At 68.4% G+C, this 57,671-nt stretch carries 47 protein-coding genes, 1 pseudogene and 1 riboswitch (2 of these 49 only partly in view); of the genes and pseudogenes, 21 read left to right on the forward strand and 27 right to left on the reverse strand.

Annotated elements, in window-relative coordinates; all coding sequences use genetic code 11:
- On the forward strand, positions 1-143 hold the end of the coding sequence (locus tag ACWPN3_RS02995) for a monovalent cation:proton antiporter-2 (CPA2) family protein (protein WP_492242583.1). 1,555 nt of this gene lie to the left of the window's left edge; the window shows 143 of its 1,698 coding nt (coding positions 1,556-1,698); its start codon lies beyond the left edge, outside the window; its stop codon occupies positions 141-143.
- A gap of 6 nt (positions 144-149) precedes the next feature.
- Here ACWPN3_RS02995 and ACWPN3_RS03000 read toward each other — a convergent pair.
- The 4 genes and pseudogenes from ACWPN3_RS03000 to ACWPN3_RS03015 form a co-directional block, all read right to left on the reverse strand.
- Positions 150-1,186 (reverse strand): annotated as a pseudogene (locus tag ACWPN3_RS03000) (sulfate/molybdate ABC transporter ATP-binding protein).
- A gap of 31 nt (positions 1,187-1,217) precedes the next feature.
- Positions 1,218-2,105, reverse strand: a complete 888-nt coding sequence (gene cysW, locus ACWPN3_RS03005; RefSeq protein ID WP_492242582.1) for a sulfate ABC transporter permease subunit CysW — start codon at positions 2,103-2,105, stop codon at positions 1,218-1,220.
- A complete protein-coding gene (gene cysT / locus ACWPN3_RS03010) occupies positions 2,095-2,997 on the reverse strand; it encodes a sulfate ABC transporter permease subunit CysT (protein ID WP_109449110.1) in 903 nt (300 codons plus the stop codon). The genes cysW and cysT overlap by 11 nt, the downstream gene beginning before the upstream one ends.
- A 3-nt stretch (positions 2,998-3,000) precedes the next feature.
- Positions 3,001-4,008: a sulfate ABC transporter substrate-binding protein gene (locus ACWPN3_RS03015; RefSeq protein WP_109449108.1), complete on the reverse strand. Its 1,008-nt coding sequence runs from the start codon at positions 4,006-4,008 to the stop codon at positions 3,001-3,003.
- Between the two features lie 250 nt (positions 4,009-4,258).
- Between ACWPN3_RS03015 and ACWPN3_RS03020 the strand changes: the two genes are divergently transcribed.
- From ACWPN3_RS03020 to ACWPN3_RS03030, 3 genes are all read left to right on the forward strand, one after another.
- Positions 4,259-4,474 (forward strand): hypothetical protein, encoded by a 216-nt coding sequence (locus ACWPN3_RS03020; protein WP_146208065.1) that lies wholly within the window; start codon positions 4,259-4,261, stop codon positions 4,472-4,474.
- A 202-nt stretch (positions 4,475-4,676) separates the two neighbouring features.
- Positions 4,677-6,236, forward strand: a complete 1,560-nt coding sequence (locus tag ACWPN3_RS03025; protein WP_492242581.1) for a glycosyltransferase — start codon at positions 4,677-4,679, stop codon at positions 6,234-6,236.
- 4 nt (positions 6,237-6,240) lie between these two features.
- Positions 6,241-7,464: a glycosyltransferase family protein gene (locus ACWPN3_RS03030; protein WP_492242580.1), complete on the forward strand. Its 1,224-nt coding sequence runs from the start codon at positions 6,241-6,243 to the stop codon at positions 7,462-7,464.
- Positions 7,465-7,470: 6 nt separating this feature from the next.
- Here the strand turns inward: ACWPN3_RS03030 and ACWPN3_RS03035 are convergent, their stop codons facing one another.
- From ACWPN3_RS03035 to ACWPN3_RS03090, 12 genes are all read right to left on the reverse strand, one after another.
- Positions 7,471-9,381, reverse strand: coding sequence for a DEAD/DEAH box helicase (locus ACWPN3_RS03035; protein WP_492261073.1), 1,911 nt, complete (start codon positions 9,379-9,381; stop codon positions 7,471-7,473).
- Complete coding sequence (locus ACWPN3_RS03040) at positions 9,362-10,885, reverse strand: CarD family transcriptional regulator (RefSeq protein WP_492261074.1); 1,524 nt, start codon at positions 10,883-10,885, stop codon at positions 9,362-9,364. Before ACWPN3_RS03040 ends, ACWPN3_RS03035 begins: the two co-directional genes overlap by 20 nt.
- A 124-nt stretch (positions 10,886-11,009) precedes the next feature.
- Positions 11,010-11,759, reverse strand: a complete 750-nt coding sequence (locus ACWPN3_RS03045) for a hypothetical protein (RefSeq protein WP_492261075.1) — start codon at positions 11,757-11,759, stop codon at positions 11,010-11,012.
- A 103-nt stretch (positions 11,760-11,862) separates the two neighbouring features.
- Positions 11,863-13,050, reverse strand: a complete 1,188-nt coding sequence (locus tag ACWPN3_RS03050; protein ID WP_492242577.1) for a polysaccharide pyruvyl transferase family protein — start codon at positions 13,048-13,050, stop codon at positions 11,863-11,865.
- Between the two features lie 192 nt (positions 13,051-13,242).
- A complete protein-coding gene (locus ACWPN3_RS03055) occupies positions 13,243-14,556 on the reverse strand; it encodes a glycosyltransferase family 4 protein (RefSeq protein ID WP_109449099.1) in 1,314 nt (437 codons plus the stop codon).
- A 54-nt stretch (positions 14,557-14,610) separates the two neighbouring features.
- A complete protein-coding gene (locus ACWPN3_RS03060; RefSeq protein ID WP_492242576.1) occupies positions 14,611-16,818 on the reverse strand; it encodes a hypothetical protein in 2,208 nt (735 codons plus the stop codon).
- Positions 16,815-18,014, reverse strand: coding sequence for a glycosyltransferase family 4 protein (locus ACWPN3_RS03065; RefSeq protein ID WP_492261076.1), 1,200 nt, complete (start codon positions 18,012-18,014; stop codon positions 16,815-16,817). Before ACWPN3_RS03065 ends, ACWPN3_RS03060 begins: the two co-directional genes overlap by 4 nt.
- A 186-nt stretch (positions 18,015-18,200) precedes the next feature.
- Positions 18,201-19,028 carry a class I SAM-dependent methyltransferase gene (locus ACWPN3_RS03070; protein WP_492242574.1) on the reverse strand — a complete coding sequence of 276 codons (828 nt, stop codon included), beginning with the start codon at positions 19,026-19,028 and terminating at the stop codon, positions 18,201-18,203.
- The gene (locus ACWPN3_RS03075; protein WP_492242573.1) at positions 19,025-21,316 is read right to left on the reverse strand and encodes a glycosyltransferase; all 2,292 of its coding nucleotides are present in this window, start codon (positions 21,314-21,316) and stop codon (positions 19,025-19,027) included. The genes ACWPN3_RS03070 and ACWPN3_RS03075 overlap by 4 nt, the downstream gene beginning before the upstream one ends.
- A 153-nt stretch (positions 21,317-21,469) precedes the next feature.
- Positions 21,470-22,288 carry a calcium-binding protein gene (locus tag ACWPN3_RS03080; protein WP_109449095.1) on the reverse strand — a complete coding sequence of 273 codons (819 nt, stop codon included), beginning with the start codon at positions 22,286-22,288 and terminating at the stop codon, positions 21,470-21,472.
- A 665-nt stretch (positions 22,289-22,953) separates the two neighbouring features.
- Entirely contained in the window at positions 22,954-24,309 is a 1,356-nt protein-coding gene (locus ACWPN3_RS03085) for an HlyD family type I secretion periplasmic adaptor subunit (protein ID WP_492242572.1), read from the reverse strand.
- A complete protein-coding gene (locus ACWPN3_RS03090) occupies positions 24,306-26,042 on the reverse strand; it encodes a type I secretion system permease/ATPase (RefSeq protein WP_423320122.1) in 1,737 nt (578 codons plus the stop codon). Before ACWPN3_RS03090 ends, ACWPN3_RS03085 begins: the two co-directional genes overlap by 4 nt.
- A 548-nt stretch (positions 26,043-26,590) precedes the next feature.
- On the opposite strand from ACWPN3_RS03090, the gene galE reads away from it, so the two are divergent.
- Genes galE through ACWPN3_RS03105 form a run of 3 tightly spaced genes read left to right on the forward strand, consistent with a single transcriptional unit; the run spans position 26,591 to position 29,456 of the window.
- Positions 26,591-27,604 (forward strand): UDP-glucose 4-epimerase GalE, encoded by a 1,014-nt coding sequence (gene galE, locus ACWPN3_RS03095; protein ID WP_492242571.1) that lies wholly within the window; start codon positions 26,591-26,593, stop codon positions 27,602-27,604.
- A 51-nt stretch (positions 27,605-27,655) separates the two neighbouring features.
- Positions 27,656-28,216 (forward strand): MarR family transcriptional regulator, encoded by a 561-nt coding sequence (locus ACWPN3_RS03100; protein ID WP_247873131.1) that lies wholly within the window; start codon positions 27,656-27,658, stop codon positions 28,214-28,216.
- A gap of 31 nt (positions 28,217-28,247) precedes the next feature.
- Positions 28,248-29,456: a DUF2336 domain-containing protein gene (locus ACWPN3_RS03105; RefSeq protein WP_492242570.1), complete on the forward strand. Its 1,209-nt coding sequence runs from the start codon at positions 28,248-28,250 to the stop codon at positions 29,454-29,456.
- On the opposite strand, the gene ACWPN3_RS03110 is transcribed toward ACWPN3_RS03105, so the two are convergent.
- On the reverse strand, positions 29,457-30,809 hold the full coding sequence (locus ACWPN3_RS03110; protein ID WP_492261077.1) for a nitrate- and nitrite sensing domain-containing protein: 1,353 nt from the start codon (positions 30,807-30,809) through the stop codon (positions 29,457-29,459). It abuts the gene before it with no gap.
- 288 nt (positions 30,810-31,097) lie between these two features.
- On the opposite strand from ACWPN3_RS03110, the gene ACWPN3_RS03115 reads away from it, so the two are divergent.
- Positions 31,098-31,301 (forward strand): hypothetical protein, encoded by a 204-nt coding sequence (locus ACWPN3_RS03115; RefSeq protein ID WP_146208064.1) that lies wholly within the window; start codon positions 31,098-31,100, stop codon positions 31,299-31,301.
- Between the two features lie 118 nt (positions 31,302-31,419).
- Positions 31,420-32,634, forward strand: coding sequence for an alpha-hydroxy acid oxidase (locus ACWPN3_RS03120; protein ID WP_282188121.1), 1,215 nt, complete (start codon positions 31,420-31,422; stop codon positions 32,632-32,634).
- Between the two features lie 81 nt (positions 32,635-32,715).
- Here the strand turns inward: ACWPN3_RS03120 and ACWPN3_RS03125 are convergent, their stop codons facing one another.
- The 3 genes from ACWPN3_RS03125 to ACWPN3_RS03135 all read right to left on the reverse strand — a co-directional run bounded on the left by ACWPN3_RS03125 (position 32,716) and on the right by ACWPN3_RS03135 (position 36,134).
- The gene (locus ACWPN3_RS03125) at positions 32,716-33,483 is read right to left on the reverse strand and encodes a hypothetical protein (protein ID WP_492242569.1); all 768 of its coding nucleotides are present in this window, start codon (positions 33,481-33,483) and stop codon (positions 32,716-32,718) included.
- 115 nt (positions 33,484-33,598) lie between these two features.
- A complete protein-coding gene (locus ACWPN3_RS03130) occupies positions 33,599-34,168 on the reverse strand; it encodes a manganese efflux pump MntP (RefSeq protein WP_492242568.1) in 570 nt (189 codons plus the stop codon).
- Positions 34,169-34,170: 2 nt separating this feature from the next.
- Positions 34,171-34,357: riboswitch (yybP-ykoY riboswitch) on the reverse strand.
- A 166-nt stretch (positions 34,358-34,523) separates the two neighbouring features.
- Positions 34,524-36,134: a glycosyltransferase gene (locus tag ACWPN3_RS03135; RefSeq protein ID WP_492242567.1), complete on the reverse strand. Its 1,611-nt coding sequence runs from the start codon at positions 36,132-36,134 to the stop codon at positions 34,524-34,526.
- 180 nt (positions 36,135-36,314) lie between these two features.
- On the opposite strand from ACWPN3_RS03135, the gene ACWPN3_RS03140 reads away from it, so the two are divergent.
- Positions 36,315-37,100: a nucleotidyltransferase domain-containing protein gene (locus ACWPN3_RS03140; RefSeq protein WP_109449064.1), complete on the forward strand. Its 786-nt coding sequence runs from the start codon at positions 36,315-36,317 to the stop codon at positions 37,098-37,100.
- Positions 37,093-37,812, forward strand: a complete 720-nt coding sequence (locus ACWPN3_RS03145) for a metallophosphoesterase family protein (RefSeq protein WP_109449062.1) — start codon at positions 37,093-37,095, stop codon at positions 37,810-37,812. The genes ACWPN3_RS03140 and ACWPN3_RS03145 overlap by 8 nt, the downstream gene beginning before the upstream one ends.
- Before the next feature lie 55 nt (positions 37,813-37,867).
- Here the strand turns inward: ACWPN3_RS03145 and ACWPN3_RS03150 are convergent, their stop codons facing one another.
- From ACWPN3_RS03150 to ACWPN3_RS03160, 3 genes are all read right to left on the reverse strand, one after another.
- Complete coding sequence (locus ACWPN3_RS03150) at positions 37,868-38,932, reverse strand: ABC transporter ATP-binding protein (protein ID WP_109051464.1); 1,065 nt, start codon at positions 38,930-38,932, stop codon at positions 37,868-37,870.
- Positions 38,925-40,592: an ABC transporter permease gene (locus tag ACWPN3_RS03155; protein ID WP_492242566.1), complete on the reverse strand. Its 1,668-nt coding sequence runs from the start codon at positions 40,590-40,592 to the stop codon at positions 38,925-38,927. The genes ACWPN3_RS03150 and ACWPN3_RS03155 overlap by 8 nt, the downstream gene beginning before the upstream one ends.
- Positions 40,593-40,814: 222 nt before the next feature.
- A complete protein-coding gene (locus tag ACWPN3_RS03160) occupies positions 40,815-41,930 on the reverse strand; it encodes an ABC transporter substrate-binding protein (protein WP_492242565.1) in 1,116 nt (371 codons plus the stop codon).
- A gap of 182 nt (positions 41,931-42,112) precedes the next feature.
- Between ACWPN3_RS03160 and ACWPN3_RS03165 the strand changes: the two genes are divergently transcribed.
- From ACWPN3_RS03165 to ACWPN3_RS03175, 3 genes are all read left to right on the forward strand, one after another.
- Positions 42,113-42,778 carry a response regulator gene (locus ACWPN3_RS03165; protein WP_492242564.1) on the forward strand — a complete coding sequence of 222 codons (666 nt, stop codon included), beginning with the start codon at positions 42,113-42,115 and terminating at the stop codon, positions 42,776-42,778.
- On the forward strand, positions 42,778-44,349 hold the full coding sequence (locus tag ACWPN3_RS03170; protein ID WP_492242563.1) for a sensor histidine kinase: 1,572 nt from the start codon (positions 42,778-42,780) through the stop codon (positions 44,347-44,349). The genes ACWPN3_RS03165 and ACWPN3_RS03170 overlap by 1 nt, the downstream gene beginning before the upstream one ends.
- A 396-nt stretch (positions 44,350-44,745) precedes the next feature.
- Positions 44,746-44,892, forward strand: coding sequence for a hypothetical protein (locus ACWPN3_RS03175; protein WP_167421730.1), 147 nt, complete (start codon positions 44,746-44,748; stop codon positions 44,890-44,892).
- Between the two features lie 96 nt (positions 44,893-44,988).
- Here ACWPN3_RS03175 and ACWPN3_RS03180 read toward each other — a convergent pair whose 3' ends face one another.
- Genes ACWPN3_RS03180 through ACWPN3_RS03190 form a run of 3 tightly spaced genes read right to left on the reverse strand, consistent with a single transcriptional unit; the run spans position 44,989 to position 48,817 of the window.
- Positions 44,989-47,259 (reverse strand): xanthine dehydrogenase family protein molybdopterin-binding subunit, encoded by a 2,271-nt coding sequence (locus ACWPN3_RS03180; RefSeq protein WP_492261078.1) that lies wholly within the window; start codon positions 47,257-47,259, stop codon positions 44,989-44,991.
- Complete coding sequence (locus ACWPN3_RS03185) at positions 47,256-48,266, reverse strand: FAD binding domain-containing protein (protein WP_492242561.1); 1,011 nt, start codon at positions 48,264-48,266, stop codon at positions 47,256-47,258. Before ACWPN3_RS03185 ends, ACWPN3_RS03180 begins: the two co-directional genes overlap by 4 nt.
- Positions 48,263-48,817: a (2Fe-2S)-binding protein gene (locus ACWPN3_RS03190; RefSeq protein ID WP_492242560.1), complete on the reverse strand. Its 555-nt coding sequence runs from the start codon at positions 48,815-48,817 to the stop codon at positions 48,263-48,265. The genes ACWPN3_RS03185 and ACWPN3_RS03190 overlap by 4 nt, the downstream gene beginning before the upstream one ends.
- Positions 48,818-49,009: 192 nt before the next feature.
- On the opposite strand from ACWPN3_RS03190, the gene ACWPN3_RS03195 reads away from it, so the two are divergent.
- From ACWPN3_RS03195 to ACWPN3_RS03225, 7 genes are all read left to right on the forward strand, one after another.
- The gene (locus tag ACWPN3_RS03195; protein WP_492242559.1) at positions 49,010-49,504 is read left to right on the forward strand and encodes a GFA family protein; all 495 of its coding nucleotides are present in this window, start codon (positions 49,010-49,012) and stop codon (positions 49,502-49,504) included.
- Positions 49,505-49,514: 10 nt separating this feature from the next.
- A complete protein-coding gene (locus ACWPN3_RS03200) occupies positions 49,515-50,237 on the forward strand; it encodes an extensin-like domain-containing protein (RefSeq protein ID WP_492242558.1) in 723 nt (240 codons plus the stop codon).
- A 125-nt stretch (positions 50,238-50,362) separates the two neighbouring features.
- Positions 50,363-50,854 (forward strand): BLUF domain-containing protein, encoded by a 492-nt coding sequence (locus ACWPN3_RS03205; protein WP_109450828.1) that lies wholly within the window; start codon positions 50,363-50,365, stop codon positions 50,852-50,854.
- A 122-nt stretch (positions 50,855-50,976) separates the two neighbouring features.
- Complete coding sequence (locus tag ACWPN3_RS03210; protein WP_492242556.1) at positions 50,977-52,443, forward strand: mechanosensitive ion channel domain-containing protein; 1,467 nt, start codon at positions 50,977-50,979, stop codon at positions 52,441-52,443.
- Positions 52,444-52,571: 128 nt separating this feature from the next.
- Positions 52,572-54,347: an N-acetylglutaminylglutamine amidotransferase gene (locus tag ACWPN3_RS03215; RefSeq protein WP_492242555.1), complete on the forward strand. Its 1,776-nt coding sequence runs from the start codon at positions 52,572-52,574 to the stop codon at positions 54,345-54,347.
- Positions 54,348-54,703: 356 nt separating this feature from the next.
- Entirely contained in the window at positions 54,704-56,221 is a 1,518-nt protein-coding gene (gene ngg / locus ACWPN3_RS03220; protein ID WP_492261134.1) for an N-acetylglutaminylglutamine synthetase, read from the forward strand.
- A gap of 201 nt (positions 56,222-56,422) precedes the next feature.
- Entirely contained in the window at positions 56,423-57,481 is a 1,059-nt protein-coding gene (locus ACWPN3_RS03225; RefSeq protein ID WP_492242553.1) for an osmoprotectant NAGGN system M42 family peptidase, read from the forward strand.
- Between the two features lie 24 nt (positions 57,482-57,505).
- Here ACWPN3_RS03225 and ACWPN3_RS03230 read toward each other — a convergent pair whose 3' ends face one another.
- Positions 57,506-57,671, reverse strand: partial view of an ATP-binding response regulator gene (locus ACWPN3_RS03230; protein ID WP_109450820.1) — the end only. It continues 1,496 nt past the right edge of the window; 166 of the gene's 1,662 nt are visible here — the last part of the coding sequence; its start codon lies off the right edge, out of view; the stop codon is at positions 57,506-57,508.

Here is a 57,671-nt window from a genome sequence, read left to right on the forward strand (position 1 = left end):
CGGAAACCATGGAAGCCAGCCTGCAGTTGGCCGGCCTGGTGCTGCGGAGCGCCGGGGTCGAGTCCGCGGCGGTGGACCTCAGCCTGAAGGCCCACCGCGACGGCAATTACCGGACTCTCGCCGATCAGCAGTCGGCAAGCTGAGCAACGTTATCGGGCGAACACCCGCGCCCGGTCGATGTGGATCGCGCAGCGGTCGCCGGCGGCGATGCCGAGCGTGGCGAGGCGTTCGCGGTCCATCTCCGCCTCCAGCGACAGGCCGGCGAGGTCGATGTCGATCCGGGCATCCGGCCCGACGACATGGATGCCGGAAATGCGCGCCGGACCGGCCGAGGCCGGGGTGACCCCGAGATCGTGCGGGCGGACATAGGCGACCGCCGGCCCCTGCACGCCTCCCTGGGTCGGGATCGCCAGGGCGCCGTCGCCGACACGGGCGATGCCGCCCTCCACCGTGCAGTCGAACCGGTTCACCTGACCGAGAAACTCGTAGACGAAGGCGGAGGCCGGGTGGTCGTAGACCTCAGCCGGCGTGCCGATCTGCTCGATCCGGCCCTGGTTCATCACGACGACGCGGTCGGCCAGTTCCAGCGCCTCCTCCTGGTCGTGGGTGACGAAGACGGAGGTGATGTGGATGTCGTCATGCAGCTTGCGCAGCCAGCGCCGCAGCTCCTTGCGGACCTTGGCGTCGAGGGCGCCGAAGGGTTCGTCGAGCAGCAACACCTTCGGCTCGATGGCCAGGGCGCGGGCCAGCGCCACGCGCTGCCGCTGGCCACCTGACAGCTGCGCCGGATAACGCCCGGCGAAGGGCGACAGTTGCACCAGTTCCAGCAGCTCGGTCACCCGCCGCTTGATTTCGGCGGAGCCGGGGCGCTCGCCGCGCGGCCGCACCTTGAGGCCGAAGGCGACGTTGTCGAACACCGTCATGTGCCGGAACAGGGCGTAATGCTGGAAGACGAAGCCGACCTGCCGGTCGCGCGGCTTCAGCCCCAGCGCCTCCTCTCCGTTCAGCAGCAGGCCGCCACCGTCGGGGCTTTCCAGCCCGGCCATGATGCGCAGCAGCGTGGTCTTGCCCGAGCCGGAGGGGCCGAGCAGGGCCAGAAGTTCCCCGACTTCACCTCCAGATCGACGGAATCGAGGGCGGTGAAATCGTTGAAGCGCTTGGTGATGCCTGAAACCTGGATCGCCATTGGTCCCGTTTTCCTCTCCAGAGCCCGGCGATCAGTGCCGGGACGCCGCCAGCTCGTCCCCGAAGCGCCACTCCAGCGCGGTCTTCACGACCAGCGTGACCAGGGCCAGCATGGCCAGGAGCGAGGCGACCGCGAAGGCGGCGACGAAATTGTATTCGTTGTAGAGAATCTCGACATGCAGCGGCATCGTGTTGGTCTCGCCGCGGATATGGCCGGAGACGACCGACACGGCGCCGAACTCGCCCATCGCGCGGGCGTTGCACAGCAGCACGCCGTAGAGCAGGCCCCATTTGATGTTGGGGATCGTCACCCGCCAGAAGGTCTGCCAGCCGGACGCGCCCAACACCAGCGCCGCCTCCTCCTCGTCGGAGCCCTGTTCCTGCATCAGCGGGATCAGTTCGCGCGCCACGAAGGGGAAGGTGACGAAGATGGTGGCAAGCACCAGCCCAGGCACGGCGAAGATGATCTGAACGCCCATGTCGCGCAGGTAGGAGCCGAAAAACCCGTTCATGCCGAACAGCAGGACGTAGATCAGGCCGGAGATCACCGGCGACACCGAGAAAGGCAGATCGATCAGCGTGATCAGCAGATTCTTGCCGCGGAAGTCGAACTTGGCGACGCACCAGGAGGCGGCGACGCCGAACAGCAGGTTGGCCGGCACCGAAATGGCGGCGACGATCAGCGTCAGCTTGATCGCGGCGACCGCGTCCGGTTCGGTCAGTGCCAGCCAATAGGCGCCGAAACCGCGGCGCAGCGCCTCGGCGAACACCGCCACCAGGGGAAGCAGCAGGAACAGCGCCAGAAACAGCAGGGCTCCGCCGATCAGGAGCGCCCGGACCCAGCCGGGTTCGGTCAGCGCGGATCGCCCCGGCGGCACCGGGATGGAGGCCGGGGCGGCTATGCTGGTGTCAGCGGGCATGGCGCGACCTCATCCACTGCTGAAGGAGGTTGAGAATCAGGAGCATGACGAAGGATACCCCCAACATCGCCGTACCGACTGCGGCGGCACCGGCATAGTCGTACTGCTCCAGTTTGATGACGATCAGCAGCGGCAGGATCTCCGTCAGGCCCGGCATGTTGCCGGCGATGAAGATGACCGAGCCGTATTCACCGACCCCACGGGCGAAGGACAGGGCGAAGCCGGTGACCAGCGCCGGCAAGATGGCCGGCAGGATGACGCTGCGGAAGGTTTGGAATCGCGAGGCGCCCAGCGAGGCCGCGGCCTCCTCCTCCTCCGCCGGCAGATCCTGCAGTATCGGCTGCACCGTGCGGACGACGAAGGGAAGACCGATGAAGGTCAGCGCGATGGCGATGCCGAGCGGCGTGAAGGCGACCTTCATGCCGAACAGCTCGTTCAGCGGCTTCCCCAGCCAGCCGTTCGGGGCATAGAGCGCACTCAGCGCGATGCCGGCCACCGCCGTCGGCAGGGCGAAAGGCAGATCGACCAGCGCATCCACCAGCCGCTTGCCGGGGAAGTCGTAGCGGACCAGCACCCACGCGACGAGGAAGCCGAAGATCGCGTTGGTCAGCGCCGCGGCGAAGGACAGCCCGAAGCTGACCTCGAAGGCGGCGAGAACCCGGGGCGTCGTCACCGCCGACCAGAACCCGCTCCAGCCGAGCCCGCTGGACCTGAAGATCAGGGCGGCCAGCGGGACCAGCACGATGAAGCCGAGATAGCTGAGCGTGAAGCCCAGCGTCAGCCCGAAACCGGGGAGAACGCTGGGCTTCCGGAAGAGAGGAACGGGGGCGCGGACCGTCACCGCACCCCCCTTTCCTGCCAGAGCGCCGTCGCTGTCGGCAGCGGCGACCATAGGTCAACGCCCCTTCTGGAAGATCTGGTCGAAGACACCACCGTCCGAGAAATGCTTCTCCTGTGCGGCACGCCAGCCCCCGAATTGGTCGATGGTGACCAGCTTAACATCGGCGAAGCGTCCCGCATACTGGCTCGCCAGTTCCGGGAGACGGGGACGGTAGAAGTTCTTGGCGGCGATCTCCTGCCCTTCGCGGGTATAGAGGAACTGGAGATAAGCCTCCGCCACCTTGCGGGTTCCCTTGCGGTCGACGACCTTGTCGACGACGGCGACCGGCGGCTCGGCCAGGATCGACAGGCTGGGAACCACGATCTCGAACTTGTCGGCGCCGAATTCCTGCAGGGACAGGTAGGCCTCGTTCTCCCAGGCCAGCAACACGTCGCCGATCTCGCGCTGGGTGAAGGTCACGGTGGCGCCGCGGGCGCCGCTGTCCAGCACGGGAACGTTCTTCAGCAACTGCGCCACGAATTCCTTGGCCTTGCCCTCGTCACCGCCATTCGCCTGGAGGGCGTAGGCCCAGGCGGCCAGATAGTTCCAGCGCGCGCCGCCCGACGTCTTCGGGTTCGGGGTGATGACCTGGACGCCCGGCTTCACCAGATCGTTCCAGTCCTTGATCCCCTTCGGATTGCCCTTCTTCACCAGGAAGACGATGGTCGAGGTGTAGGGGGAGCTGTTGTTCGGCAGGCGGCTCTGCCAGTCCTTCGGCAGCAGCCCGGTATCGGCGATGGCGTCGATGTCGTAGCCCAGCGCCAGGGTCACGATGTCGGCATCCAGCCCGTCGATCACCGAGCGCGCCTGCTTGCCGGAGCCGCCGTGCGACTGGCGCACGGTCAGGGCACGGCCGGTTTCGGCTTCCCACTTCTTGGCAAACGCCTTGTTGAACTCAACATAGAATTCCCGGGTGGGATCGTAGGACACGTTCAGCAGCGTGTCCTTGGAATCGGCGGCGGCCACACCCAGCCAGGCCATGGTCAGACCGGCGGCGAGAAGAGTCAGGCGGCGAAGCGACATGACAGGGGGTCTCCTTCGGTGGCTCCTGAATTGCACGGGAATTTTTCGTGGTACCCGCGGCAACTTTTCTATTTCTTGTGTAGAGTTTGCCGATGGCTGACGCGCTTGGGAAGTGGTTTTTTCGCCAATTCCCGCGGGAAATCCGCGAGACGCAATCAACCCATTGGCGGTAAAGCAAAAAACGCTTTCGGAAAATCCGTACCGCCTCTTGGCGCCAAGCCCGCGCCGTATCGGGGCAGATGGGGGGGGCATGACCGGAAGCGGCAACTTTACCGGCCTTGCCTTGTTGATTACCGACAGATCGACACTGTCAGGAGCAAACGCAATGGCTGGCCCTTCCCGGAATGTGGGCACCGAACTCCCGAAGGCCGGCACCTCGCGGGGCATGGGACGCCCCGCCATGTGGACCATTCTTGGCATCCTCGCGGCTCTCTCCCTGCTGCTGCTGTTCTTCCCAACTTGGTAACGGCAGCCGGGTGCCACGTGCCGTTCCCGATCCGGGGCGGCATGTGGCGACCGGCCTGGCAACCGACATGGCGACCGTGCCGCGGAGCGAGTGCATTGACAGCTGTCGGCATCGCACCTATCGGTGGAAACGGATGCCGGCACAACCCCGCCCCGTCGAGGCGCCGCCGGTGGCCGCTGCGCCAGCCGGGACTTTTCCAACGATGCAAGCCTCCGATTTACATGGCACGGAACTGACCGACCTGATTGCCCGCCTGTGCGGTCCGGCCGGAACCGGCGAGGCGTTGAAGGCGATCTCCGACAGCTGCGAGTCCGCCAGGGCCGCAGGGTTGGGGCAGGATGCGACGGCAATGGAAAGGCTGGACAGTGCGACCGCCGGCCTGGATCCCATCCTGCGCGAATCGGCACTGGCCTCTGTCTCCGGCGATCTGCACCGTTACCTGCATATTCTACAGATGCTGGACACTGTGCTGGATCTGGCATCGCTGGACGGCATCAACCAGATCTTCTGGTCGATGCAGCGCCAGCTGTTCCTGATGCGGATGGATTTGGGCTCGGTGCCCGATTTCGTCGCCGGACACCTCTTTCCCTTCTACGAACGGCTCCTGCGGCAGGTTGCGGTGCGGCTGGAGCTGGTTCCGGTCGGACGGCCGGCGGGCATGCCCGATACCGGACGGGTGGTCATCGTGACCAGCCAGTTCCTGTCCGCCGAACACCAGCCATCGCGCGACCTGCTGCTGCTGGCGGTGCGGCTGCAACGTGACCTGGGCCGGACGGTGCTGGTGCTCAACACCAACATGATGCCGGACCGCTATTACAGTGCCTTCGTCCCGCCCTTCGCCGCAGCGGTCGAAGACAGGCTGTCGGGAGAGCAGACGATCCGCTGCGGCGGCGAGCGGATCCGCATGCTGTCTTCTACCGTTCCGGGCGTCACAGCCGACAAGCTGTCCGGCTTCCTGTCGGCGGTGGAAAGCTTCGACCCCGATCTGGTGATCGCCTTCGGCGGTTCGGTGATGGTCGCCGACCTGCTGGGAAGCGCGTATCCGGTCATGTGCGTCCCGACCACCAGCGGGCAGACCATGTCGCTCGCCGACATCGTGCTGGATTTCGGCGGCCATGCGCGACCGCCGGAAGGCGGAAGGCTGGCAAAATCCTGGCGCCCAGCCCGCTTCGGCCTGTCGCTGCGCCACACCGGGGAGACGGCGGCACGGGCGGAGTTCGCCTTGCAGGAGGGCGATTTCGTCTGCGTCGTCGTCGGCAACCGCCTGGATGCGGAGACGGACGGCGGGTTCCTCGATCTGCTGGGCCGGATCCTGGATGCGATCCCGCAAGCGCTGGTGCTGTTCGCCGGCGGGGTGGAAAGCCTGCCCGGACGGCTTGCAACCGACCGCCACGCCGGACGGCTGCGCAGCCTGGGCCATGTCGACCGCATGGAAGCGCTGATGTCGGTCTGCGACCTGTTCGTGAACCCGCGCCGTGCCGGTGGGGGGGCGGGAGCGGCCCAGGCGATGGCCGGCGGTGTGCCGGTGCTGTCCTTCGAGGTCGGTGACGTCGCCAGCGTGGCCGGACCGTCCTTCGTGGTCGCCGACGACAACGCTTTCGTCGCCCGCGCCGTCGCCCTGGCGGGCGATCCGGCGCTGCTGGCCGAGACGCGGCAGGAAGCCCGTACCCGCATTGAGGTGGTCGAGCGGGAGGGCGCCGACTTCGCGCAGCTTTCCGCCTATATGGCCGAGGCGGTCAGCCTGTTCGATAAGCGGAGATAGCGGCATGCGCTTCCTGCTGTGCGGACAGGGCACCTCGGAAATTCTGTGGTCGATCCAGGCGGCTCTGGTGGATCTGGGTCATGAGTCGGTGCTGGCGCTGCCCGACATCTCACAGGATGTGATCGACCGCCGCATCGATGCCCTGTTCGTGCTGAATTTGTTCGAGATCCCCAGGCCGACCGTGGAGATGCTGCGTGGCTACATCGCGCAGTTCGGCACTGCGCCGGCCATCGTGCATGTGTGCCTGAAACACCCGCTGGAGGAGATCGGCGCCGTCAATGCCGAACAGATCCGCGATACCGACCGTTGGATGGCCGAGAACGGCGTTTCCATGTGGTGCATGTGCCGGGGATCGGCCGAGCAGGCCGTCCGGCTTGGGCTGAGCCGGGTCTTCCATGAGCCCCTGGGCGTCCATCGCTGGATTTGCACCGCCCCGGCAGCGAACGGGTCGGTCGATCTGTACAAGCGTTGGATGGCGCCGGACACGCCTGGACTGCACCGTCACCCCTATGCGGCGATGAAGGGACAGTCCGATGCCGATGCGGAATCGTCGGTGCGGGACCGCGTCCTCTATCTGGGACAGGGCTGGCCGGAGCATCTGGAAGCCGGGCGTGAGCCAGTGGCAGCGTCGATCCAACGCGATGCGGAAGCGGTGGCGGCGGCGATGACGGAACAGCCGGCACTCCATCGGGTGCAGGCCATGGACGGTTGCGGGCTGGCCGACCGCTCGGCGGACCCGGCCTGGACACTGGACTTCAACCGCGCCTTCACCATCGCCTTTGCGGTGCAAAACCGCCGCCGCTTCGCCACCGCCCTGCGCCGCGGCCTGGGCGAGGGGTTCTCGCTGTGGGGCGATGGATGGGAGCGGTTCGGCCTCAAGGCAGGTCCAGTCTCGCCGGCACCGCGCAACGCCTACCCCGACGCGGCGGCCTGCCTGGATTTCGGCAGCCTCGCCTTCGACACGGCGATTTTTCCCAGAACGCTGGAGATCGTCAAACGCAACGGGCTGCTGGTCAGCTGGCGCCATGCCGACACAGACCGGCTTTTCGGGCCGAATGAGGACGGGTTGACCTTCGCGGGCGAGGACGACGCCGTCAGCCTTCTCTCGGCTCTGTCCGGGGACGCCGACCGCCGCGCAAGGTTGCGGTCGGCGCATCTGGAGCATTGCTTCGACGCCCTGGCGCTGACCGCCATCCTGCCGCGGGTCATCGGGCACGCCTGTCGCTGAAGGGGGTTATTCCCGCTTTCGCCGCTGTGCCTTGCGGACGATCGCCTCGATGCAGTCGAGCACGCGGGACGCGTTCGCCAGCCGGCTTTCGGCATCCGGCGCCTCCAGCGCTGCCGACAGGCGGTCGTCCTGCGCCCGCAGGACGCCCTTCGAGCGCTTCGCAAGCGTCGCCGCCCTGGCCGCGGCCCGCTCGCCCCGCAGGGTGACCGCCACGCCTGCCGGGCCGCAGCCGAGCGAGGCGATGCCCAGTGCCCGGCAGCGGCAGCGCAGCCCGGCGATGGCCAGCAGCCGCTCCACCGGGTCCGGCAGCGGGCCGAAGCGATCCTCCATCTCCTCGCGCAGGGCGTCCAGTTCGCCCGCCTCGCGGGTGCGGGCGATGCGGCGGTGCAGGCCGATGCGCAGCTCCTCCTCCGGGATGTAGGCCGACGGGATGCAGTGCGGCACAGCGACCGTCACCTCCGGATCCCAGCGCGCATCGGGCTGGCGGCGCAGTGCCCGCAGGGCGTCGGCCAGGATGCGCTGGTAGAGTTCGGTCCCCACCGCACGCAGATGGCCGCTCTGATCCTCGCCCAGCAGGTCACCGGCTCCGCGCTGGTCGAGGTCGAGCATGCTCAGCACGAAGCCGCCGCCCAGGCTTTCGATCACTTCCAACGAGCCGAGCCGGCGCGCCGCCCGCTCCTCCAGCGGGTGGTCGGGGTCGGTCAGCAGATAGGCATAGCCCTGCACCGCCCCGCGCCCGACCCGGCCGCGCAGCTGGTGCAATTGGCCCAGCCCGAACAGGTCGGGGCGGAACAGCAGCAGCGTGTTGGCACGCGGGATGTCGATGCCGGATTCGATGATCGGCGTTGCCAGCAGGATGTCGCTCTCGCCGTCGACGAAGCCCATCACCGTATCGTCCAGCGCCGCCGCCCCCAGCCGGCCATGCGCCACGGCGATGCGGGCCGATGGGACGAGCCCACGGATCCACTCCTCCAGATCGCCGAGGTCGGCGATGCGCGGGGTGACGCAGAAGACCTGTCCGCCGCGTCCCAGCTCACGCAGCAGGGCGGCACGGGCGGTGGCCGGGTCGCGGGGCGTAACGGCGGTGCGCACCGGCCGGCGGCGGGCCGGCGGTGTGTCGATGATGCTGAGGCCGCGCAGACCCGCCAGGGCACCCTGCAAGGTGCGCGGAATCGGTGTGGCGCTGAGCGCCAGACTGTGGACGCCCTTGATGCGCCGCTTCAACGCCTGCTTCTGAGCCGCGCCGAAGCGCTGCTCCTCATCCACCACCATCAGGCCGAGGCGCTGGAACCGGACTTCCTTGGACAAGAGGGCATGGGTGCCGATGACGATGTCGACCGACCCGTCGGCCAGCCCGGCGCGCACCCGGTCGCTGTCGGCCTTGGTCATGGCCCCGGTCAGCGGCTCCAGCCTTATGCCGAAGCCGGCGAAGCGGCGGCGGAACACCTCCAGATGCTGGCGGGCGAGGACGGAGGTCGGCGCCATCACCGCGACCTGATGGCCGGCGAAGGTCACCGCGGCGGCAGCGCGCAACGCCACTTCGGTCTTGCCATAGCCGACGTCGGCGCAGACCAGATGGTCCATCGGGTGACCCTGGCGCATGGCGTCGAGCACGGTCTGTATGGCGCGGCGCTGCCCCTCGGTCGGGTCGAAGCCGAACCGGGCGCCGAAGCGGCGCATGCGGTCGGCCGGCGGGTCGATGACCGGTGCCGTCTCCCGCGCGCGGCGACGGGCTTCGCGCAGGATGCCCTTGGCGGTCTCGCCGATCTCCGCCTCCAGCACGGCGCGCCGCTCCAGCCAATGGGCGTTCTTCAGGCTGTCGAGCTTCGCACCGGTGTCGGCCGAGCCGTGGCGCCACAGCCGGTCGAAATCGGCGGTCGGCACCAGCAGCCGGTCGTCATGGGCATAGTCCAGCACCAGGAAATCGGCGGTGGAACTCCTCGCCGTCGCCGGAAGCGATGGTTTCCAGCCCGATCAGCCGGCCGATGCCATAGTCGAGATGCACGACGAAGTCGCCGGTCGACAATTCGGACGGCGCCAGCGGGGGCCGGACCTGCGCCTCGCCCCCGCGCTCCTCGGCATGGCGGGGAGCGACCAGCACGGTCATGCCGTCGCAAGTGAAGCCATCGGCGGTCCGCAACGCCAGCACGGCGCAGTCCCCCGCCGCCAGCGGCGGCTCGGGCCAGCGGTCCAGCCGGGGCACCGGACGCCCCAATGCCAAAGACATCCGCCCGGCCAGCCGGTCGGCCTCGCCCGCACCGGATCGGGCGGCGAGCAGCACGGCCCGGCCCTCCCCGATCAGACCCGCCGCCCGGCGCAGCAGCGTGCGCTCGGTGCGTACCGCCTCCACGACAGGACAGGTCGTCACCTCCACCGGCAGCAAGGTTCGGGCGGCCAGTTTTTCGTCCAGCGCGTCGGCGTCGATCAGCCGGCGTTCCAGCGGCGGGACCGGCAGCAGACAGGGATCGTCGCGCCGGATCCGCCTGTCGATCCCGGTCTCGGCCAGGTCGTCGGCCCTCGCCTCGATACGGTCGCGCGCACCGGCGTCCAGCACCACCAGCGCGTCCGGCAGCAGGTCCAGCAGCAATGGGCAGTCGCCGAAGACGTTGGGAAGCTGGAGGTCGAAGGCATAGGGCCGGCGGCCTTCCTCCAACTCCCGCCGCAACCCCTCCGGCAGGGCGGATCCCAATCCGGCAAGGCCGGCGGCCAGCCGGTCGAGCATCTCCGGCCCGACGATCAGGTCGGTGACCGGCCCCAGCGCAAGCTCGTCGATCGATTCGACCGAGCGCTGGGACACCGGATCGTAAAGGCGCAGGTCGCGCACCACCCCGTCGGCGATGTCGCAGCGGATCGGGCGGTCGCAGTGGCCGGGGAAGACTTCCACCACCGCACCGCGGATCGCCACCTCGCCGGGCTCGTCGACCCGGTCGTCCATCACATAGCCGTTGCGGGCGAACCAGCCGCGCCAAGCGGCCTCGTCATAGGTCATGCCGCGGGTCAGGCGGAAATGCCCGCCCGCCCAGGCCTGCGGCGGCGGCAACCTCTGCAAGGCCAGATCGGCCGAGGCCACCACCAGCCGCCCACCGGCCGGCTCTTGCACCTCTGCAAGCCGCATCAGCCCGGCCGCACGGCGGCCCAGCACGCTCCGCGACGGCGCGGTACGGTCGCCCGCCGCGGTCTCGTCGATGGGCAGCAGAATGGTGTCGAGGTCGGGGAAAAGGTCGCCCACCAGCCGCGCCAGCCGGGTGGCGCGCGCGTCGCTGCGGGCAAGCAGCAGGACACCGCCGGGCCTCCGGGCGAGGGCCGCAAGCCGGACGGCCAGTTCGCCTTCGCTGCCGACGGATAAGCTGGCAGGAGACGATGCCGGGACCGGAAACGGCGCATCGGGGGCGGGTTCGGCGACGGGAAATCCGTCAAGCATGTGGGCAGGCTCCGCTCTATCGCACCGCACGGCCCCCGATGGGAGGGTCGTCGGGGCCGCGAAGGATAAACACCGCCGGGTCCCCCGCGGTTGCCTACCCTTCAGTCTAGCGGAACCTTCCCGATCAGTGCAGCACCAGCCAACCGACCAGAACCGCCAGGAAGGCGCCCGCCGTCGACCCCAGCACGGTCAGCAGCGGCGACCATCCTGCCCCGCCGGTCTTTTCCGCCGACGCGCTGTCCAGTCCGCGCAGGCTCTGGTCCATCCGCATCAGGAAAACCTCCAGCCCGCCGACACGTTCGGACAATTCGCGCAGGGACTCGGCCAGGGCTTCGGAACGCTCGCCATCGGATGTTTCCAAGCGGGCGGTGTCGGCCCGCAGCGCCGTCACCCCCTCGCCCGCATCGCGCAGCAGCCGGCCGATGGTCTGCTGGGCGGCGGCAAGCTGGCGCTGGTCGCGGCGCAGAGCGTCGATCCGCTCGCCGATGCGATTCAGATGCGGACCCAGCAGCCGGTCGAGCCGCTGGTCCTCCGGGTTCGGCTGGGCGAAGGTCGACGTCTCGCCGGTGGAGGGCGACCTAACCACTGCCACCACCCGCGACGGGTCCGCCCCCTCCGGCAGGATCACCTCCGCCTCGAAGGCATGGGCGCCGTCGCCGATGCCGCCGCCGGCCAGATCGGGCCGCGGACGGTCGGCCGCCACCCGTGCCAGCGTTTCGGGCGGACCGCCGTCCCGCTCCAGCCGCAACTCGATCTCCAGCCGGTCGGCCGGATGGTTGCCGTCCCAGGCCCAACCGAAGACACGGCCCCCCTGCAGGGCGTCGATATGACCGACGATGGCCGCCGCTTGGCGTGCGTCGAGGGGATCGGCCACAGGGGTGGAGTTCGCGAAGCTCGACGATCTTGGCAGTGGCGGACATGGGACCGGTTTCCGGTTGTTCTGGACGATTGTCGGGCTTGGAAAGGTGCGCTTGCGCTTACGCCGCCTTGCGTTCCGCGGTGCGACGCAGGGTGTGGCTGGGCATGCGGTGGGGGACGTAGTTCTCGTCCAGGAACTCCCGCATGTCGCGATAGCGCTGGTAGTAGGTGCGGTTGAACTTCTCGAACAGGCTCTGGTCCCAATATTCCTCAAGGACGAAGGGCTTGTCCGAATAGACATTGTAGCAGGGGATCGCGAAGGTCTCCGCGAACTCCGCCGTGCGGCTGTCATAGCTGAAGTAAACCGACGGGGTGGCGTTCGACAGGGCCATCAGGTTGCCGTGCAGGCGGTAGCCCAACACGAGATCCTTCGACCGCACGAGGGTCTCGTAATCGGCGACGACATCCGAATACCACAGGCGCTCGCGGTACAGCGAATCCATCTCGTCGTCGAAATACCACTGCTTCAGCCAAGCGCTGTCATGCAGGTGGGCCCAGGCTGCCGCCTTCTGCTCCTCGGTGCCCCACAGCAGCTTCTTCTCCTCGACCTCGCCCTGCATCATCAGCACGGTGTCGAAGCGGCGGGAGATGTCCTTCACGAAGTCGCGGTGGCGCTCCAGATACTTGCGCACGTCCGGCGAATAATGCTTGGAGACCTCACGGCGCATGGTGATGCCGACCTTGCGCACGCTGTCGAGAGCCGGAAGGTCGATGCGCAGCTCCGGATCGCGGTTGCGGAAAGCGGTCGGGCAGCCGACGATGCGGGTGTTCTTGATGCCGAGGTCCCACAGCACTTCCGCGGTGTAGGTGCCGCGCACGCCGAGCGTCGTCGATTTGTCGGCGATCATCCGCCAGATGCGTTTGCTTTCCTCGGTCAGCGTCAGCTTGCCGGTGGCCGGCGCCTGAGCGCCGACGCCGAAGCCGATGACGGGGATGCGCAGCTTGGCCAGCACCTGGATGGTCGCCGCCGGCCAGTCCATTGAATCGTGGATGTAGTTGCTGCCGCGCAGGAAGACATAGTCGTATTCGGCGTTGATCCGGTCGACCACCTCCTGGCGGAACTCGCGAATCTCCAGCACATCCAGCTTGTCGTAGGTCAGAAGCTTCAACGAGGAGTCGAAGACGAAGGCATCGCCGATGTTGTGGTAGTGGTCGATGCTGCGCTGAATGTCCTGATAGCTGTACCAACGCACGCAGTCGTGATCATAGACTTCGCCCGACGGAATCATGACGAGAATGTTAGCCACAGCGGATCTCCCCGGGTTTGGCGTCAATAGGGATGGATAGCACCCGGACTAATGCCGGGATAATTCAAATTGGCGCACAGACCTTTTCTGGAAGGCCTTGTGACTTTCATTCCAATACTAGCAATTTATTCAGAAGATATCGGAGAGAAATATTCCATACTTCCGAAAATATCACAGCACATCTCGTTTTTCTCAAGACCGCTGGGCCACTGCCCGTTCCGGCATGGAGGGTGCGGCACCGCCGGCGGCGAGCAGGGCGTCGAACACCTCCGAATGCTGGCGGGCGCACTCGGCGCGGTCGATGGGCCGGCGGATGCGCAGGCGCAGGCGGTCCCACAGGTCGGGCGTGGTCAGCGCCTCCGTCATGCGGTCCACCAGATCCTCGACACTGCCGTTGCGGAAATGCAGGCCGTCGACGCCGTGGGTCACCTTTTCCGCCATGCCGCCGATGTTGCTGGCGATGATCGGGCGGCCATGGAGGAAGGCCTCCTGAATGACGACGGGGGAATTCTCCCACCAGATCGACGGAATGATCATCCAGTCGACGTCCTTCATCAGGCCCGGCAGTTCGGCCGAGCGATAGCTGCCGTAGAAGCGCACCCGGTCGCCGGCCTTCTCCACCGCGTCGTTGAAGCGCTTCTGATAGGCCTCCGGCTGGCGCTCCAGATTGCCGCCGAAGATCATCAGCGCGCCGTCCTCGCCCCAGGCCTTGTCGGAGAGGCGCGACACCGCCTCCACCAGCAGGTGCGCACCCTTGAACTCGGTCAGCTGGCCGAAGAAGGCGAAGCGGTTGCGCTTGCCGCCGCGGTTGACCGGGCGCGGCGGGGCGATGCCCTCGATGGTCAGGCCGTTCTCGATCATGCGGAACTTCTCGCGCGGCAGCCCCCAGTCGACATAGCGGTCGATCAGGAAGTTCGACGGGCTGATGTAGAAGTCCGCCTGTTCCAGGAAGGTCTTCAAGAACAGCTCGCGCTTGAAGAACTCCGCCTCGCCGATGTGCGGGAAGCAGCCGGCGCAGTCGGCCGGGCTGGAGCGGTAGCACAGCGCGTTGCGGCTGGTTTTCACCATCTGTCCGTGGTGATGGCAGATCGACAGGTATTCATGCAGCGTCACCACGATGGGAACGCGCGGCAGGGCCTGGCGCACCGCCTGGATCGTCTCGATTCCCAGCCCCAGGAAATGGTGGAAGTTCACCACGTCCGGCTGCAGGTCGCGGACATAGCGGACGAAGTCCTTCTCCAGCCCCGGCAGGTTGCGGTTGGACAGGCGGAAATGGTCGTAGTCGTTGGCGTAGTACAGCACCTCCCGCTCCTTCTGGCGAAGCGCCATCAGGGCGGAGCCGCGGTGCTGGGCGATGGGCGGTGCCACGCGGGCCAGATAATGGCTTTCCCAGCCCGGCAGGTCGTGCAAGCCGTTGTGCAGGTTGTAGGAGGCTACCTCACCCCCGCCCAGCGAGAAGGAGGGGTGGCCATGGCTGATGATCAGCGCGCGCTTGGTCTTGCTCATCGGGTGACCGTCTGTCCTAAGCGGAGGGGGTGAAAACCGGGTGGAGGCGAAGCACTAGGCGGCAATCGACGCCTTCCAGCGCTCGGCGAAGCTCCAGTCGTCGACCAGGGCGCTCATGCGCTCCAGCCTGGGGTCGCGGGCATTGCGGGACTGCTCGTCGACCGCCACCAGCCGAACCTTCGGCAGCCACAGGCAGGAGCCGCCTGCAGCCCGCACCCGCAGGCACAGGTCCAGCCCCTTCGGCTCCAGCCCGAGATAGCGGCCGCCATCGGCCATCGCACGCATCAGAAGCTCGCGCGGCAGCAGCGCGCAGTCGGCGGAAGCGGCATCGACCGCGGACGCCTCCTGATCCTTCAGCCAGTCGCGGGGATAGCCGGCGAAGCGGCGCTCATAGGTGACGGCACCGCCCGGCCCTTCCACCGCGACGATGCCGGCGAAGCGGACGGAATGATCTTCATACAGCAGGGTCGGGCTGACCATCACCGGCGCCAGTGCGGCGGAGCCGACGGCGTTCGGCTTGCGGGTCGCGCGTTCAAGTGCCGAGAGCCAGCCGCGTTCGGTCGGCAGGACCGATGGCGACAGCAGCAGGACACGGTCGGCTCGCGCATGCGGCAGGGATGCGGCCATCGCCTCGAACGGGTCGGCGGCGGTGGGAGCGGCCACGAAGCCGACCGCCAGCCGGTAGAAGCCGGCGGCCTGACGGACCATGCCGGCCAGCCGCTCGTGGGTGGCGGCACCGGCGACGACCAGGATCTCCGCCTCGGCAAAGTCGGGATCGTTCGCCATCCGGGCGAGGTTCAGGTCGACATCCTCGCGCCCGTCGCAGACCGGCAGGATCACCGACACCCGCGGCGTCTTCAGCGTCCGGCCCATCGGGTGCAGGACGGAAGACGGCGCCGCCTTCGCTGAGGCCGCGGTGCGCAGCATCGGCCCTAGATGGGTGGAGACGACACGGTCGATGGCCGGGCTGTCGGGATTGACCGCGCCCAGCATGCGGCGCAGCGAATCGCCGGTCGGCGGCTGGCAGGGCAGCGGCAGAAAGGCGATGCCGTCGGCCAGCGTCAACTCCAGATGGAACTCGGCATCGGCGACGATGCCGGCGGACTCGCGGGCGAAGGCGGTGAAACCGTGGCCGTCGTTGCCCGGGAGCAGCCGGCCGGCGAACAGCGGATCATGGGCGAAGGCATCAGACACGTCCTTGCGGGCCAGCCGCGACCAGTCGGCGTCCAGCCGCGCCGTCATGCCGCCGCCCTTCACCGTCACCGCACGGACCGCTTGCGTGGGGTCGAGCAGCCAGCCGCAGACGAACAGCCCGGCGCCCGGCACGCGCACCGCCATGTCCAGCCCCATGCGCACGGGGGCCTGGATCTGCGACACCGTCTCCACCCCGTTGTAGCGGGCGGCGAGGGCGGCGGCGACGCCGCGGCGGGCGGCATCGCCCTGCAACTGGCCCAGCATGTCGCGGGCATGGGCGGAGGCGACGCCATCGGCCAGAAGCTGCCGGTGTTCGAAGATGGCGAGATGGCGCCAGCCGTCGGCAGCGCGGAAATGGATGCGGCGGATGGTGTCAGGGGCGGCGACCGGGCCTTCCAAAACCGTCAGCAGACCGGCGGCATCGTCGGGCAGGTCCGGACGGTGGAAGGGCGCGGCGGCGATGGCATGGGGCCGCAGCTCCTCCGCCTCGACCAGCACAGGGGGCAGAATATGGGAGGCACCGGCCGGGAAGCCGTGCGACCAGCCCTGCACCATCAGCGCGCCGTCACGGAAACGGCCCAGCACCTCGGCGAAGCCGTCGGGGCGGGATGCCTCATGCGCCAGACCGGACAGCAGGCGCGTGCGGCGGTGGCCCTCCCCGGCTTCGCCCTCGCCCATCGCCGGGCCGGACAGCAGGGTCACGGCGACGTCCAATGCGACGTCCAGCGACTGCGGCTGCACCTCGCGCAAGGCCGCGACCAGATGGGCGGGGTTTGTGCGGACGTTCGACAGGCGGGGCAGCAGCAGGTGCTTGCCCTGGGCATCCTCGATCTCGATGCGGGACGGGCGCATGTGGGCCAGCCCTGCAACGCGGATGGCGCCCAGGAACCAGCGCTCCCCTGCCCCATCGGTCCAGCAGCCACCGCGGAAGCGCCCATCGATCATGCCGTCCAGCATCACCACGCTGTCGGCCGGCAGGGGCTGGTCGATGGCGCCGAACAGCATCAGCGTGTCCTCGTCCAGCAGGACGGCGGCGGTGATGTCGGCCTTGGTGCTGCGGTCCTTCATCGGGTGCGATTCCCCTGGATAAGAGCGGCGGGAGCCGGTGAAAGAAGTTCGCCGTAAAGCGCGAGGTGGAGCGACGCGGCCTCCTCCGTCGGGCGGACGGCGGGGATGTTGGCCGACAGCCGATCCCACAAGCCGGGTTCGGTCATGGCGCGGGTCATGACGCGGGCGAGGTCGGCGGGGTCGTTGGGACGGACATGCAGGCCGTCGACGCCATCGCGCACCGCTTCCGCCATGCCGCCGATGCCACTGACGATGACCGGGCGGCAGTGCTGGAAAGCCTCCTGGATGACCAGAGGCGCGTTTTCCCACCAGATCGACGGCATCACCACCCAGTCGGCGGCGGCCATCAGCGCCGGCATCTCCTGCGACCGGTAGGGACCATGGGCGGTGGCGAGGCCGCGCGCCGCCTCGAAGCCGTCGGCCACCCGCTGGCGGAACTCCGGCGTCTGATACAGGCTGCCGCCATGCACGGCAAGCGACGGGGAAAGCCCCTGCCGCGCCATGCGGGCGACGGCGTCGAGCGCCACGGTGACGCCCTTGAACGGATTGAGGTTCCCGAAATAGGCGAAGACGTCGCGCGCAGCACCGGGGGCGAGGTCGCGTACCGGGGCCGGCTCGACGGCCGGGCGGCTGTTCGCCATCACCTCGATCCGGGCGGGGTCAAGGCCCCAGGCGACATAACGGTCGCGCAGGAAGCGGCTGGGCGCCAGGAAGCGGTCGACCAGCCCGAACATCGCCTTGATGTGCTTCTCGCGCAGCAGGAACTGGTCGGCCGGCCGGTCGGGGAAGCAGCGGTGGCAGGCGTCCGGCGACGCCTTGGTGCAGAGCGTTCGCGTCCCGCCTTCGCCGCGCGGCGGCGTCACCATCTGCCCGTCATTGGCACAGATCGGGTAGTAGTCGTGCAGGGTGTAGACGATCTTCGCATCCGGGCAGACACGGCGGATCAGGAACAGCATCTCCACGCCCAGCAACAGCGTGTGATGCACATGCACGATGTCCGGCCGGAAGGCGCGCAGCAGGTTGGACAGGTCGGGGACCAGCCCGTGCAGGTCGATCTGGCTCTGATGGAAGTGATCGAAATGGCCGGCCCACAGCAGCACCTCGTCGGCACTGCGGCCCAGAAGTCTGGAAACCGGTGCCGGGGCGCGGGGCGCGGTGAACGTCGTTGGTGCAGGCCAGGAACAGGCACTCGGCACCGGCCGCCTTCAGGCCGCCGAACAGTTCATGCGCGAAGATCTCGGTGCCGCCCGGATGCAGGCTCGGGTGGTTGTGCGCGATCAGCAGCACCCGCGGCGGCCGGGCGGCCACCAGCGGCCGCGCCGGCTGGCGCGGAGCGGGACGGGCGGCCTGATTGGCGGGGAGCAGCGGAAGGCGGCGCCGGCTCATGGCGCGGTCCCCTTCTCCAGAACCAGCAGATCCTGGAAATTCTCGGCCTCGCGCTGGCCGCTCCAGTGGCCGCGCATGACGACGCGGGCGGGACGCAGGCCATGGGCGGCGAAGCGGCCGAGCAGGAATTCCTCGTCATAGGCGACGGCGGCGTTGGGATGCTCGGGATCGGCCAGCAGTTCCACGCCGGGCGCATCGCGGAACGGCGGGCGGGCGGTCCCCTTGGCGATGCCGGCGCGCGCCGTGGCGTCGGCCAGGAACAGGCTGAGGAAGCAGCGCCCGCCCGGCTTCAGCACCCGCGCGATCTCCGCCGCATAGCGCTCGGTATCGGCGGTGCGCAGGTGGGTGATGACGGAGGTCAGGATAACGAAGTCGTAAGCGCCGGCCTTGAAGGGCAGCGTCGCCGTCTCCCCCTCGATCCGGCCATCGGGATTGTAGAGGCCGTTAGCGACGTCGAGATGGTGGAATCGGAACTCCGGGTAGGCCGGCGTGATGGTCGAGGCGCACCAGCGGATGCCGTCCATCACGATGTCGATGCCATCATAGGACCCGTCCAGATACTGGGTCAGCGGCAGGGCCATGCGGCCGACACCGCAGCCGATCTCCAGCACCTTGTGGTCGGGACGCAAGCCCCCAAGACGGACGAAATGGCGCAGGAACTCCGCCCCGATGGCACGAAAATCGCCGTCGCCGATGAAATGCAGCTCGGGCGGCGGCACCGGCAGGAAACGGTTGCGCGCGATCTGGGCGCACAGCCACTCCAGCCGCGGATCGGTCTGGCGGCGCAGCACGGCAAGCTGCGGGGTCGGCACGATCGCATTCATCGGATCACCTGTGCTGTCTTGCGGGTCCGGCTGCTCCGGGACGGCTGCGCCTCGTCATCGGCACACCAGTCGTGCGCCATCAGTCCGGCCATGCGGTCGGCCCAGCGGCGGCCATGGAGCCAGCGGTTGTATTCGGAGGCGACTCCGCGGGTGTAGCCCTGGTGCCGGCCGATGGAGCGGCGCTCCAGATGGTACAGCTCCACCGACGGGGCATAGCGGATGTCGAGCCCCTGGTCGCGGATGCGCAGGCAGAGGTCCGAGTCCTCGAAGTCGCCGATGATGTAGTCTTCGCAAAAGCCGCCAGCCGCGCTGTAGGCGGCGCGCGTGGTCAGCAGGCAGGCACCGGTGACGCCGGGCACCGACCGCGGCCGGCAGGCGGCAGCGAAGTCACGCGGCAGGCCCTTGAAGTAATGATGGTTGTACCAGGCGCCTTGCAGGTCGCGGTCGAAATAGAGCCCGGCATGCTGGAGGCTGTCGTCGTCGAACAGCAGCTTCGGCCCCACGGCGCCGATGCCGGGGCGCTCTTCCAGCGCCGCGACCAGCTGCGGCAGCCAGCCGGCGCGGTCGGGCACCACGTCGGAATTGAGGAGCAGCAGGCGGTTGGCTCGGGCAACGGCGACGCCGGCATTGTTGGCGGCGGAATAGCCGTAATTGGCGCTCTGCACCAGCAGCAGCATCGGCAGGCCGTAGAGCCCGTGGAAGCCACGCAGCAGATGCACCACCTCGTCCCGCTGCTCCGGGCTGTCGAGCACGAAGACCAGTTCGGCGTCGGCCATCGCCGGGTCGGTGGCGAAGCAGGCGATCTGGAAACGCAGGAACTCCAGCGTGCGGTAGAGCGGGATGATGACCGACACCGCGGGCTTGGCCTTGCGCTCGCCATAGACGACCAGTTCCGGCTCGCCGCGGGTGGCGAGATGGGCGGCATGCAGTGGGGCGACGGCCGGACCGATGACGGTCTCCAGCAGCTCCGGCGTGGCAAAGCGCGGCGGCAGGCTGCCCAGCACGGCGGCGCGGGCATCGGCATGGGCACGCGGACGCGGCGGCGGAACCAGACGCAGGGCCCCGCCCGAGGCCAGCCGAAGCTCCGCCGTCACCTGAAGCGCTTCCGCCGGTTCGGGATTGCCGGGAAGATGCAGGACGAAGCCGCTGCGGTCGATGCCGCCGGTGCCGTAGAGCTTCGCCACATCCTCGCGCGGGAAGCGGTGGGCGAACCGCTCGACCCGGCGTTCGCCGCCGAAGGGCGTGCGCACCACCAGCTCCGCCGCCAGCCCATGCGGGTCGTGCAGCCAGCCGGCGAGGAACAGGCCGCCATCGGCCGTGGGAACCGCGAGGTCGAGCGAGGCACCGATCGGCCGCTTGGCATCGGCGGCCTGCCGGCGCGGCAGCGGGGCCAACGCCTGCAACTCGCTGACCGCCGAGGCGGCGGACGCATCGCTGCGGCCGCGTTGGGCGAGGCAGGTCAGCAGATAATGGCGCAGTGCGGCCGGCGTGTCGGGACGGGCGTTCAGTCGGTCGGTCAGGGTCGGCAGGCCGGCGGATTCCACGGGAAAGCGGCGGCAGGCGACCCCGTTGGCGCCCAGCACAACCAGCAGATTGCCCGGCATGCACAGGCTGCGGTCGATCAGCAGGTCGAAGGCGATGCGCCCCTTGCCGGCCGGATCGGGTCCGATGCAGGCATCGAAGGGCGCCCGCGCCACCGCGTTCGGCGACAGCACCACTAGACCGCTGATGGCGCCGAAGCGACCGGACAGCGCCCCGGCACAGAGGAGAAGGTCGCCGCCCGCCGTGGCGCGGATCGCCAGCATCGCCGGCTCCGCCGCACGGTCCAGAACCAGCCGGCGGCACAGCCCGGCAAAGGCGGCATCGCGGCGAAGCGCCGGGGTGGAGCAGGCAAAATCGAACAGGAAGCGCTGCACCCGCAGGCGGGCGGCGCCGTCGAGGCTGCCCAGCAAGCCGGCGGGATCGAGATCGGCGGCACCGGACTCGGTGCGAAGCTCGGCGATCACCCGGTTTCTGGCAATGAAATGGATGGGCATGCGCGGATCGCGCGGCGCCGGCAGGATCGATAGGACGCGCCGTCCGCCCCAGCCGGTGTCGATGGTCAGCGTGGTGAAGGGCGGACGCACCGGCTTCCCGTCGACGCTCGGCGTGATCGGGCCGACGGCATCGGCCGCGCCGTCCGCCTTTCCATCCATCGTCCAGGAAACGAGGAGGAAGCGGGGACCCAGCGCCAGACGTTGGGCGGGGGCGATCGACACCGAATTCGGCAGAACGGCGATGACGGTCATGGATGGGATTCCGGCAGCGTCGGTGGGTTGGAAAGTCGAAATCGGCTGACTGCGGGCAAAGGGGGACCGGCGGCGGCTGTGACACCACCGGTCCGTCCTTCTTGTTCACTGCTCAAAGAAGCAGTGGACGATCAGTGCCCGGACAGTGCTCGGTCAGTGGATGACGAAGAAGTCGTTCGGGTGGTTGTGGATGTCCGCAGCCGAGACACCCTTCAGCGTGATGCTGTCGCCATGGCCGAGGTCGATCACGGCATCGCCATGCTGGTCGGTGACGCGGGCGGCCAGATCGGCGGCGTCGGTCACCTTCAGACCGTTGATGTTGCGGGAGATCTGCAGAACGTCCTCGCCGGCCTTGAAGTCCAGGACCACGTCCTGGCCGCCGCCGCCGGAGAAGATGAAGACGTCGTGGCCGGCCCCGCCGATCAGCAGGTCGTCGCCCTTGCCGCCTTCCAGGCGGTCGTTGCCGTCGTCGCCGAACAGGGTGTCGTCGCCGTCACCGCCATTCAGCACATCGTCACCGGTGCCGCCGCGCAGCAGGTCGTCACCCTTGCCGCCATTAAGGATATCGTTATGACCGCCACCGTACAGCGTGTCGTCGCCGGCGCCGCCGTTCAGCACGTCGTCACCGTCGCCCCCCGACAGCACGTCGTCGCCCTTGCCGCCATCCAGCAGATCGCGCCCGGCACCGCCGATCAGCACGTCGTCACCATTCCCCCCCAAGATGATGTCGTCGCCCGAACCGCCGTCGATGATGTCGTTGCCGTTACCCCCCAGCAGCACATCCGCCGACGAACCGCCATGGATCACGTCCGCTCCGTTGCCCCCCAACAGAAGGTCATGTCCATTGCCGCCGAGCAGAGTGTCGCTTCCGTTGCCCCCCAGCAACAGAGAGTCACCCTCGCCGCCGACCAGCAGATCGTCGTGATTCGTGCCGATATGCACGTCGTAGCTGCCCCCAGGAACCGTAGCCATCGTAGGTGTCTCCTTGCGATGTGATTGGGATTTTTGGGCCTTCTTTAGGCCTCGCTCGAAAGACTGAGCTCGCCTTTCGGTGTAACCAAATCTATCGGGCGGATAGTGTGATAAAACTCGGTCACATGGAAGAGAAAGTTGAGTCTAGACAGCGGATTCTTGCAGTAGAACGCATTGTCGATATTTTCAAAAAGACAGTTACTTTGAATTGCTTCGAATTTCTAAGCAGTTTCCGCTTTAAAAAATGATGGTCAGACCCGCATTTTCACCACTGAAACGCCATGGACTGGCTGGATTTGCAGGAAAAAGCCCGAATCGTTAAAAGAAAGTTTTAAAAATCGAATGGCCCGCCCAAAGCCACAGCGAATTTTCCGGCGACGGCGGGACCGCTCATGCCGCCCATGACGAAACCGTCATCGGCGATGAAAAAAGAAAATCATTTTATCAGTCAGCGACCAAAACAATGCCTGAATACTCTCTTATGCAAGCATAGGCGGATTCGACTGCAATAAAAATGCATCGCTTCTGTCGCGGGCGTGCAAAAGGGCCGGCGTGGGGGACGCCGGCCCTTCCACGGGGCCGCTTGCCAGGGGATGGAACCCGTGCAAGAGCCCCCACCCGCACCGGCCCGAACGGGGGAGGGCCGGGTGGGAAGGCGGTTCCGCTTATTTTTCGCGGAAGGCTCTTTGAAGACCGTCGGTCAACGGCGTCAGGAAATAGTCGATGGCACGGCGGGCATGGCCGTGGATCATCACCTCGGCCGGCATGCCGGGATGCAGTTCGACATTGGGCAGGGCCTTCAATTCCCCCGCATCCATGCTTATCCTTGCAGCGAAGTAGTAGGCGCCGGTGCGCTCGTCCTCCAGTTGGTCGGCCGACAACGACACCACCTGTCCTGCCACCGGCGGCACGGCGCGCTGGCGGTAGCCGGTCAGCTTCACCATCGCCTTGCTGCCGACCTCCACATTCTGGACGTCGTGGGGAGAGACGCGGGCCTCGACGATCATCGCGTCGTCCTGCGGCACGATGTCGAGGATGCCGGCACCGGCCGGGATCACACCGCCGGTGGTGAAGAATTTCAGCCCCGTCACCCGCCCGGCCTGCGGTGCGGTGACCGCCTGACGCAGCAGCACGTCATCGGCGCTGCGCAGCCGTTCCGACAGGTCGGCGACGCTGGCCTGGGCGGCCTGAAGGTCGGTCGATACCTCCGAGCGCCGGGTGTTGCCGATGTTGATCATGGTCAGTTCGGCGGCGGCGATGGCCTGTTCCGCCTTGGACTTGTTTGCCATCAGCTCGCCCAGCCGCCCTTCGGAATCGGCGACGTTGCGCTGAAGCTCCAGCAGGCGCGGCTTGCGCTCGTATCCCTTCGCCAGCAGGCCCTGCACCACGCGAGTTTCCTCCTGGGTGTAGCGCAGCCGGTCGGCGGTGGCGATCCGCTGGGATTCCAGTGCCGCGATCTCGTCGCGCAGCTGGGAGATCTGCCTGCGCTGGATCCCCAGCTGCGCCTCATAGCTGTCATGGCGGGACCGGAACAGCCGTTCCTCGACCGCCATCGCCTCCGCCGCCACCGGATTGTCACGCACCGCTTTCACCAACTCGTCAGTGAACAGCGGCTTGGGTGCTTCCGATTGTTCGGCCCGCAGCCGGCCCAACCGGGCCAGGGCCGTCCAATATTGCCCCTGCAACTGGGCCACCACCGCCTGGCTTTGCGTGGAGTCCATCCGCAGCAGCACCTGACCGGCATGCACGAGGTCGCCGTCCTTGACCAGCAGGTCGCGCAGGATGCCGCCTTCCAGATGGGAGACGGTCTTGCGATGGCTTTCAACCATCACCGTGCCGGCGGCGAGCGCCGCGCTGTCCAGGCTGGCGGTGAAGCCCCAGGTCAGGAAGCCGCCGAAGCCCACCAGCACCGCCAGCGCGCCGGCCAGCGCCGTGCCGCGCAGGGACGGCTCGACCGGAGCCACATCGATGGTCGCGGTCCAGACCGGCTGGGACGACAGGAGGGGCGTATCGCTGCTCATCGCTGTTCTCCGCTGCGGACGAGGCGGGCAATGGTGGTGTTGGGGCCGGCGGGAGCACCGCCGGGCTGCACCAGTTTCAGGACGTCGTTGCGGGCGCCGAAATGCTCGACCGCGCCGTCCTTCATCACCACCAGCTTGTCGGCGATGGCGACGATGGAGGGGCGGTGGGCGATCATCACCACGGTCGTGCCATCCGCCTTCACCTTCTGAACGGCACTCAGCAGGGCCTGCTCACCGTCATGGTCGAGGTTGGAGTTGGGCTCGTCCAGCACCAGCAGGCGGGGGCGGCCGAACAGGGCGCGGGCCAGCGCGATGCGCTGCCGCTGGCCGCCGGACAGGGAAAAGGCGCTGTCGCCGACCGGTGTGTCGTAGCCGAAGGGCAAGCGGCCGATCATCTCGTGCACGCCGGCCAGCCGGGCGGCGCGGACGATCTCCGCCGGGTCGGCGCTAGCCATGCGGGAGATGTTCTCACCGATGGTGCCGTCCAGCAGAGCCACCGACTGCGGGACGTAGCCGACATATTTGCCGAAGCTCTCGCGCTCCCACAGATAGGTGCTGGTGCCGTCGAGATAGATGCCGCCGGCTGTGGGCTGCCAGACGCCGACCAGCAGGCGGGCCAGCGTCGATTTTCCCGCTCCCGACGGGCCGATGACGCCCAGCACCTCTCCCGCCTGGACCGCAAAGGTGACGTTGCGCAGCACCGGTCGGTTCAGCCCGGAGGGCACATGGGTGACGCGGTCGACGGTCAGGGCGCCCTGCGGCTGGGGCAGCGGCATGGTGGAGCGGGCCGAGGCGCCGTTGTTCAGCAGGTCGCGGATGCGGCGGTGCGCCTCCAGCGCCTTGACCCACTGGCGCCAGCCATCCACCAGCTGTTCAAAGGGGTGCAGCAGGCGGCCGGTGATCAGGCCGGCGGCCATCATGCTGCCAGGCGTCACCAGATTGTCGATCACCAGCGTGGCGCCGGCGGCGATCACCCCGACCTGCAGGATCATCCGCAGTGAGCGCGACGCGGCAGCCAGACCGCGCGACAGGGTGGCGCCGCGGTCGATCATCCCGGCCGATCCGCTCTGCGCCGACTGCCAGCGTCGGGCCAGCGCCGGCAGCATGCCCATCGCCTCGATGGCTTCGGCATGGCGGACCGTGCCGGCGATGTCGGCGAAGACGCGGGCCGAGGCCTCGTTCGCCTGGGCCATCGGCCGGCGGGTCAGCATGTCGGTCAGTACGCCCATCACCAGCAGCACCAGGGCGGAAACGATGGCGAGCACGCCATAGACCGGATGCAGCAGGAACAGGATCGCCAGGAAGATCGGCGCCCAGGCCAGTTCCAGCGGGGCGGTCACGGCACTGCTGGTCATGAAGCTGCGCAGGTCGTTCAGGTCGCGCATGGTCTGCGCCGCATTGCGCGGGCCGCCCGACAGTGCGTCGACGATGGAGGCCTCCAGCGCCGGGACGTTGAAGCGGTGGGCGATCACCGCGCTGGTCACCAGGAAGGCGCGGGCGCGGATGAAGTCCAGCACGCCGTACAGCGCCAACGCCCCGACCGCGATGATCGCCAGCATCGTCAGCGTTTCCAGGCTGCGGCTGCTCATCACACGGTCGTAGACCTGCATGGTGAAAAGCGGCAGCACCAGCATCAGGACATTCACGAACAGGCTGAGGACACCGGCCAGCAGCAGGCCCTGTCCGATCTTCCGGTAGGCTTGGGTCAGCAGGGGCCGATCCACGGAACTCATCTTCGATCCTTCCTGAAGGAGGATTCGCCACCTGATGCGGCGCTGGAAATCGGGGAAAACAGGAAAAGCTGCCGGCGGCGACGGACGCGGGACAGGAAGCCGGCTGGGGGGATGCCGGATGCAGCCTGCCCGGTGACCGGGAGACCGCCTATGCTGGGACAGATCCGGACGCGGGGGGAAGCGTCGGCGGATTTGGCACGCTTAAGCTTTACACCGGAGACATTTTAGAGACGTGTGACAAGTTTTGGGCATCACCCCTTTCCAGCACTCGAAAAAGGGGTAGAAAACAACAGCTAAGTCACTGACAGAAAAAGAAGAAACCCGACTTCACCTAAGGTCTTAGGCCCTTCGGGGGAGGGTTTCCAGCAATCTGGTCAGACGCGGCCGACATCGTGCATGCTGCGCTGCATGAGATTTGCGCAAGGCGCCGTGATCCCCCCATCCGGCCCCCTGCACCGCCCCAAACCCGCCCCCCGTTTTCCTTCCACCACGCCGGCCGCCCGATTCCGGTTGCGGCCCGAAAACCGGTTCAAGGAAACCCACACTCCATGACGACGTCCCAAACCATTCTCGTCACCGGCGGCGCCGGCTATGTCGGCAGCCACTGCGTGACCGAGCTTCTCGACCGCGGCCACCGGGTCGTGGTGTTCGATAATCTGCGCCAGGGCCACGCCGCCGCCGTGCCGCCCGAGGCGACCTTCGTCCAGGCCGATCTGGCCGACGAGGCGGCGCTGGCCCGCGTGTTCGGGCAATGGCACTTCGATGCCGTGTTCCATTTCGCGGCCCTGTCGGTGGTCGGCGAGTCGATGCGCGACCCGCACGCCTACCTGCACGGCAACACCGTCACCTCGCTGAACCTGATCCGCGCCGCGGTGAAGGCCGGGGTGATGAAGCTGGTCTTCTCCTCCACCGCCAACCTGTTCGGCTCGCCCAAGCGCATCCCCATCGACGAGGACGAGGCGATCGACCCCGGCAGCCCGTACGGCGAATCGAAGTTCATGATCGAGCGCGCCCTGCATTGGGCCGACCGCTGCCATGGCCTGCGGTCCGCCTGCCTGCGCTACTTCAATGCGGCCGGCGCCCATCCCAACGGTCGGCTGGGCGAGGACCACAGCCCCGAAACCCACCTGATCCCGCTGGTGATGGACGCCGCCACCGGCAAGCGCCCGCACATCGAGATCTTCGGCACCGATTACGACACGCGCGACGGCACCTGCATCCGCGACTATATCCATGTCTGCGATCTGGCCGACGCCCATCTGCGGGTGCTGGACGCCTTGGACGGGCGGTCGGTCCGCTACAATCTGGGCAACGGCACCGGCTACAGCGTGCGCGAGGTGATCGCGTCGGTGGAGCGCATCACCGGCCGCAGCGTCCCGGTCAAGGTCGGTCCGCGCCGCCCCGGCGACCTGCCGGTGCTGATCGCCTCGTCGGAGCGCATCCGCCGCGATCTCGGCTGGCAGCCGCGCTTCCCGGAACTGGACAGCATCATCGGCAGCGCCTGGGCATGGCGCAGCGCGCACCCGCATGGCTTCCGCGGCCTTGCCGCCGCGGCGGAGTGAGCCGGGCAGGAAGGAAACAGGAATGGTTGAGCCGGCAGGATCATGGACGCGATGAGCAACCTGAACTGGGACGATGACGACGCGCCCGAACCGGGCGCGGACGACAAGGCAACCGACCGGGCGGGCGGCAAGCCCGGCGAGGATCTCGACCTCGCCGACTTCCACGGCATGGCGCGGCTGATCGAGAGGATGCACCGCCGGTATCTCGACGTCGTCCGCGTCGGCCTGTCCAAGCAGGGCATCGAGGACATCGGCCCGGTGCAGGCGCTGATGGTCATGCTGATCGGCGAGGACGAGCTGTCGGTCCGCGACCTGATGGAGCGCGGCTATTACCTGGGATCCAACGCGTCCTACAGCCTGAAGATCCTGGTCGATGCCGGCTACATCAACCGCGCCGCCAACCAGCGCGACCGCCGCACCGCGCGGCTCCAACTGACCGACAAGGGGCGGGAGCTGTGGGAGGGTCTGCGGCGGATGGAGCAGGCGCAGGCCGAGGCGCTGGTGCGCAACGAGACCGAGGTCCGCGACCTGAAGGCCAGCTACCGCACGCTCCGCCGGCTCGACCGGCTGTGGGGCGACATGGTCCGCTACTCCTGCCTCGATTTCGACTGAAGGGTCTCCTCCGATGCCGCAGCCGGGTGCCATGATGCCACACGCCGCCGCCCAACCAGACGCCCCCCACCCCAACGGCCTGTCGTCGAAGGATGTGGAGCGGCTGCTCGTCTCGCCGAATGCGGAAACGCGGATCGAGACGATGAACAAGCTGTTCCACGATCTGGAGGCGGGCGCGCTGAGCCCGGCCGAACGGTCGCTGGCCATCGAGGTGGTCCATTGCTTCGCCGGCGACGCCCAGGTGGCGGTGCGCGAGGCGGTGGCCTGGCAGCTGCGCAACAGCCCGCTGCTGACCGGTGATCTGGCGGAGCGGCTGGTCCGCGACGTCGGCCGGGTGGCCTTCCCCATCCTGCGCGATGCCGCCGGCCTGACCGACGACCTGCTGCTCGACGTGCTGTCCGATCCCGATTCCGGCAAGCATGTGGCGGTCGCCAGCCGCTCCACCGTCTCCGCCCGCGTGTCCGGCGCGATTGCCGAGCGCGGCAACGTCATCGCGGTGACGGCCTTGCTGCGCAACGACGGCGCCGAGGTGCCGGACAGCGCGATGAGCCGCGCGCTCGACCGCTTCGGCCGTGTCCGCATGGTCAGCGAGGCGGCGGCGACCCGCCCCGGCCTGTCGCTGGCGATGGTCGAGCGGGTGGTCGCCTTCGTGTCGGACAGCATGCGCACCACGCTGATGCAGGCGCATGGCCTGTCGCGCGAACTGGTCGAGCGGCTGGTCGAGCGCGGCCGGGAGGCGGCGACCATGCGCTTGCTGCGCCCGGTCCTGCGCGGGGCCGAGGACATCGACGCGGTGATCCAGTGGCTGCACGCCAACCGCCGCCTGACGCCGGTCCTGCTGTTCCGCGCGCTGTGCGCCGGCGACCTGTCGCTGTTCGTCGCCGGCATGGCCGTCCGCGCCGGCATCCCGGCGGAGAATGCCCGCCGGCTGGCCTGGGACGACGGCGAGCTGGGCATGGCGGCGCTGATGAAGAAAGCGGCCGTCACCCCCGGCCTGACCCAGCCCTTCCAGGTGGCGGTCGGCGTCGCCAAGCGGATGGAGTATGAGGGCGGCGATGACCGTCGCGAGGATTTCCAGGCGGAGGTCATCGGCGAGCTGTTCACCGCCTGCACGCCCACCAACGACTGGATGGTCGACGATTTGCTGCTGCAGCTGTTCGACCAGAAATCGGAGGAGGTGATCGACCGGGCGCTCGATCAGGCGGGGCTGCCCTTCTCGCCGGTGCGGACGGTGCAGTAGTCAGGTCATCCTCCCGCCGTCCCCCCTCCCCGTTCCCGCCGTGACGCCGCGGAGGATGTCCGACATGCTGAGGATGGCTTCGGCCACCTCGACGATCCGCTTGTTCTGGTTCATCGCCGTCTTGCGGATCAGCTTGTAGGCCTCCTCCTCCGACAGGTTGCGGGTGGACATCAGCAGGCCCTTGGCGCGGTCGATCACCTTGCGCTCGTTCAGCGCCGCCTTCGCCGTCTCCAGCTCCAGGCTGACGTCGCGCAGGCGCTGCGACTGCGCCTGCATGACGTCGAGGACCGAGCGCATCAGCTTCGGCGGCAGCCCGTCGGGGGCGTAGAGACCGGCGCCATCCTGGCCCGGCGCAGTCGATACCGGCCCGGTGAATCCCGACAGCGCGGCACCGGCATCGACCAGCATCATGGCGACCGGCAGCACCGCGTCGGGACCGCCGGCGTCCGCCTGCCCGAGATCGGCACGGGCCTGGGCCAGCTTGGCCTCGCACAGGCGGCGGAGATCGTCGGTCAGACGGTCCTCCACCGTTTTCAGCAATTCCATCCGGCGGGTCGACCGGTCGAACCAGACCTCCGGCGTGATGCCCGACAGCTCGCCGTGGCGGGCATCGTCGCTGAGCGCCACCGCCCGCATCCGCTCGACCTCCGCCACCGACGGGTCGGTCAGGGCGGTGCGGAAGGCGGCGGCATGGGCGGGGTCGGCGAACTCGGCGAAGATGCGGAAGGCGCGGTTCTGGGCGTCGATCAGATGGGCGAGCCGGCCATGCTCCACCCCGTCGAAGCGCCCGCGCGAGAAGCCGGCGCTGGCGGTCGCCCGCTCCTGCCCGGCGAATTCCTTGCCCTGCACGACGTTGAACAGGGCGACCAGCGCGCGGGAGATCGCCGGATCGGCGGCGATGTCGGCCGCCTCGAACAGCACGGACAGCAGATGGCCGACGATGTCGGTGAAGGCCTTCACCGAATCCTGCGGCACCAGCGCCAGCGACGACACCTGATCGCGCAGGGCGGGCAGCCCGTCCAGCGCATAGAGCGCAATGGCGGCCCGGCTGTAGAACTGCGCGCCGCAGCTGAGGCGGTCGAGCTGCTCGTCCACGAGGTCCAGCCGGTCGCGCAGCACCGACTCCAGCGTCCTGGCATCGGCCTGCCAGCGGGCGCGGTCCTCGGCGAAGCGGGTGCCGCCGGACCCGAGATAGATGGAGGAGGCGCCGCGTTCCTTCTGCAGGGCATGGATCAGGGCGCTGAGGTCGCGCACCAGGGCGCTGACCGCCAGAAGCTGTTCGACGTCGCGGATGCGGCACAGCTTGGCGGTGCGCAGGAAGCGCGCCGCGGCGGCGCTGGTTCCTTTCTTCATGGCGTCGCGTTCCATACCCATCCAGCCCGTTCCCCCGACATCGCCCAGCCCCTGGGGCTGCACAAGCAATGGATATGCCAGGGATATGCCGGCGAAAAAGCCCCTCTTCCCTTGCGGGGATAAGGGTGTCTTCCGGCGAACAGGGCCGCCCGGCCCTGGTGCATCTGCCCAAGAATCGGCAGGTCCGCCAAAAATTTGGGCGGGCAAGCGCCGCAAAATTGTGCGGCGCAACATCGGCGGCCCGGCGCTGTTGTCGTCGGTATCCCTCATTCCGGAGTCGCCTGCACCATGACCAAGAATCCCTTCATGAGCGCGTGGCTGTCCTGGGCCAACCGTGCCGGCGGCATGTGGACCGCCGCAGCGATGTCAGCGGCCCGACGCAACCAGTCGGCGGCCCAGACGGCGATGGTCAAGGCCATGATGACGCCGCCGAAGGCCAAGCCGTCGAAGCCGAAGCCCAACGCGAAGCCTAGGTCGAAGCCGGCGCGCTGAAAGCCGGACGCACGACCGGCTGAAAGCGGGGGTGCCGCAGCCATGGCTTGACGGTGCGCGGAGGGAGTGGCCAAATCGATGCCCTTCCGTTTCGCGCGCAACCGTTGAGACACGCCCCATGACCTCCGTTCGCATGCCCTCCTCGCGGCCGCCGTCGCGCTGGGCGAACCTGTTCACCGACCGGCCCGTCACCTGCATCGAGGATCTGCGGCAACTGGCGGAATGGCGCGTGCCGCGGATGTTCTACGATTACGCGGATTCCGGCTCCTACACGGAATCGACCTACCGCGCCAACGAGTCCGACTTCGGCCGGATCAAGCTGCGCCAGCGCGTGGCGGTGGACATGACCAACCGGACGCTGGCCAGCACGATGGTCGGCCAGCCGGTGGCGATGCCGGTGGCGCTGGCCCCGACCGGCCTGACCGGCATGCAGCATGCCGACGGCGAGATCCTGGCCGCCCGCGCCGCGGCCAAGGCCGGCGTGCCCTTCACCCTGTCGACGATGAGCATCTGTTCCATCGAGGATGTGGCGGAGAACACCGACAAGCCCTTCTGGTTTCAGCTCTACGTCATGCGCGACCGCGCCTTCATCGACAAGCTGATCGACCGCGCCAAGGCGGCGGGCTGCTCGGCGCTGGTGCTGACGCTCGACCTCCAGATCCTCGGCCAGCGCCACAAGGACATCAGGAATGGGCTGTCCACCCCGCCGAAGCTGACCGTCGGCAACATCCTGGACATGGCGACCAAGCCGCGCTGGTCGATCAACATGCTGCGGACCCACCGCCGCACCTTCCGCAACATCGTCGGCCATGCCACCGGGGTCAGCAACCTGTCGTCGCTGTCCTCCTGGACGGCGGAGCAGTTCGACCCGACGCTGAACTGGGACGACGTGCGCCGCATCAAGGACCGCTGGGGCGGCAAGCTGATCCTGAAGGGCATCCTCGATCCCGAGGACGCGGTGATGGCGGCCGACACCGGCGCCGACGCGCTGATCGTGTCGAACCATGGCGGCCGGCAGCTCGACGGCGCGATTTCCTCCATCTCGGCATTGCCGGCCATCGTCGAGGCGGTGGGCGACCGCATCGAAGTGCTGATGGACGGCGGAATCCGCTCCGGCCAGGACGTGGTCAAGGCATTGGCGCTGGGCGCCAAGGGCACCTTCATCGGCCGCGCCTTCCTCTATGGGCTGGGGGCCGGCGGCGAGGCCGGCGTGTCCCAGTGCCTGGAGATCATCCGTAAGGAAATGGACGTGACCATGGCGATGTGCGGCCTGCGCGATATCCGGCACGTGACTTCCAACATCCTGGCGGGGAAGCCGAATTTCGGGGGCTGACCGGGGGATGTTGTCTCCGTCCTGGCCGGCGGGGGGATGGAACGGCGTGGAACAGTTTTCGGGTGATGTTCCATCGCCCACCTACCGGCGCCGGACACCGACGTCAGGCGAAGGCGACCGCCTGTAAGCCCTCTCCCCCCTGGGGAGAGGGTTGGGTGAGGGGGGCAGCGCGGACGGAACGGCCGCGCCAGGGGATTGCCAAGGGGCAGAATGCCCCTTGGCGGCGCGCGGATCGCGCGCCGGCCCCCTCACCCTCCCCACGCCTGCGGCGCGGGTCCCCTCCCTCTCCCCGGGGGAGAGAGGGCAATCGGCAGCGTCCTCGCGCAGATAGCCGGGGATGTCGTCGTCGAGTTCGGGGACGGTGACGGCGGGCGGGTCGTCCGGGCGGGGCGCCCGCAGCGTTTCCTCCTCCGCCCCCATCTCCCGGCTGTCCCGCGCGGGGTTGCGGGCGGCCCCGAGACCGGGGATGAGGCCGAGCCGTTCGGCCAGCCAGCGGACGGTGGCGGGATCGCCCGAGGTGACCAGCCGCTCGATCTGCTCGGCCACCAGCACCCGCAGCGAGGACAGGCGCAGTTCGGCCTCGCGGTTCAGCGCCTGCCGCTCCCACCACACCCTGTGACGGAAATCCTTGGATCCGTAATAGGCCCGCCACAAAGTGGTGCGGCTGCACCCCATGGCGCGCGAAACCTGGAGGAAGCTGTTGCCGCGGGCCAGCATCCCGGCGGCCATGATCCATTGCTCCTCTTGGAACTGCGAACCGGGAACCAGGGAGCCTTCCGACGGGGTCGGCGGCTCCTCGGCCCAGCGGGGAAAATTTTCGGTGGTGAAGCTGCGGGGATCGAGGGGCATGGCGTGGCTCCGCGTTTGGCAAAAGGACGCGGCAAGCCTATAAGAAATTTTCCCGTTTTATAGGATTATTTTCATTTCGCGCATGCCCCTTCTCGTCGTTCCCCACCGCCGCCGGTCAGGCGAACAGCTCAAGATGCTCGACCAGGATCGACGTTCCGAGCGCGATCAGCGCCAACCCGCCGAGCACCTCCACGATCTTGCCCATGCGATGGCCGACGGCCCGGCCGATCAGCATGCCGATGGTGGTCATCGCGAAGGTGGCGAAGCCGATGGACAGGGCGATGGTGACGATGTCGGACCCGAGAAAAGCCAGGGAGACGCCGACCGCCGCCGCATCGATGCTGGTGCCGACCGCGGTGGCGACCAGCGTCCAGGGGCTCGCGCGGCGGGCCTGCCGCTCCGGATCGTCGGTCTCGGGCTGGAAGCCTTCCCAGACCATCTTGCCGCCGACCAGCGACAGCAGCACGAAGGCGATCCAGTGATCGACGGCGGCGACGTAACTGGCCGCCGCCAGACCCAGCGCCCAGCCGACCAGCGGCGTGATGGCCTCGACCACACCGAACACCAGACCGCCCTTGATGGCGACGGCGACGCTGGGGCGCTGCGATGCGCCACGGCCGATGGAGGCGGCGAAGGCGTCGGCAGACATGCTGAGCGACAGCACGACGATAGACAGAGGAGTCACGGGAGCGGTTCCTGCCGGACACATGAGACAGCATGTCCGAAATCCGGCCGGCGCGGAGTCTCGGGCACACTGGTCTCGCTAGGCAGACGAATGTCCGCTGAACGTGCCATGCGCCGCATCGGGCGCAAGAATGTTGACACGTTCCCGGCGAGGCCGCCGGAAGCTACTCCCCAACGGCGGCGACCATAGAGCGGCAGTCACCGCGCGTCAACCGCCAAGTCGAACAGTCATTTGCACTTCAAAGACGATCACGGCCCTGGCCAGAAGGCGGATGAACGCTCTCCGTTACTGTCGGATTACAAATATTTCATTCTATAGCCTTGGCTATGACCCTGTGGGGCAGTCCCGCCGGCGGTCACGGGCAAGGCCGGTGCAGCGACACGGCCTCGTCCAGGTAGCGCGACAGGGCAGCCGCGGCTTCCGCCGGATCGGCGCGCCCCGCCCCCTGGTCGCGGGCGTCGGCAGAGGCAGCGGCGAAGGCGGCGGGATCCTCGGCCAGCAGGGCTAGCCGCTCCACGGCGGCGGCATAATCGGGCACGACGAACCGGGCGCCGATGACGGCCGACACGTCGCCGACCGGCAGCGAAACCGGGACAACGCCGGCCGCCAGCGCCTCGGCGGCGCTCGCCCGGCCGCCGGTGCGCTGCGGGTTCACATAGGCGTCCGCCGCCTGCATCAAATCCGCCATGCCGGTGACATAGCCCAGGTGGACCAGGCGTTCCGCATGCCGCGACCCTTGCAGGCGCAAGGGCAGCGCCGCCGCCTCGCCGGCAAACGCCACCGCCACCCGCGGCGCACGGTCGATGAGGGACTCCAGCATCGCCAGGAAGGCGCCGTCGGCCTCCTCGTCCAGCCGGTTGCCGATCACCAGACACAGGAAGGCATCGTCCGGCAGGCCGTAGCCGGCCCTGGCCGCCGCTTTGGAGGGTGCCTTGGCGGGAACCGTCCTGTCCGGTTCCGGTGCGCCGATCAGTGAATGCAGAAAGCGGAAGGGCCGCCATGAGGCCGCAAGCGGACCGCTTTCCGGCCGGCTCCCCCCGCCGAAATCCAGCACGATGCCGGCCAGCGACGGCGTGGCCCCGCTGGTGGTGGGGATGCAGAGGGTGGGCCGCGCCGCCGCCAGCAGGTCGGCGACGATGACCGATCCGCCCAGCGACACCACCACGTCCGGGTCGTGCCAGTCGACCGCGCGCAGGAACCAGTCGATCTTGTCCCGGCTCAGCCCGCGGCCGGTCGAGGACAGCATCCGGAAGGAGCGGCCGTCCGCCTCGATCACCTGCTTGCCGTCGAAGGCCGGCTCCACCGAGGATGCGAAGGACGGCACGAACAGGCTGTGGATGTCGGCCGGCATGATGTTGGTGTTGAGAATCACCACCTCCCGGCCGCAGCGCTCCTCCAGAACCGCGGCATAGGACAGCAGGTCGCGCGACGGCTGGTGGCGCAGCGACAGAAACTGGTTCGTCACCAGCACGACCCGCCCGGTGGCCGGGCTGCCCGCCGGGCGGGGCCGCGGCGCGAGGCCGAGCCGGTCGCGGATCGCGCCGATCAGGCGGGTGTAGTGGGGAAACAGCCGATCCTCGAAGAAGCCGGGCCGGCTCGCCCCGTTCATGCGCATCAGGAAAAGCTGGCGGCCCATGCAGCAATAGATGTGAAGCAGGCGGTCGAGATCCGGGTGCTCGAACTCTGGGCGCTCGAACTCGGCTTCGATCAGGTCGAGCAACTCGTCGTAGCGGCGCAGGTCGCCGGTGATCGCGGCCAGCGCGGACAGGCGCAGGACCGGATCGGCAGCGCCGGTCAGGCGGCCGAGCTGCGTGGCGCAGGCGGCACGCTCGTCCGGCGGGGCATGGCGGAGACGCTCCAGCAAGGACTCGATCTCCCGCAAGGCGGACGCGCTTTCGACCGGCCGCAGCATGGCCCGGCTGAGCGCGGCGACGGCATCCGCGGAACTTCCCGCCGACAGCTCCATGGTTCAACCCCCGGTAAGGCCACCCTGCCGCACCAGATCAAATTTCCCGATCCGCGGCAAGCACAGCCGGAAACGCAGGGCACGGCAGACGCCTGTCCCGCAACACTCCCCGCCCTGCCCTGTTGTACCGGGTCAATGTGCAGCACCGCCGCGCAAGGCCGGTGCAATGGGGAGTGGTCCATGAGCGAACTCCGTGAGGGCAGCGCCACCGTCACCGCGGAGGCCGAGGCCTTCTATACCGAAAGCCTCAAGCTGCTGACCCAGTCCAACATCCCGTTCCTGTTGGGCGGGACCTACGCGATCAGCGCCTATACCGGCATCACGCGGCCGACCAAGGACATCGACATCTTCTGCCGCGGCGGCGATTTCCCGCGCATCCTGTCCCATTTCCAGGACCATGGCTTCGAGACGGAGATCGAGGACGAGCGCTGGATCGGCAAGGTCAAGCATGGCGAGCTGTTCTTCGACGTCATCTTCAACTCGGCGGTCGCCATCAACCCGGTCAACGACCGCTGGTTCAAGGAGGAGCATCGCGCGGTGATCTGCGGCAGCGACGTGCCGCTGGTGGCGCCGACCGAGATGATCTTCTCCAAATCCTTCGTCCAGATGCGCCACAAGTACGACGGGCCGGACGTCGTCCATATGATCCTGAAGCAGCATGACAGGATCGACTGGAAACGGCTGCTCGCCCACATGGAGCAGCATTGGGAGGTGCTGCTGATCCACCTGCTGAACTTCCGCTTCATCTATCCGACCGAGCGCGACCGCGTGCCCGACTGGCTGGTGGCGGAGCTGCTGGAGAGGATGCAGGAGCGCGCCAAGCTGCCGGTCGCCCAGACCCGTATCTGCCGGGGCCGGCTGTTCTCGCGCGAGGATTACCTGATCGACGTCACCGAGTGGGGCTTCGCCGACGTGGTCGGGGAGGAGGGCACCAGGCAGAACCCGAAGGAGAACGGGAATGGATGAGCGCAGGCTGACCGTCGCCGCCATCGGCGACATCCATGTCGGCGAGACCACGCAATATCCCTATCGCGAGCTGTTCCAGGAAATCGCCGGCAAGGCCGACGTGCTGGCGCTGTGCGGCGACCTGACCAACCACGGCAAGCCGCGCGAGGCGGAGATCCTGGCCGACGCCCTGCGCTCCATCGGCATTCCGGTGGTCGCGGTGTTCGGCAACCACGATTACGAATGCGGTCATGTGGAGGAGGTCCAGCACATCCTGGCCCAGGCCGGGGTGCGGTTCCTCGACGGGGCGCCGCAGGAGATCGGCGGCGTCGGCTTCGCCGGGGTGAAGGGCTTCGGCGGCGGCTTCGGCAACCGGATGCTCGACAGCTTCGGCGAGCCGGCGATCAAGCAGTTCGTCCATGAGGCGGTGAACGAGGCGATGCGGCTGGAGAGCGCGCTGCGGCAGCTCGACACCGAGCGGGTGTTCGTCGTGCTGCATTACGCCCCCATCGCCGCGACGGTGGAGGGGGAGCCGACGGAGATCTTCCCCTTCCTGGGCTCGTCGCGGCTGGCGGAGACCATCGACCGCTTCGACAATGTGCGGGCGGTGGCGCATGGGCATGCGCATCACGGGACATACAGCGGAAAGACGCTGCGGGGGACGCCGGTCTACAATGTGGCGCAGACCATCCCCAAGGAGACCGGGCGGCCCTATGCGCTGATCGAGGTGTGAGAGTGCCCTCTCCCGGGACGGGAGAGGGAAATCAGTGGCGGTAGAGGGCCGGCAGTCAGAACACCCAGAGCTGTTCCGGCGGCAGGTGCAGCCAGTGGGTGCCGGCGGCCAGCGGACGGCCGAAGGCGCGGAGCGTCTGGTCGCCGCAGCGGAAGACATGCTCCCAGTGGCTGCCGAGATAGACCGAGGTCTCCAGCTCGGCCGGGATGCGGTTCTCGCCATCCCCTCCCCCTGGGCCGTCCACCATCTCGACCTGTTCCAGGCGGATGACGCCGGTGGCCTCCTCGGACACGCCCTTGCCGGCGCGGTCCTTGCCCCACAGCGGGTGGCCGGACAGCTCGATGCGGGCGTAGCCGCCGCGCTTGTCCTGCACCCGGCTCTTGATCTGGTTGTTGACGCCCATGAACTCGGAGGCGAACAGGCTGACCGGCTCGGTGTAGAGCTGTTCGGGCGTGCCGGCCTGGACGATGCGGCCGCCGTCGAGCAGGACGATGCGGTCGGCAATCGCCATCGCCTCGACCTGATCGTGGGTGACGAAGACGGCGGTCAGGTTCATCCGCTTGATCAGCGTGCGGATCCAGATGCGGGCCTCCTCGCGTAGCTTGGCGTCGAGGTTCGACAGCGGCTCGTCGAGCAGGATGACCGGCGGGTTGTAGACCAGCGCGCGGGCCAGCGCCACGCGCTGCTGCTGGCCGCCCGACATCTGGTGCGGATAGCGGTCGCCGAGATGGCCGAGCCCGACGCCGTCGAGAACGGCAGCGACGCGCTGCTGGAGTTCGGCCTTCGGCACATTGCGGAGGCGCAGGCCGTAGGCGACGTTCTCGAACACCGTCTTGTGCGGCCACAGCGCGTAGGACTGGAAGACGAGGCCGAGGCCGCGCTTCTCCGACGGCACGTTGAGGCCGGCGGCGGCGTCGAACACCGGCTGGTCGCCGATGGAGATGACGCCCTTCTTCGGCTCCTCCAGCCCGGCGATGGAGCGCAGAAGCGTGGTCTTGCCGCTGCCCGACCGGCCGAGCAGGGCGACGATCTCGCCCTGGGCGAAGGTGGCGGTGATGCCCTTCAGGATCTCGGTGCTGCCATAGGACAGGTGCAGGTCGTCGATGATGAGCTTAGCCATGGGAGCGTTTCCCGAAGAGCGACATCAGCAGCAGGCCGCCGCCGATCATCGCGATGTTGACGGTGGAGAGCGCGGTCACGAGGTCGACGGCACCGGTGCCCCACAGCGAGACCAGCAGCGAGCCGATCACCTCGGTGCCGGGGGCCAGCAGATAGACGCCCGTGGAGTATTCGCGCATGAAAGTGACGAAGATCAGCAGCCAGCTGGAGAACAGACCGACCTTGACCAGCGGGATCGTCAGGTCGCGCGACACCCGGCCGGGGCTGGCGCCGACGATGCGGCCGGCCTCCTCCAGTTCGGGGCCGATCTGGAGCAGCGCACCGCTGACCAGACGCATGCCGTAGGCGAGCCAGACCAGCGTGTAGGCGACCCAGATGGCGATCATGGTCTGGCGCAGCGGCGACAGGAAGGGCGTGAACAGGAAGACCCAGAAGATCGCCAGACCGGCCACCAGGCCCGGCATGGCACGCGGCAGCAGGACCAGATAGTCCATCAGCCTGGTCCAGCCCGACTGCCAGCGGTGGGCGGCGAGGTTCAGCATGGTGTAGACGCCGACCGACAGCGCCCCGCCGACGGACGCGATCAGCAGCGTGTTGACGATGCCGCGGGTCAGGTTGGGGAACTCCATCAGCTCGCGGAAATGGGCCAGCGTCAGCACGTCCAGCAGGTTGACGCCCTCGCCCCAGCTCGACACGAAGGCGCGCAGCACCAGACCGCTGATCGGGACCACCACGGTGAACAGCAGCCACGCGGCGATCATCGCCGCCGCCGGCCAACGCCAGACGCCGATGGACACCGGCTTCTGCGCCGCGGCCTTGCCCTTCACCGAGACGTAGCGGTTGGCGGCGCGCAGCAGGAAGCGCTGGAGCGCCACCAGCGGCAGGGCGATGCAGATGATCGCCACCACCACCACCGCCATCAGCTGGTAGGACGGCGTGCCCAGCTTGTTGGTCAGCTTGTAGAGGTAGGTCGCCAACACAAGGATGCCCTCGGGGTCGCCGAGAACCAGCGGCAGGCCGAACAGCTCGAATCCCAGGAAGAAGACCAGCACGGCGGCGTAGAGGATGTTCGGCATCACCATCGGCAGGCTGACGGTCAGCGCCGTGCGCAGCGGGCCGGCGCCGGTCATGCGCGCCGCTTCCTCCACGTCGGAGCCCAGGCTGCGCAGGGCGGAGGACGTGTAGAGGAAGACGTGCGGGACGTGGGTCAGGCCGGCGATGACGATCAGCGTCGTCTTGGAATAGAGGTACCAGGGGACGAAGCCGAAGACGCCCTTGAACCACAGCGTGACGAAGCCCGCCGGGCCGAGGCTGACCACGAAGCCGAAGGCCAGCACCACCGACGACACGAACATCGGCACGAGGATCACCGGCTCGATCCAGCGGCGGCCCGGCAGGTCGGTGCGGGCCATCAGGAAGGCGAGCATGGCGCCGACCGGCACGGCGATGGCGGTCATGCCGAAGGCGATGACGCACGAGTTGTAGAGGGCGTCGAAGAAATCCTCGTCGTCCAGGACGAACTCGTAGGCGCTGAGCGTGAAGGCGGTCTTGGGCTGGAAGAACGGCCCGTCGAGGAAGCTCTGGTAGACGACCAGGCCGATCGGGGCCAGCACGGCAATCGCCATGGCGACGATCACCGCGATGCGCGTCGCGCGGTTCATGGGGGGATTCCTTGATTCGGCGGCTTTGGCGCCCTCCCCAGGGATTTTGGGGCAAGCCCCCTCTCCCCCCGGGGAGAGGGTCGGGGTGAGGGGGAGGCGTTGGGTGGATTTTAAGGGGAGCGCGAGGTGTTTTCCGGCGAACTGAGCCACGCCATGCGTCCCCCTCACCCTAACCCTCTCCCCGGGGGGAGAGGGGACTAAGCACGGGCTTGAGAGCAGCAGTTACTTCCCCTGGAGGGCCTTCTGCCAGTCCTTCAGGAACTTCAGGCGCTTGACCTGGTCGAGGTAGGTGAGCAGTTCCGGGCCGACGTGGATCGGGCGCAGCGTGCTTTCCGGGATGCCGGCGGTCGGGTTGGCCGAGGCCAGATCGGTGCGGATCGAGCCCATGTAGCGCGCCTGCATCGCCTGCTGGCCCTGCTTGGACAGCAGATAGTCGAGGAACAGCTTGGCGGCGTTCGGGTGCTTGGCGCCCTTCGGGATGAAGGCGATGCGCGACATCACGATGGTGTAGTCGGACGGCAGCACGATGCCCAGCGACTCCGGGTCCTTGTGCTGGCGCTCGTACACGTAGGAGCCGATCATGTTGTAGCCGATGGTGTGCTCGCCCGACGTCAGCCGCTCGATCATCGCGCCCGAGGAGGTGTAGAGCTTCACCCCGGTCTGGCCCATCGCCTTCACCAAATCCCAGGTGTTCTTGTTCGCCTGCACGTCCTGGGTGATGTAGAGGAAGCCGACGCCGCTGCGCTCCGGATCGTACGACGTGACCTTGCCCTTGTAGGCGTCCGGCTTCTCGGCCAGCAGCTTGGCGAGGTCGGCGTGGGTCTTCGGCACGTCGGCGGCCGGCACCACGCGCTTGTTGTAGGCGAAGACGATCGGCTCGGCGGTGGTGCCGAAGGCCTCGTTCTTATAGTTGGCCCAGTCGGGGATGCTCTTCGATTCGGGCGAGCTGTAGGACTGGGCGTAGCCGTCGTTGACCAGCTTCATCTGCAGGTCCATCGCCGACGACCACATCAGGTCGGTGGTGCCGGTGTTGGCCGCCGCCTCGCTGATGAAGCGGTTGTACATCTCGGTCGAGTTCTGGTCGGCATATTCCAGCTTGACCTTGGGATAGAGCGCCTCGAACCCCTTCAGCAGTTCCGACACGGCGGCCGCGTCGGTGGCGGAATAGATGCTGAGCGCGCCTTCCTGGTTCGCCGCCTCGATGATCTTGGCATAGGCGGGGTCGTAGCCGGCGGGGACCGACTGCGCCTGGGCGGTGCCGGCGGTGAAGGCGGGCACGGCGACGGACACTGTGACGGTGAGGGCCGTCGCGACCAGAAGGGCCAGTTTGGTGCGCATCTCTTCCTCTCCTGCGGTTGGTTTCCACGGCGTCGTTGCGGGCCGGGTTGGTTGGGCTTACAAGCGGATTTGCCGTGACTATAGGCAATCAACCTGTCGCCAATCTGTCGCGGATGAAAATTGTTGGTGGAACGGAACAGGTGCGGTCGGATGATGGCCCAATCGGACGATAGGCGGCTCCCTTGCGCATCCTGATCGTGGAGGACGACGCGGCGCTGGCGCGCGGGGTGACCGGCGGGCTGAAGCTGGCCGGCTATGCCGTCGACCATGTCGCGTCGGGCGAGGAGGCGGTGCGGCTGGAGCGGGCGGAGCCCTATGGGCTGGTGGTGCTGGATCTGGGCCTGCCCGACCTGTCGGGGTTCGAGGTGCTGACCCGCATCCGCCGCCGCGGCTCCACCGTGCCGGTGATGATCCTGACCGCGCGGGAGGCGGTGGCCGACCGGGTGAAGGGGTTGGATTTGGGCGCCGACGACTACCTGCTGAAGCCCTTCGATCCCGCGGAGTTCGAGGCGCGGGTGCGCGCCCTGGTGCGCCGCGGCCAGGGCACGCCGGTGCCGGAGCTGGCCTGCGGCGCCCTGCGCTACGACCGCTCCACCGCGACGGTGACGCTGAACGGCCGGGTCCTGGATTTGCGCAAGCGCGAGCTGGCGGTGCTGGAGGGGCTGATCACCAGGGCCGGCAAGGTGGTGCCGAAGGACCGGCTGGCCGGCGAGGTGTTCGGCTTCGACGAGCCGGTGGCGCCGAACGCCATCGAGCTGTATGTCGCCCGGCTGCGCAAGAAGCTGGAACCGGACGGGCCGCAGATCCGCACCATCCGCGGGCTGGGCTATCTGATGGAAAATCCCTGATGGCGGCCATTCGGGTGGGCCGGCCGGAGCGGGTGCCGTCACTGCGCCGCCGGCTGCTGACCCGGCTGCTGGTGCCGCTGGGTGCTCTGGCGGTGGGGCTGGGCGTCGGCGGGTCGGCGCTGATCCATGGCTTCGTGCAATCGACCCATGACCGGCTGCTCGCCGGTTCGACGCTGGCCATCGCCGAGCGGCTGGCGGTGGGGGACGATGACGGCGAGGTGACGGTCGACCTGCCGGCGGTCGCCTTCGGCATGCTGGAGAGCCAGGCCCGCGACAACATCTATTACAACGTCGCCCATGAGGGCGGGGTGATCACCGGCTATCTCGACCTGCCGCTGCCGGACATCCAGGCGATGCCGACCAACGTCACGGTGTTCCGCGATGCCTCCTATCACGGCCATCCGGTGCGGGTGGCGGCACAGGTCCGGCGGCTCTACGGCGTGCCGCAGCCGGTGCTGGTCCAGGTGGCGGAGACGACAGCGGGACGGCGCACGCTGGAGGTCGACCTGCTGCTGTGGCTGACCCTGCTGGAGGTGGCGCTGGTCGGCGGCAGCGGGATGCTGGTGTGGGGGGCGGTCGGGCGCGGGCTGGCGCCGCTGAAGCGGCTGCGCCGGGTGATCGATGCCCGCTCGGCGCGCGGGGGAATGGCATTGGTGCCGCTGCCGCTGGCGGTGGTGCCGGCGGAGGTGCTGCCGCTGGTGGTCGCCATCAACGGGCTGCTGGCCCGGCTGGACCAGTCCATCGGCACGATGCGGCGCTTCACCGCCGACGCCTCGCACCAGCTGCGCACGCCGCTGGCGGTGCTGCGCACCCATCTGGCCCTGCTGCGCCGCTACGGCACCGACAGCGCCGAGGGGCGCGCGGCGCTGGACGACGTCGACGGAGCGGTGAAGCGGCTGGAGCGGCTGCTGGTCCAGCTGCTGGCGCTGGCCCGCGCCGACGAGGATGCACCGGCGGTTCCCGCCGCCCCCGAGGTCGCCGACCTGATGCAGGTGGCGATGGAGGTTGCCGCCGAGCAGGTGCCGGCGGCGCTGGCCCAGGATGTCGAGGTGCGCTTTGAAGGGCCGGAGGACGGGACCGCCCTGCGGGTCGCCGGGAACGCCGTGCTGTTGGGGGAGCTTCTGGGCAACCTGCTGGACAACGCCATCCGCTACAACCGGCCGGGCGGCACGGTGACGGTGCGGGTCGGAGGAGACACCGCAACGGGGCCGGTGATGGAGGTCGAGGACGACGGCCCCGGCATCCCGGAGGCGGAGCGCGGGCGGGTGTTCGAACGCTTCTACCGCCTGGACCGTCCGGGCGAGCCGCCGCGTACCGGCAGCGGGCTGGGGCTTGCTATCGTCCGCGCCCTCGCCGACCGGTTGGGGGCTTCGGTCCGGCTGGATGCCGGGACCGGAGGTAAGGGACTGAAGGTGACGGTGACCCTGCGGGGGGCATCAGGCGACTCCTGTATTTTGCCAGAAATCTCCCTTTCCCCCCGCTCTCGCGCAAACGAGGTTTGCGCTGACGCGACAGGCGGACCTCCGGTCCGCCGAAAGCGGGGAGAGGGTCGGGGTGAGGGGGATGCATGATGTGGATCGGCAAGAAGCGAAGTGCCGCTCAGCCGCATAAGGCACGCCACGCGCCCCCCTCACCCTAACCCTCTCCCCGGGGGGAGAGGGGATGAGGCCTCAACCCGAACGCTGCCATGACAATTTTGTTAACCAGAGCTGCGCGGATATGTCGCCGGCTTCCATTGCCAGTTCGCAGCAGCGGGACTATCTGACCGCTCCGCAAGGCCTGTGCCGGCAAGGTGTTGGAAGTAAATACAGTCCGAACAACGGACGAATATTTTTTCCTCGTCCCGGCTTGGCCCACGGAAGAAAGAAACGGCTCCCGGCGTCTATTGCCCAGGAGACCGCACAATAAGGGTCTGGCTGCCCATCGAACCGGGCGGCCGAAAGAGGTTAGGGAAAGGGTCTGTCGCTATGCTTTGCAACATCGTCACCGTCGCCTCGTTGGGCGTTCTTTTGCTGTCGGGTATCGGCTTCAGCGTCACCAAGGCGCCGAAGCAGGACCGCCAGCACGAAACCGACATGCCTCGCCGCATGGCGGACGAGAACATCATGGGGTGATGTCGGAGTTTTTTAGCGGTTGCCGGGTCTGCCGGCAGCCGCGAAGGTGACAGGTTGTCCCCTCTCCCGGTGTAGGAGAGGGGACTTCTTTGATGATCAAGCCTCCAAAATCTTATCCAGCGTGATGGGCAGGTCACAGAGGCGCTTGCCGGTCGCGTGATGGATCGCGTTGGCGATGGCGGCGGGGACGCCGACGATGCCGATCTCGCCGACACCCTTGGCACCCAGCGGGTTGACGATGTCGTCATGCTCCTCGACGAAGATGACGTCGATGTCGTGGACGTCCGCGTTCACCGGGATGTGGTACTCGCCGAAATCGTGGTTCATGAAGCGGCCCAGCCGCTGGTCGATCATCAATTCCTCCTCCAGCGCCATCCCGATGCCCCACACCACCGCACCCAGGATCTGGCTGCGCGCCGTCTTGGGATTGATGATGCGGCCGGCGGCCACCGCGCTGACCACGCGGGTCACCTGCACGGTGCCGAGATCCTCGTCCACCCGCACCTCGGCGAAGATGGCGGAGTGGGTGCCGAGCGCATGCTTCATCTGAGACTTGTAATAGGGGACCGAGCGCGCCTCGTCCTCCAGCACCAGCAGATCGTTGGCCCGCATCACCTCGGTGATCGACAGACGCCAGGACGGGTCGGCCTTGGCGATCAGGAAGCCGTCGGCGAAGGTCAGGTCGTCGGCCTTAAGCCCCTTCAACGGACCGTCGTTCAGCCCGGCCGCCAGACCGGCCAGCTTGTCGCGCAGCCGGTCGCAGACCGCCTTCACCGCGGAGCCGACCGACGACACCGTCCAGGAGCCGCCCTGCAACGGCGCCATCGGCAGGTTGGTGTCGCCGAGCTGGAAGGACACCTTCTCAATCGGCAGCCCCAGGATGTCGGCGGCGATTTGCGTCATCGCCGTGTAGGTACCGGGGCCGATGTCGGCGGTGGCGCTGCCCACCGTCAGCGTGCCGTCGATGCCGAGCTTGGCCGAGGCGACCGCCTGCCCCTGCATGGCGTCCCACACGCCGGTCGCCATGCCCCAGCCGACCAGTTGCCGGCCCTCGCGCATCGAGCGGGGGGCATGGCTGCGCTTGTGCCAGCCGAAGCGTTCGGCGCCCTGCTGGAAGCAGGCGCGCAGCTCCTTGCTGGAGAAGGGCTTGCCGGTGTTGGGATCGACCTCGGTGTAGTTCTTCAGCCGCAGCTCCAGCGGGTCCATGCCGAGCTTGGCCGCCAGCTCGTCCATGGCGATCTCCAGCGCCGGGACGCCGATGGCGGCACCGGGAGCGCGCTGGTCGAGCGGGGTGTGGGTGTCCATCCGCGCCAGCTTGTAGTCCAGCCGGACATTGTCGCACTTGTATTGCTGGCCCGACCAATTGACGACGACCTCGACGTAATTCTCGGTCTGCGAGGTCTCCTGCACCGCCTCGTGGATGACGGCGGTGAGGGTGCCGTCCCTCTTCGCCCCCAGCGCCACGCGCTGGAGCGTTTCCGGGCGGTGGCCGAAGCTGAACATCTGCGGGCGCGTCAGCTCGACCCGGACCGAGCGCTTCAGCGCGGTCGCCGCCAGAACCGCCATGAACAGCTGGTGCTGCGGCCGCAGGCCCGAGCCGAAAGCGCCGCCGACGAAGGGGGAGATCACCCGCACCGAATCCTTCGACAGGTCGAAGACGTTGCAGACATAGGTCTGGGTGTTGATCGGCCCCTGCGTCTTGTCATGGACGGTCAGGCTGCCGTCGGTGTGATAGATGACGGTGGAGGCGTGCATCTCCATCGGGTTGTGATGCTCGACCGCCTGGGAGAAGTTCAGGTCGACGCTGACCTCCGCCTCGGCCAGCGCCCTGTCGGCGTCGCCGCGCGGCTTGGGCGGGGGCTGGAAGCCGCCCTTGTCCTTGCCGGGGGTGAAGGCGTTGGCCTTGGCCGCACGCAGGTCGGTCTGGTGGTCGTCCGCCTCGTAGGTCACATGGATCAGCCGGGCGGCGTAGCGCGCCAGCTCGAAGCTCTCCGCCACCACAAGGGCGATGGGCTGGAGCGCATGGTGGATCGTCGCGTCGTAGAGCGGGCGGAAGGGCGAGCCCTTCGGCGCGTCGTCGTCCTTCCACTTGCGGTCGAACCAGGGCAGGCTCGGCCGGTTCTCGTGGGTGAAGACCTGGAAGATTCCGGGAAGCGCCAGCGCCTTCGAGACGTCGATGGTAAGGATGCGGCCGCGGGCGATGGCGCTGGAGACGATGTAGCCGTGGGCGAGGCCGGGCGTGCTGAACTCCGCCGCGTATTTGGCGCCGCCGGTCACCTTCAGCCGGCCGTCGACGCGGCTGACGGGCTTGCCGATCTGCGAACCGGGACGGTCGAGCGGAGCGGGGATGGTCGGTTTGGCGATCATGAGTGCTCCACTCCGGCGGCTTCGGCCAGCGCCCGGACGATGGCGCGCTCGGCAAGTCCGATCTTGAAGGCGTTGTGGGATTGGCCCTTGGCATCGCGCAACAGGACGCGTGCTGCTTCGCGGAAAGTCTCCAGCGAGGCGGGCTTGCCGGCCAGTTCGGCTTCCGCCGCCGGATCGCGCCAGGGCTTGTGGGCGACGCCGCCGAGCGCCAGCCGGGCGCTGCGGATCGTCTGGCCGTCCATCGTGAGCGCGGCGGCGACCGACACCAGCGCGAAGGCGTAGGAGGCGCGGTCGCGGACCTTCAGGTAGGTCGAATGGTCGGCGAAGCCCTGCGCCGGCAGGTCGATGGCGGTGATCAGCTCGTCGGCGGCGAGGCTGCTGTCGATGTGCGGGGTGTCGCCGGGCAGGCGGTGGAAGTCGGCCAAGGGGATGGTGCGCTCGCCCTTGGGGCCGCTGACGCGGACCACGGCATCGAGCGCCGCCAGCGCCACGCACATGTCTGACGGGTGGACGGCGATGCAGCTGTCGCTGGCGCCCAGGATGGCGTGGATGCGGTTGACCCCGGTCAGCGCACCGCAGCCGGTCCCCGGCTCCCGTTTGTTGCAGGGGGTGCCGGTGTCGTAGAAGTAATAGCAGCGCGTGCGTTGCAGCAGGTTGCCGCCGTTGGTCGCCATGTTGCGCAGCTGGGCCGAGGCGCCGGCCAGGATCGCCTTCGACAGCATCGGATAGCGCGCCTGCACCCGCGCGTCATAGGCGGTGTCGGCATTGCGGGCGAGCGCACCGAGCCGCAGGCCGCCGTCGTCGGTGTCCTCGATGCGGTCGAGGCCGAGGCGGGAAATGTCGACCAGACGCTCCGGCCGCATCACGTCGGCCTTCATCAGGTCGAGCAGGTTGGTGCCGCCCGCCACGAACTTCACCGCCGCCTCGGTCGTCGTGCCGGGCTGGCCGGCGACGCCGCGCAAGGCCGCATCGACGCTGTCGGGACGGTCGTAGGAGAAGGCCCTCATGACGCGCCTCCGTCCTTGGCCGCCGGCTGCGCGTCCATCACCTGCCGGATGGCGGCGACGATGTTGGGATAGGCGCCGCAGCGGCAGAGGTTGCCGCTCATCAGTTCTCGGATGTCGTCGTCGGACTTGGCGTGCCCCTCCTCCAGCAGGCCGACCGCCGAGCAGATCTGGCCGGGGGTGCAATAGCCGCACTGGAAGGCGTCCTGCTCGACGAAGGCCTCCTGCAACGGGTGGAGCGCGTCGCCGCTGGCAAGCCCTTCAATCGTCGTGACGGTCCGCCCCTCCGCCATCACCGCCAGGGTCAGGCAGGAATTGATGCGGCGGCCGTCCACAAGCACGGTGCAGGCGCCGCACTGGCCATGGTCGCAGCCCTTCTTGGTGCCGGTCAGGTCGAGATGCAGGCGCAAGGCGTCGAGCAGGCTGGTCCAGGGGGCGACGTGCAGGGTCTTGCGGCTGCCGTTGATGGTCAGGCTGACCTCCATGGCGTCCGGCGGCGGCGCCGGCTGTTTTTGGGCGTGGCCCTGGAAGGCTGGACCTGTTGGCTGGGACATGACCGCTCCGACTGCTGGCAGGTGGTTCCACGAAAGGGATCGCGGAGGTAACAGCAGCCCTTCCGCCGCGTTCCTCCGGGAAGTTCCGTCCAGAAGTTCCACCGAAAACTTCACCACCGCGGATGCTGTCAAACAGCGGCGGCCGCCCCATCTGGTGCGGAGGAACGCACTCGAATCGCGGAGTCCCCTGCCATGAAACTGTCCGGTTCCTGCCGCTGCGGCGCCGTTCGCTTTACGCTGAACTCGCCGACGCCGGTCCCCTACATGCGCTGCTATTGCACCATCTGCCGCAAGAGTGCCGGCGGCGGGGGATATGCCATCAATCTCGGCGGCGATGCCGACACGCTTGAGGTCGAGGGGCGCGAGGCGGTGGCGACGTGGCGGGCGCCGATCGAGGACCCCGACCGTCCCGGCCAGACCCACCTTGGCCCGTCGCACCGGCATTTCTGCAAGCACTGCGGCACGGCGCTGTGGGCGGAGGATCCGGCCTGGCCGGAGCTGGTCCATCCCTTCGCCTCGGCCATCGACACGCCGCTGCCGACCCCGCCGGAGCAGGTCCACATCATGCTGGACTTCAAGGCGCCGTGGGTGGAGGTGCCGAACGGCCCCAACGATGTGCAGTTCGCCCGCTATCCGGAGGAGTCGCTGGAGGACTGGCACCGGCGGCACGGGCTGCTCGACCGGTAGACACCGCGCGATGGCGCGGTTGCTGGGATGGCTGGCGCTGCTGGTCCTGCTGGCGCTGGGCGGCGCGGCGGCGGGCGTGTGGGCCGGGCTGATCGCGGTGCCGCCGCGCTACGACCCGTGGGCGCGGCTCGATCTGCGGGCGGAGCCGGACTGGCTGACCGGCTTCAAGCTGGCGCGGCTGACCGGCGAGCCTGAGCAGTGCCGGGCGGCGCTGGGCGAAACCGGCCTGCGCTTCACCTCCCTGCCCGACCGCCCGTCGGACGAGAACTGCGCGCTCAGCGGCGTGGTGCGGGTGTCGCGGTCGGATGTCTCGTTCAGCAGCGGCTTCGTCGCCACCTGCGGGCTGGCCGCCGCCTGGACCCTGTTCGAGGCGAACGCCCTCCAGCCGGCGGCGCAGCGGCATTTCGGGCAGAGGGTGGCACGGGTCGAGCATCTCGGCACCTATGCCTGCCGCAACGTCTATGGCCGGGCGGAGGGGCGGCGCAGCGAGCATGCGACCGCCAACGCCATCGACCTCGCCGCCTTCGTGCTGGCCGACGGAACGCGGATCGGCGTGCTGGCCGATTGGCAGGCGAAGGGAGGCAACGGGGCGGACGGGCGCAAGGCGGCCTTCCTGCGCGACCTGCGCGACGGCGCCTGCCGCTTCTTCGACGTGGTGCTGGGCCCCGACTACAACGAGGCGCACCGCAACCATTTCCACCTCGACATGGGTGCCTTCCGCAGCTGCCGTTAGCGTCCATCCGGTTCGGACTATGTCCGCTGGGTGCGTCAACAATTCTACGAAAGAAAGGGTTATCTCGCGCCGGATTTCGCTCCACCATCATAATAAAAATGGACCCAGCGAAAGGGAGGATGCCGATGTTGACTTTGCTTTACCGAAGCGATGCGGTGCCCCTGCTGCCTTTTTCAGCACTGGCGGACATTTGCGTACGAAGCTCGGCAAACAATCGGCGTCTGGGCGTAACCGGTTTCCTTGTGGAGCATGAGGGAACCTTCCTGCAAGTCCTGGAAGGCGAGCCGGACACCGTCAGCGGATTGTACGACCGGATTGTGCATGATGAGCGGCACTGCAACATGGCGATGCTGGGCCGGTGGGAGCGGCCGGGACGGGCCTTCGGTTTCTGGGCGATGAATTTCGGCCCGCTGGACGACCCGGCCTTCTGGCAGGGCGAGTTCGCCGAACTGCGCGACGGGGAGGCCTTCCGGCGCGGGAGCGGCGATGCCGAGACCGCGCTGGCCGTGCTGTGCCGCGCCTATGTGTTCGCCGGCACGGTGGCGGGCACAGACCCGGTGATCCGCGGCTTCGTCATGGGCTATCCGCCGGCGACGAGGCAGGTGGTGAAGGTGTGAAAGATCAAGCCCCTGATCGGGCTGGATGGTTTGAATTGATCCCTTGACGGGACGCCGCCTGCTCGTGCCATCGTCGCCCTCGCCCGGCCCCCGAAGGCCAGCCGCCGAGGAGAACCCCGTCGATGAGCGCCCTGCGGCGTCTGTCCGCCCCTGCCCTGGTCCTGGCCCTTCTGACGGCTCTGGCCGCCGCGAAGCCATGGCTGCACCGCCATCTGGAGCCGCTGGTCGGCCCGGATCTCAGCAGCGGGTTCGACATCGCCGTCGCGTCCGCTGCCTGGCTGGTCGCCGCCTGGGGCGGGGCGCGGCTGATCGACCTGCTGGCGGCCGGCAACGGCGGGATCGGCCCCGACGGCCTGCCGCGGCCGCCGCGCATCCCGCGGCTGCTGGCCGATTTGATGCGCTTCTTCGTCTATGGCGTCGCGGTGGTGGCGATCCTCGCCTTCGTGTTCGAGCAGCCGGTGACGGGCCTGCTGGCGACCTCCGGCGTCGCCATCGCCGTGCTGGGCTTCGCGCTGCGCAACATGATCGCCGACATCTTCGCCGGCATCGCGCTGAACATCGAACACCCCTACCGCATCGGCGACTGGCTGGAGCTGTCGCCCGGCGTGTCGGGGCGGGTGGACGAGATCAACTGGCGCGCCACCCGGCTGATCGCCGGTGACGGCACCGCCATCGTCGTGCCGAACGGCATCGTCGCCGGCAGCCGCTTCGTCAATTACAGCCGCCCCAGCCCGGCCTTCCGCACCACCGTCCCCATCCTGCTGGACCAGGAGGTGCCGGTGGAGCGCGCCAAGCGCATCCTGCTGTCGGCCATGCTGTGCGCCGACGGCGTGCTGACCACCCCAAGGCCCGACGTGGTGGTGGAGGCGGTGACGCCCAACGGCATCGCCTATCAGGCGCGCTACTGGCTGGACGATTACGGGCGGGTGGCGCTGGTGCGCGATTCCGTGCTGGCGGCGGTGGTGGGCAACCTCGCCCGTGCCGGGATCGAGCCGGCCCGGCCCAAGCAGGAGATCCGCCGGCGCCAGCCTGCCTTGCCCGACACCGACACCCTGCGCCGCGGCCTGCTGCGCCAGACCGAGCTGTTCGACGCCTTCGACGACGACGAGGTCGACGCGCTGGCCCTGGCGATGCGGCAGATCCATGTGCCGGCCGGGTCGCCGGCCGTCCGCCAGGGCGATGCCGGGGAGTCGCTGTTCGTCATCGCCGAGGGCGTGTTCGACGTGCAGGTCGCCGCCCCCGCCTCCGCGTTCTTCACCGACCCGATGGACGGGCAGCGGGCGGGGGTGCTGCACCTGACGCGCCTGCGGCCGGGCGACCTGTTCGGCGAGATGTCGCTGCTGACCGGCCAGCCGCGCAGCGCCTCGGTGGTCGCCTGCACCGACTCCGTGGTGTTCGAGCTGGCGCGGAGCCACCTGGACCCGGTGCTGCGCCGCCGGCCGGAACTGGCCGAACGGCTGGCCGAGCTGATGGCCGAGCGCCAGAGCCGCAACGCCGCCGAAACCAACCGCCAGCAGGGCGCCGCACCGCAGCCGGCGGTGGAATCGCAGGCGCTGCTGACCCGGCTGCGCGGCTTCTTCGGGCTGTAAACGGCTCTCCCAAAGGAACCTTGAGCCCTGCCAGCCGTTGTTCCACGCGGGTAGCGGTGGTGCAGTTCGGCCCTTTTGACGGGTCTGGCGCCCCTTCGTCCTGAACCAACGAGGAGGCTCGACAGCCGATGTGCGGAGTGAGTGGCGAGATTCGTTTCAAATCCGGCGAGGCGGCGAGCACGGCCGCCGTCCAGGCCATGTGCGACCGGCTGGCTCCGCGCGGGCCGGACGGCCATGGCCTGTTCGCCCATGGGCGCGTCGCCTTCGGCCATCGCCGGCTGAAGATCATCGACCTCAGCGAGGCATCGCAGCAGCCGATGGTCGATTCCGCTCTCGGCCTCGCCATCGTCTTCAACGGCTGCATCTACAACCACAAGGAATTGCGCGAGGAGCTGGCCGGGCTCGGCTACAGCTTCTTCTCCGACGGCGACACCGAGGTGCTGATCAAGGCCTATCACGCTTGGGGCCCGGATTTCGTCAAGCGCATGAACGGCATGTTCGCCTTCGCCATCCATGAGCGCGACAGCGGCCGGGTGGTGCTGGGCCGCGACCGGCTGGGCATCAAGCCGCTCTATCTGGCCGACATTCCCGGCGGCCTGCGCTTCGCCTCCTCCCTGCCTGCCCTGGTGGCATCGGGTGGGATCGACACCGACGTCGATCCGGTGGCGCTGCACCATTACATGAGCTTCCACGCCGTCGTCCCGGCGCCCTACACCATCCTGAAGGGCGTGCGGAAGCTGCCGCCCGCCACGGTGCTGGTGGTGGAGCCGGACGGCACGCGGCGCGAACACACATACTGGTCGCTGACCTTCGGGCCGCAGGCCGGCGACGAGGGGCGCGACTTCGCCGAGTGGCGCGAGCTGGTGCTGGAAACCCTGACCCGCGCGGTGCGCCGCCGGCTGGTCGCGGATGTGCCGGTCGGCGTGCTGCTGTCGGGCGGGCTGGACAGCTCGCTGATCACCGCGCTCTTGGCCGAGAACGGGCAGAGCGGGCTGAAGACCTTCTCCATCGGCTTCGAGACGGTGGGCGACGAGCGCGGCGACGAGTTCCAGTATTCCGACATCGTCGCCAAGCATTTCGGCACCGACCACCATCGCCTCTTCGTCGACAGCGCCCGCGCCCTGCCGGAGCTGACCGACTGCGTGCGCGCGATGTCGGAGCCGATGGTCAGCCACGACAACATCGGCTTCTTCCTGCTGTCGCAGGAGGTGGCCAAGCAGGTGAAGGTGGTGCAGTCGGGCCAGGGCGCCGACGAGGTGTTCGGCGGCTATCACTGGTATCCGCCGCTGCTGGAGAGCCGGGACGCCGTCGGCGACTACGCCCGCGTCTTCTTCGACCGCGACCATGCGGAGATGGCCGAGGCGCTGGATCCGAGATTCATCGGCGAGGACCATTCCCGCCGCTGGCTGGAGCAGCGCTTCGCCATGCCGGGCGCCGAGCGGCCGGTGGACAAGGCGCTGCGGCTCGACACCACGGTGATGCTGGTCGACGATCCGGTGAAGCGCGTCGACAACATGACGATGGCCGCCGGGCTGGAAGCGCGCGTGCCCTTCCTCGACCATGAGCTGGTGGAGCTGGCCGCCCGCATCCCGGCGGAGATGAAGCTGCCCGACGGCGGCAAATATGTGCTGAAGGAGGCGGCGCGCCGCGTGGTGCCGGCGGCGGTGATCGACCGGCCGAAGGGCTATTTCCCGGTGCCGGCGCTGAAATACCTGCGGGGTCCGTTCCTGGAGCGGGTGCGCGACGTGCTGAACGCCCCGTCGGCGCGCCAGCGCGGGCTGTTCCGCCGCGACTATCTCGACCGGCTGCTGGCCGATCCGGAACGCCACATCACGCCGCTCAGGGGATCGAAGCTGTGGCAGGTCGCCCTGCTGGAATTCTGGTTCCAGGAACAGGGCCTGTAAGCAGGCGCCTCAAAACGACAGACGCTCCGCCGGGGCATTCGGGCGCGGGACCGATCCGCATTCCCGGATGTTGCCAATGCGTGGAGCCGCATCCGACGACCAGGGGGATCCCATGAGCTACGCCCGCGTGAAACCGCACCGGCTGGAACGCGCCGCCAGCGCCACCCTGCGCCACACCCGCCGCTACACCGGCCGGCCGCCGGCGGGGGAGACCGGAGCCGACGCGCCGCGTGCCGACGTGACGGTCGATTGCGGCTGGGGACGGCTGATCTTCGCCCACACCTTCGACGATCTCGACCGCATGATCGAGAACTCTGCGGCAGGAGGCGCCGGGCACCCGCGACATCGTCTTCTATCTGCAGGACCCGCATGTCGCCCTGTCGCGCGCACCGCAGGAGCTGTTCCTCGACCCCTCCCACACCTTCCGCCTGTGGCTGACCGACTACCGGCCGTCGCGGCGCCGGCCCAAGGGCTACAGCGTCCGCCGGCTGCGCACGCGCGAGGATGCCGAGGGGGTGCAGCGCATCTATGCCCGGCGGCGGATGGTGCCGGTCTCCTCCTCCTTCCTGGTGGCGTCGCGCAACAGCCGGGTGCTGACCCATTTCGTCGCCTGCGACGACGCAACCGGCGAGATCATCGGCTCGGTGACCGCGGTGGACCATGCCCATGCCTATGGCGATCCGGAGAACGGCAGCTCGCTGTGGTGCCTGGCCGTCGATCCGCAGGCCTCCTTTCCGGGGATCGGCGAGACGCTGGTCCGCACGGTGGCGGAGCATGTGCAGGCGCGCGGCCGCGCCTTCCTCGATTTGTCGGTGCTGCACGACAACGAGAGCGCCATCGGGCTCTATGAGAAGCTGAATTTCCGCCGGATTCCGGCCTTCGCGCTGAAGACCAAGAACCCGATCAACGAGCGGCTGTTCACCGGGCCGCAGCCGGGCGAGCAGCTGAACCCCTATGCCACCATCATCGTCAACGAGGCGCGGCGGCGCGGCATCGGCGTCGATGTGCTGGATGCCGAGGCCGGCTATTTCTGCCTGACCTGGGGCGGGCGCAGCGTGGTGTGCCGGGAATCGCTGAGCGAGCTGACCAGCGCCGTCGCCATGAGCCGCTGCGACGACAAGGCGGTGACGCGGCGCGTGCTGGAACGCGCCAGCCTGAAGGTCCCGGCCCAGGCGGTGGCGGGCGAGGCGGAGGAGAATGCCGCCTTCCTGGCGGCCCATGGCCGCATCGTCATCAAGCCGGCGCGCGGCGAGCAGGGGCGCGGCATCACGGTGGACGTGCGCGATGCCGGGACGATGGAAAGCGCCATCGCATCGGCCCGCCAGCATTGCGACACGGTGCTGCTGGAACAGTTCTATGAAGGACAGGATCTGCGGATCATCGTCATCGACAAGAAGGTGGTGGCCGCCGCGGTGCGCCGCCCGGCCGAGGTCACCGGCGACGGCAGCCACACGGTGCGCGAACTGATCGAGGCGCAGAGCCGCCGCCGCGCCGCCGCCACCGGCGGTGAAAGCCACATCCCGCTGGACGCTGAGACCGACCGCTGCCTCGCCGCGGCCGGGAAAAGCCTGGATGACGTGTTGGCGGCGGGCGAGGTGCTGCCGGTGCGCAAGACGGCGAACCTGCACACCGGCGGCACCATCCACGACGTGACCGACAGCCTGCACCCGGAACTGGTGGAGGTGGCGACGGTGGCCGCCCGCGCGCTGGACATCCCGGTGGTGGGATTCGACCTGCTGGTCGAGGCGCCGGACCGGCCCGGCCATGTCTTCATCGAGGCGAACGAGCGTCCGGGCCTCGCCAACCACGAACCGCAGCCGACGGCGGAACGCTTCGTCGATCTGCTGTTCCCGCAGACGCGGGGGGTGCTGTAGCCCCCTCTCCCCCCGCTCTCGCGCAAACTCTGTTTGCGCTGACGCGACAGGCGGACCCTTGGTCCGCCGAAAGCGGGGAGAGGGCCGGGGTGAGGGGGATGCACCGCGTGGATTCTCGGTAAGGGGCCGCCGCGCGACCCCCTCACCCTAACCCTCTCCCCGGGGGGGAGAGGGGACTTTCAGCAGGAGGAAAATCCGACCATGGCCGTGCCGCTGCCCATCGACATGGGCTATGTCACCGACGTTCTTTACCGGCTGCTGACCACGCCGAGCCCGACCGGCCACACCGGCGACGTGGTGCGGCTGTGCTGCGCCGAGCTGGAGCGGATGGGCATCCCCTATGAGCTGACGCGGCGCGGCGCCATCCGGGCAGACCTGAAGGGGGTGCGCTCCACCCCCGACCGCGCCCTGGTCGCCCATGTCGACACGCTGGGCGCCCAGGTGAAGATGCTGAAGGACAATGGCCGGATGGAGCTGGTGCCCATCGGCCACTGGTCGTCGCGCTTCGCCGAGGGGGCGCGCTGCACCGTGCTGACCGACCGCGGCCCCTGGCGCGGCACCATCCTGCCGCTGAAGGCGTCCGGCCACACCTTCAACAAGGAAGTCGACAGCCAGCCGGTCACCTGGCAGCAGGTGGAGCTGCGCGTCGACGCCCCGGTCGCCAACCGGCGCGACCTGGAGGAGCGCGGCTTCAACATCGGCGACATCGTGTCGATCGACCCGCAGCCGGAATTCCTGGAGAACGGCTACATCGTCTCGCGCCATCTCGACGACAAGGCGGGGGTGGCGGTGATGCTGGGCGCCGCCAAGGCGGTGGTCGATGCCAAGGCTGCCCTGCCCGTCGACTGCCATCTGCTGTTCACGATCTCCGAGGAGGTCGGGTCCGGCGCCTCTTCCATCCTGCATCAGGACGTGGCGGAGATGGTGACCATCGACAACGGCACCACCGCGCCGGGACAGAACAGCAGCGAGTACGGCGTCACCATCGCCATGGCCGACAGCACCGGCCCCTTCGACATGGCGCTGACCCATTCGCTGATCGCGCTGTGCCAGGCGCAGAACATCCCGCACCAGCGCGACGTCTTCCGCTATTACCGCTGCGACAGCGCGTCCGCCATCGAGGCCGGCAACGACATCCGAACGGCGCTGGTGTGCTTCGGCATCGACGCCTCGCACGGCTACGAGCGCATCCATGCCGACGCGCTGGAAAGCCTGGTGCGGCTCCTGGTGCTGTACCTGCAAAGCCCGCCTCGGGATTGAGGGCGGGATTGAGGGGCGGACCGCTCAGCAGCCCGCCGTCCCGTCCCGCCGCACCTCTTCCAGCACGCGGCGCAGCTCACCGGGGTGCAGCGGCTTGTGCAGGAAGGCGCAGCCGCGGCGCTGGCCTTCCAGCAGGGATTCGGGCGCGGTCTCGCCGGTCAGCACCACCGCCGGGATGTCGGTCTTGAAC

This window comes from Azospirillum sp. UENF 111221 (genome assembly GCF_058780625.1).

Coding starts and splice junctions, on each gene's coding strand:
- cysW (WP_492242582.1), bottom strand. CDS start 2,105: ATGCCCGCTGACACCAGCATAGCCGCCCCGGCCTCCATCCCGGTGCCG.
- cysT (WP_109449110.1), bottom strand. CDS start 2,997: ATGGTCGCCGCTGCCGACAGCGACGGCGCTCTGGCAGGAAAGGGGGGT.
- ACWPN3_RS03015 (WP_109449108.1), bottom strand. CDS start 4,008: ATGTCGCTTCGCCGCCTGACTCTTCTCGCCGCCGGTCTGACCATGGCC.
- ACWPN3_RS03020 (WP_146208065.1), top strand. CDS start 4,259: ATGACCGGAAGCGGCAACTTTACCGGCCTTGCCTTGTTGATTACCGAC.
- ACWPN3_RS03025 (WP_492242581.1), top strand. CDS start 4,677: ATGCAAGCCTCCGATTTACATGGCACGGAACTGACCGACCTGATTGCC.
- ACWPN3_RS03030 (WP_492242580.1), top strand. CDS start 6,241: ATGCGCTTCCTGCTGTGCGGACAGGGCACCTCGGAAATTCTGTGGTCG.
- ACWPN3_RS03040 (WP_492261074.1), bottom strand. CDS start 10,885: ATGCTTGACGGATTTCCCGTCGCCGAACCCGCCCCCGATGCGCCGTTT.
- ACWPN3_RS03055 (WP_109449099.1), bottom strand. CDS start 14,556: ATGAGCAAGACCAAGCGCGCGCTGATCATCAGCCATGGCCACCCCTCC.
- ACWPN3_RS03060 (WP_492242576.1), bottom strand. CDS start 16,818: ATGAAGGACCGCAGCACCAAGGCCGACATCACCGCCGCCGTCCTGCTG.
- ACWPN3_RS03070 (WP_492242574.1), bottom strand. CDS start 19,028: ATGAATGCGATCGTGCCGACCCCGCAGCTTGCCGTGCTGCGCCGCCAG.
- ACWPN3_RS03075 (WP_492242573.1), bottom strand. CDS start 21,316: ATGACCGTCATCGCCGTTCTGCCGAATTCGGTGTCGATCGCCCCCGCC.
- ACWPN3_RS03080 (WP_109449095.1), bottom strand. CDS start 22,288: ATGGCTACGGTTCCTGGGGGCAGCTACGACGTGCATATCGGCACGAAT.
- ACWPN3_RS03085 (WP_492242572.1), bottom strand. CDS start 24,309: ATGAGCAGCGATACGCCCCTCCTGTCGTCCCAGCCGGTCTGGACCGCG.
- ACWPN3_RS03090 (WP_423320122.1), bottom strand. CDS start 26,042: ATGAGTTCCGTGGATCGGCCCCTGCTGACCCAAGCCTACCGGAAGATC.
- galE (WP_492242571.1), top strand. CDS start 26,591: ATGACGACGTCCCAAACCATTCTCGTCACCGGCGGCGCCGGCTATGTC.
- ACWPN3_RS03100 (WP_247873131.1), top strand. CDS start 27,656: ATGAGCAACCTGAACTGGGACGATGACGACGCGCCCGAACCGGGCGCG.
- ACWPN3_RS03105 (WP_492242570.1), top strand. CDS start 28,248: ATGATGCCACACGCCGCCGCCCAACCAGACGCCCCCCACCCCAACGGC.
- ACWPN3_RS03110 (WP_492261077.1), bottom strand. CDS start 30,809: ATGAAGAAAGGAACCAGCGCCGCCGCGGCGCGCTTCCTGCGCACCGCC.
- ACWPN3_RS03115 (WP_146208064.1), top strand. CDS start 31,098: ATGACCAAGAATCCCTTCATGAGCGCGTGGCTGTCCTGGGCCAACCGT.
- ACWPN3_RS03120 (WP_282188121.1), top strand. CDS start 31,420: ATGACCTCCGTTCGCATGCCCTCCTCGCGGCCGCCGTCGCGCTGGGCG.
- ACWPN3_RS03125 (WP_492242569.1), bottom strand. CDS start 33,483: ATGCCCCTCGATCCCCGCAGCTTCACCACCGAAAATTTTCCCCGCTGG.
- ACWPN3_RS03135 (WP_492242567.1), bottom strand. CDS start 36,134: ATGGAGCTGTCGGCGGGAAGTTCCGCGGATGCCGTCGCCGCGCTCAGC.
- ACWPN3_RS03140 (WP_109449064.1), top strand. CDS start 36,315: ATGAGCGAACTCCGTGAGGGCAGCGCCACCGTCACCGCGGAGGCCGAG.
- ACWPN3_RS03145 (WP_109449062.1), top strand. CDS start 37,093: ATGGATGAGCGCAGGCTGACCGTCGCCGCCATCGGCGACATCCATGTC.
- ACWPN3_RS03150 (WP_109051464.1), bottom strand. CDS start 38,932: ATGGCTAAGCTCATCATCGACGACCTGCACCTGTCCTATGGCAGCACC.
- ACWPN3_RS03155 (WP_492242566.1), bottom strand. CDS start 40,592: ATGAACCGCGCGACGCGCATCGCGGTGATCGTCGCCATGGCGATTGCC.
- ACWPN3_RS03160 (WP_492242565.1), bottom strand. CDS start 41,930: ATGCGCACCAAACTGGCCCTTCTGGTCGCGACGGCCCTCACCGTCACA.
- ACWPN3_RS03170 (WP_492242563.1), top strand. CDS start 42,778: ATGGCGGCCATTCGGGTGGGCCGGCCGGAGCGGGTGCCGTCACTGCGC.
- ACWPN3_RS03175 (WP_167421730.1), top strand. CDS start 44,746: ATGCTTTGCAACATCGTCACCGTCGCCTCGTTGGGCGTTCTTTTGCTG.
- ACWPN3_RS03180 (WP_492261078.1), bottom strand. CDS start 47,259: ATGATCGCCAAACCGACCATCCCCGCTCCGCTCGACCGTCCCGGTTCG.
- ACWPN3_RS03185 (WP_492242561.1), bottom strand. CDS start 48,266: ATGAGGGCCTTCTCCTACGACCGTCCCGACAGCGTCGATGCGGCCTTG.
- ACWPN3_RS03190 (WP_492242560.1), bottom strand. CDS start 48,817: ATGTCCCAGCCAACAGGTCCAGCCTTCCAGGGCCACGCCCAAAAACAG.
- ACWPN3_RS03195 (WP_492242559.1), top strand. CDS start 49,010: ATGAAACTGTCCGGTTCCTGCCGCTGCGGCGCCGTTCGCTTTACGCTG.
- ACWPN3_RS03200 (WP_492242558.1), top strand. CDS start 49,515: ATGGCGCGGTTGCTGGGATGGCTGGCGCTGCTGGTCCTGCTGGCGCTG.
- ACWPN3_RS03205 (WP_109450828.1), top strand. CDS start 50,363: ATGTTGACTTTGCTTTACCGAAGCGATGCGGTGCCCCTGCTGCCTTTT.
- ACWPN3_RS03210 (WP_492242556.1), top strand. CDS start 50,977: ATGAGCGCCCTGCGGCGTCTGTCCGCCCCTGCCCTGGTCCTGGCCCTT.
- ACWPN3_RS03215 (WP_492242555.1), top strand. CDS start 52,572: ATGTGCGGAGTGAGTGGCGAGATTCGTTTCAAATCCGGCGAGGCGGCG.
- ACWPN3_RS03225 (WP_492242553.1), top strand. CDS start 56,423: ATGGCCGTGCCGCTGCCCATCGACATGGGCTATGTCACCGACGTTCTT.